Below are 45,094 nucleotides of genomic sequence, written 5' to 3' on the forward strand. Positions count from 1 at the left end.
GGCGGCTCGAAGGCGTCCTCGACCTCGCCGGGCCGGCAGGTGGGGAGAACCCGCTGTTCGGCCCGTTCCTGCGGCAGGCCGTCCGGCAGATCGAAAGCGCCTTGCTGGCCGACTCCCGTGATTCCGAACGACGTCTCCTCGACGCCTTCAACCGGGCCGTGGCCAGGCGTGGCGAACGGGCGGTTCTGGCGCTCGGCGACGACGGCGTGGTGCTCGCCAACCAGCAGGCGCTGGACCACTTCGACGCCCTCGACCACGAGCGACTCCGGGAGCTGGCACATGGGCCGCGGTGGGACGGGAAGTCCCGCGAGGTGGTCTTCGAGACGGCGCACGGGATGCGGTTGCGACTGACGCTCGAACCCGTGGGCGGGCACGGAAACGTGCTGATCCGGTTCACCCCCGCCTACCGGTCGCATCCCGTGGTTCCCCGGAGGCAGGCCACCGCGCGCGACGTCCTCGACCGGGAACTGGCGAGATACCGCGCGGCGCGCCTGGCGACCTTCATCGCGGGAGAAGCCGGAACCGGGCGCACCCGGACGGCGCACAGCCTGGCATCCGGTACCGGCGCCGAGGTGGTGACCGTCGGCGGCCATGAACCGGTCGAGGGGTCCACCTGGCTCCACCGGGTCCGCAGCGCCGCCGCCTCCGGCGCGCTGGTCGTCGTCGAGGGTGTCGAACTGCTCGACGACACCGTGGTGCAGGCGCTCGGGGAGTGCGTCGCGCAGGGGATCTGGACGGCGATCACGGGGCCGCCGGTGGATCGGCTCGGTCCACGGCACCGGCACCTCGCCTTCCGGTGCCCCGGACGTCTGGAACTGCCGCCCCTGCGCGAGCGGCGCGCGGACATCCCGGCGCTGGCCCGGGCGATGCTCGCCGAGGCGACGAGCGGGTCCGCCCGGTTCACGCCCGCCGCCCTGGCGTGCCTCGCGGAGCTGGACTGGCCCGGCAACCTGCGGGAGCTCGATCACGTCGTACGCCGGGTCGCCGCCAAACGCAGCACGGGCGACATCGTCGCCGGTGACCTGCCGCGGGAGTACCGCGGCGCCCCCGCCAAGGCTCGCCTTACTCCGTGGGAACGGTCCGAGCACGACGCGATCCTGGCCGCGCTCGAACGCAACCAGGGGAACAAGACCCGCGCGGCCGAGGACCTCGGCATCAGCCGCGGAACGCTGTACAACCGGATCAGGGTGCTGCGGATCCGCGTGTGAGCGTCCCGCCGGTGTGCAAAGTTTGAACGGTTCCACCGGCGCCGCCTCGGACAGCATCGTGCCTGTCCGGATGAGCACGGAACACCGTGCTCTGGCTCCAACGGCGGAGGTGGAACGATGACTGTTGTCTCCCAGCCGGTTCTCCATCCACGGGTGGACAGCTTTCTACGGGAACCGAAGAGGCTGCTGATCGGCGGTGAGTGGGTCGCGGCGGTGTCGGGCAGGACGTTCACGACGCACGATCCGGCGACCGGGCGGGTGCTCGCGGAGGTGGCCCACGGGGAGGACGCCGACGTCACGCGCGCGGTGACCGCGGCCCGGCGCGCGTTCGACGACGGGCCCTGGCGGCGCTTCACGCCCCTGGAACGGCAGCGGCTCCTGTGGCGCGTTGCTCAGGCCCTGGCCGCGCGGGCCGACGAGTTCGCCCAGATCGAGGCGCTGGACAACGGAAAGTCGGTGTCGGTCGCCGAGCACGTCGACATCGCCTGGGCGGTCGAGATCCTCGAGTACTACGCGGGGTGGGCGACCAAGATCGAGGGCAGCACGCCGCAGGTGTCGATGCCGTTCGCGCCGGGCGGGGTTTTCCACGCCTACACGCTGCGTGAGCCGGTCGGCGTGGTCGGGCAGATCGTGCCCTGGAACTTTCCCCTCCTGATGGCGGTCTTCAAGATCGCGCCGGCGCTGGCCACGGGTAACACTGTCGTGCTCAAGCCCGCCGAGCAGACCCCGCTGTCGGCGCTGCTGCTCGGTGAGCTGCTTGCCGACGCCGGGCTTCCGGACGGCGTGGTGAACGTCGTGACCGGGTTCGGCGACGCCGGCGCCGCGCTGGTGCGCGACGAGCGGGTCGACAAGATCGCGTTCACCGGCTCCACCGAGGTGGGCAAGGAGATCGTCCGGGCGGCGGCGGGCAACCTCAAGCGTGTCTCGCTCGAACTCGGTGGCAAGAGCCCCAACGTGGTCTTCGCCGACGCCGATCTCGACCTGGCGGTGCCCGGCGCCGCGAACGCGATCTTCTTCAACCACGGCCAAGCCTGCACCGCGGGCTCACGCCTCTACGTCGAGGACACGATCTTCGAGGAGTTCACCGCGAAGGTCGCCGACATCGCTGCGGGTCTGCGCGTGGGGTCCGGGCTCGATCCGGCCACCGAGATCGGCCCCCTGATCTCCGCCGACCAGCGCGACAAGGTGATGGGCTACGTCGACGAGGGGCTCGCCGAGGGGGCTCGTGCCCTCTCCGGCGGCACCCGGCTCGACCGGGACGGGTTCTTCGTGGCGCCCACCGTCCTGGTCGGCGTCGGGCCGGAGTCCCGTGTGGTGCGGGAGGAGATCTTCGGTCCGGTCGTCGCGGCTCAGCCCTTCACCGCGGCCGACGGCGTCACGGCGGCCGCCAACGACACCGTCTACGGACTCGCGGCCGGGATCTGGACGCGCGATCTGTCCAAGGCGCACCGCACCGCGCGCGAGATCCGCGCGGGGTCGGTGTGGGTCAACCAGTACAACGGCTTCGACACCACACTGCCGTTCGGCGGTTACAAGCAGTCCGGCTGGGGCCGCGAGCTCGGAGCCGGCGTCCTCGACCTCTACCTCGAGACCAAGGCCGTCAACATCGCCCTTTGACCGGGCACACACTACTTCCGCAACGTCGCGAAAGGACATTTGAGATGAAGACGAAAGCAGCGGTGAGCCTGGGGGTGCACCGTCCGTTCGAGATCATGGAACTCGACCTGGACGGCCCCGGCGAGGGCGAGGTCCTGATCAAGAACGTGGCTGCCGGGTTGTGCCACTCGGATCTGCACCTCACCGACGGCGACATGCCGCCGCGGTACCCGATCGTCGGTGGCCACGAGGGCTCCGGCATCGTCGAGGAGGTCGGCCCCGGCGTCACCAAGGTCAAGCCCGGCGATCACGTGGTGTGCAGCTACATCCCCAACTGCGGGATCTGCCGGTACTGCGCCTCGGGCCGGTCCAACCTCTGCGACCTCGGCGCCACGATCCTCGAAGGCCGGTTCCCCGACGGATCGTTCAAGTTCCACAAGGACGGGGTGGATTACGGCAGCCTGTGCCTGCTCGGCAGCTTCGCGGAACGGTCGACGGTCTCTCAGCACTCGGTGGTGAAGATCGACGACTGGCTCCCGCTCGAGACGGCCGTGCTGGTCGGCTGTGGCGTGCCCGCCGGATGGGGGAGCGCGGTGTACAACAACGGCCTTCGTGCCGGTGACACGGCGGTGATCTTCGGCATCGGCGGGCTGGGCATCAACGCCGTGCAGGGCGCGGTCATGGCCGGGGCTCGGCACATCGTCGCCATCGACCCGGTGTCGTTCAAACGCGACACCGCACTGAAGTTCGGCGCCACGCACGCGTTCGCCACCGCGGAGGAGGCGCACGACGCGGTCCGGGAGATGACGTGGGGCCAGATGGCCGACGGCGCGCTGATCTTCGTCGGCACCCCGGACGAGAAGATCATCGCCGACGCGTTTGCCATCATCGGCAAGGGCGGCACGGTCAGCCTGGCCAGCCTCGCCGATCCGGCGAAGCTCACGGTCCACGTCTCGGGCATGGAGCTGACCCTGATGGAGAAGACCATCAAGGGGTCGCTGTTCGGCTCGTCCAACCCGCAGTACGACATCGTCCGCCTGCTGCGCCTCTACGACGAGGGCAAGCTCAAGCTGGACGAGCTCGTCACGCAGCGGTACCGCCTGGAGGAGGTCAACCAGGGGTATGAGGACCTGCGTGCGGGCAAGAACATCCGCGGCGTGATCATCCACGATTCCTGATTCGCCTGGGCAGGGGTAGGCCGGACGCCAGGGCCTACCCCTGCCCTAGTCAATACCTATATACGTAACTATCTATGCTATTGCGTATTCGCTCGGAATTTGCCAGAGTGGTGGAGCAGTGCGGCGAAAGGGACTCGATGAAGGTCTACGAGCAGGTGTCCTCGTTGCTCCGCGCGTCTGGAGTGGACACCGTCTTCGGTCTCATGGGCGACGCGAACATGTACGTCAGCAGCGCCTTCGAAAACCAGGGCGGCCAGTTCGTCCGGGTGGCGCACGAAGCAGGTGCGGTCGCGATGGCCGACGTGCACGCACGCATGAGCGGCCGTCCCGCGGTCGCCACCGTCACCCACGGGCCCGGGTTCACCAACACGCTGACCGCTCTCGTCGAAGCGGCCCGGTTCCCGTCGCCGGTACTGCTGGTCACCGGTGATCCTCCCGCGGAGGCCACGCACCTGCAGCGGCTCGACATCGGCGCTGTCTGCTCGGCGCTGGGGGTCGTCCACGAGCGGATCCACCGCCCGGACACGGTCGTCCGTGATTTCGGGCGCGTGATGCGCCGGCTGAGCACCTCGGCGGCTCCGGTGGTGCTCAACATCCCGCTGCCGGTGTCTGTGTCGGAGGCGGTGTCAGCGGTGCAGCCGCTGGAGCCGGTGTTGCTGCCCGCCGGCACGACGGTGCCGGAGAGCGCGCTCGACGGTGCGCTCGGTCTCGTGGCGTCCGCCACCCGGCCGATCGTCGTGGCCGGCCGGGGCGTCGTGGCCGCTTCGGCCGAATCCGCGGTCGCGGAACTGGCCGACCTGCTGGGGGCGCCGCTGTTCACCACGGCGCTCGGACGTGGGCTGTTCCGGGGGCATCCGCGGCACTTGGGCATCCTGGGCACGTTGGCCCATGAATGCGCCAGCCAGGTGTTGATGGACAGCGACTGCGTGCTCGCGGTCGGCGCGACCATGAACAAGTACACGACCATGGGCGGGGAACTGGTCCAGGGCAAGCGCCTGGTTCAGATCGATCTCGATCCGGCCAAACTCGGCTGGCTCGTGCAGCCCGACGAAGGTGTCGCCGGTGACGCCGCCGCGGTCGTGGCCGCGATGACCGCCGAACTCCGCGCCGCGGGAGTATCCGGAAGCGGCTCGTGGCGAGACCGCGGCGCCGCCGCCGCGAGCGCTATGGCCGAGTGGACCCCGCAGGACCGGCGACCGGCGGACGGAACGATCGACATCCGCACGGCGAGCCTGCTCCTCAATCGCGCACTGCCCGCGGACTGCGCGATCGTCAGCGATGTCGGACGATTTGTCGCCGGTGCCTGGCCCTACCTGGATCGCTGCGCTCCTGGCCGGTTCACCGCCATGACCGGGTTCGGCTCGATCGGTCTGGGGCTCGCCGGAGCGATCGGTGCGGCGGTGTCCGGGGTATCCGGGCTGACCGTGGCTCTCGTGGGTGACGGCGGCTTCATGATGCACGCCTCCGAACTCGCGACGGCGGTGCGGCATCGTCTGCCCCTGCTCGTGCTGGTCTTCGACGACGGCGCCTACGGGGCGGAGTACCACAAGCTCGAGACCCAGGGGTTCGATCCCCGCCACTCCTACAACGACTGGCCCGACGTGGCAGCGGTCGCCGCGGGAGCAGGCGCGGACACCCACGTGGTGGAAACGCCGGAGGACATCGATGTCCTGGCCAAGCGCGTGCCCGGGCTGGAGCGCCCGCTCGTCGTGGACATCCGCCTCGACCCCACCCACCACATTCCCTTCTGAGAGGCGGTAACCGTGACCGAAGCGTTGGTGATCGGCCGCGACGGGCCGGTGCAGATCTGGACCATCAACGTTCCCGGCGCCGGCAACGCAGTCTCCGGGCCGGACTTCATCGCCGCGCTGGAGCGCGCGGTCGACGACGTCAACCAGAACACCGAAGCGTGCGTGGTGATCCTCACCGGCGCTGGGCACATCTTCTCCGCAGGCGGGAACGTGCGCGAGATGGCCGACGGCACCGGCGTGTTCGGCCTCGACCCCCTCGCGCAGCGCCACGGGTACGTCTCGGGGATCCAGCGGATCCCGCGTGCCATGGTGCGCTGCGAAGTGCCAGTGATCGCCGCAGTGAACGGCGCCGCCGTCGGGGCCGGCTGCGATCTGGCGATGATGTGCGACGTCCGGATCGCCGCCAGGTCGGCCTCGTTCGCGGAGAGCTTCGTCCAACTGGGACTGATTCCCGGGGACGGGGGAGCCTGGTTCCTTCCCCGGGTGGCCGGCGCCGGGCGAGCGGCCGAGATGACCTTCACCGGTGACCGGGTCGACGCCGCCACCGCGTTGGACTGGGGTTTGGTGAGCCGCGTCGTGGACGACGCCGAGCTGCTCCCCGCGGCCCGGGAGCTGGCGCGCCGGATCGCCCGCAACCCACCCCACGCGCTGCGGATGGCCAAGCGGCTGCTGACCGAGTCCCGCTCCGGAACCCTCGAATCGGTTCTCAACCTGGCAGCCGCGATGCAGCCGCTCGCGCACCAGGACCCGGAGCACCGTGCGCGCGTGGCGCGGTGGGGGCAGCGGCGCGGCCCGGTTACGGCGTGACGACAGAACACACGAAGGGAACGGAACGCGTGACGACAGCGGAGCCGGCCGGAGCGCTGGCCGGAGTGACCATCCTGGACCTGACCACCGTCGTGATGGGGCCCTACGCGACCGCCATCCTCGGTGACCTGGGTGCCGACGTCATCAAGGTGGAGTCGCTCGACGGGGACATGACGCGGCGGATCGGTGCCCGGCGCAACCCGGGCATGAGCGCCATGACGCTGACGCTGCAACGCAACAAACGAAGCATCGCCCTGGACCTCAAGAAGCCGGAGGGCCGGGCGATCCTGGAGCAGCTCGTACCGCTGGCCGACGTGGTGGTGACCAACCTGCGGCCCCGGTCCCGGAAACCGCTCGGGCTGACCTACGAGGCGCTGCGGGCCTTACGGCAGGACGTGATCCTGTGTACGGCACAGGCCTACGCGGAGGACAGTCCGTGGCGGGACCACCCGGCCTACGACGACATGGTGCAGGCCGCGTCCGGTGCGGCGTCGCTGGCCGAACGAGTCGACGGAGAGCCGCGGTACGCACCGTACGTGATCGCCGACAAGGTCAGCGGACTCCACATGGTGATCGGCATCCTCGCCGCCCTGGCCCACCGCGCGGCCACCGGGAGCGGGCAGCACGTGGAAGTCCCCATGGTGGACACGATGATCCACTTCAATCTGGTGGAACACCTCGGCGGGCACGCGTTCGACCCCGCCGAGGGCGACTTCGGGTGGGGCCGGGTCCTCGTCCCGGAGCGGACTCCCTACCGCACCGCCGACGGGTACGTCTGCCTGATGCCCTATTCGGACGCCAACTGGGCCGACTTCTTCGAGGTGGCCGAACTCGGCCACCTGCGTGACGACCCGCGCTTCGCCGACGTGAACTCGCGCCATGGCAACATGAGCGAACTCCACGCCGAGATCCATGAAGTGACACCGAAGCGCACCACGCAGGAATGGCTCGACCTCTGCCGGGAACGCAACATCCCGGCCGCGGCGCTGCTCGACCTGAGCCGGGTGAACGACGATCCCTATGTCCGGGAGCAGGCGCTGCTCACGCCCGAGCAGCACCCGACCGAAGGCGCCTACTTCAGCCCCGCCCACCCGGTGCGCATGAGCGGATCGCCGGCCGTTCTCCGCCGGCACGCCCCGCGGCTGGGGGAGGACACCGCGGAGCTGCTGTCCGCCATCGGGTACAGCCGCGACGACATCGACGATCTGGTGCGGCAGGGCGTCACGGTGGTGGCGGCATGAGCCTGTCGATGCCCTCGGTCGTCGAGCCGGATCCGGCACTGGCCGGACTGCGTGCCGAGGTCCGGAACTTCCTCGCCGAGCGGCGCGACTCCGGCGCCTTCACGCCGACGGTCGACGCGTGGCTGACCGGGTGGTCCCGCGACTTCAGCCGCTCGCTCGCGGAGCGCGGCTGGGTCGGGATGACGATTCCGCGGACCTACGGTGGCCGCGGCCGCGGGTTCCTGGAGCGTTTCGTGGTCACCGAGGAGTTGCTGGTGGCAGGTGCGCCGGTCGCGGCGCACTGGGTCGCCGACCGGCAAGCGGCGCCGTCGCTGTTGCGCTTCGGCAGCGAGGATCAGAAGAAGTCCCTGTTGCCCGCGATCGCCGCGGCCGAATGCTCCTTCGCCATCGGCATGAGCGAACCCGACACCGGGTCCGACCTGGCCGGTGTGCGGAGCCGGGCGGTGCCGATCGAGGGCGGGTGGCTGCTCAACGGCACCAAGGTGTGGACCTCGGGGGCCCACCAGGCGGATCTGATCGTGGTCCTCGCGCGGACCAGCGGATCCCACGGAGACCGGCACCGGGGGCTGTCCCAGCTGATCGTCGATCTGCGTGCGCCCGGGGTCGTGGTGCGGCCGATCGTCTCGATGAGCGGCGAGCACCACTTCAACGAGGTCGTGTTCACCGACGTGGAAGTCCCGGAGGAGAACCTGCTGGGGCAGGAGGGTGACGGCTGGCTCCAGGTGACCTCGGAACTGGGGTTCGAACGCAGCGGCCCGGAGCGGTTCCTGTCGACGGTGCCGCTGGCCGGTCTGCTCCGGCGCGCGGTGCGCGCCGGGGACGCCGACGCCGACCCCGCACTGGGGCGGATCATCGCCCGCCTGCACGGGCTGCACCACATGTCGCTGGCGGTGGCCGCGGCCCTGGAACGAGGAGAGGACGCGGATGTGCCGGCCGCGATGGTGAAGGTCCTGGGCACGACGCTGGAAGGAGATCTGGTGGAACTGGCGGACCTGCTGGCCGCGCGGCGGGACGGCGAACTGGCCGCGGCCATCGCCGCCGCGGTGGTTCAGCGTCCCGGATTCACCCTGCGCGGAGGCACGAACGAGATCCTGCGGGGCGTGATCGCGCGCGGTCTGGGGTTGCGATGAGCACGCTCCGGGACCAGGTCGACGCAGACCTGCGCTCGTTGATCGAAGCCGTTCTCCAGGCACACGACTGCGGCGACGACGCAGGCCTGTGGCGCAGGCTCGCCGAACTCGGTCTGGGGGAGCTGACCGGACGGGAGGAGCGGGGCGGCAGTGGCGCGACCTGGCGGGAAGCCGCGGAGCTGGTCAGGGCGCTCGCCCGCCGCGGCTGCGACCTGCCGGTCGGGGAGAGTGACCTGGTCGCCGGCCGGCTCCTCGACGAGGCCGGCGTTGCGGCCGCGACTCCGGCGTTGCGCGGGTGGGCGGTGGAAGACGGCGAGGAGGTGCCGGCTGCCTCGCACCCGCTGGTGGAACGGATGGTCGTTCTGCGGCGGACGACCAGCGGCTGGCGCCTCGCCGACGTTCCGGCCGGCGCAGCGCCACCGGGCGCGGCGAGATGGCACGAGGTGAGCGCGGAGACCGTCGACCGTGCTCACGCTTTGGCCGCGCTCGTGCGGGCCGTGCAGATCACCGGCGCGATGGAAGCCGTTCTGGACCTCGCCGTCGAGCACGCCCGCACGCGTGAGCAGTTCGGACGACCGGTCGGCAAGTTCCAGGCGGTACAGGGGCTGCTGGCCACGCTGGCCGCCGAGGTCGCGCTCGCCCGTTCCGCTGTGGACGCGGCCGTACTCGTAGCCGCCGCCCCCGCCACCCCGCTGGAGCAGCTGCTCGCCTCGGTGGCCGTGGCGCGCTCCTGCGCCGGGCACGCGGCCGAACCGGTCGTCCGCAACGCCCATCAGGTCGTCGGTGCCATCGGTACCACACAAGAACACCCGTTGCCCGGCCTCACCAGGCGCATCCTCGGCTGGCGTTCCGCGGACGGGGGCACCCGCGCCTGGGACCGGGCGGTGTTGCAGGACAGCCTCGACGGCGTTTCGTCCAGTGCACTGGACCTGTTCCCCGAAGAAGTGGAGGAAAGATCATGACCGAAAACCGGACCCGGCAGATCCCGGAGGGCATGACTGCGCACGCGATCGCCCTCGAGGACGGCGCGGAGATCCCCGGCCGGCGCTCGTTCGCCCGGTACTTCGACCTCGGTGTCGCCGAGGCGAGTCAGGGGCTCGTCAGCACGCAGGTCACCAAGATGCGCAGCGGCATGGTCAAGGAGACCGGCTGGCACTACCACGACTGCGATTTCCAGTGGCTGTACGTCACCAAGGGCTGGCTCGAGCTGCAGTTCGAGGACGGCGAGACCCGGCGCATCGGCGAGAACGGCGTGTGCTTCATCCCCGGCGGTTACCGGCACAACGAGACGGCCACCTCCGATGACCTCGAGTTCATCGAGATCTTCATGCCGCCGAAGCCGCGGACGGTCGCGGTCGACTCGCCGCTGTGAGTTCGGCGGTCCCCGCCTCCCCGGGGCGGCGGGGACCGCCGTCTGGATCCATTCCCGTGCAAGGAGGCTCGTCTTCATGGATCTCGGATACCAAGCCGGACAGTCGGTTCTCGTCACCGGCGGTTCGCGCGGCATCGGCGCGGCGACCGTGCGCGCCTTCGCCCGCGAGGGCGTCAAGCGCGTGCACGTCGCCGCCCGCGACGCCGGTTCGATCGACCGGCTCGCGGCGGAGGTGCCTGCCGCGGAGATCGTCGGTCACGTCCTGGACCTGTCGCGCCCGGCGGACCGCATCCGGTTGCGTGATGTCGCCGGCGAGGTGGACGTTCTCGTGAACAACGCGGGAGCGATCCCCCAGGGAGCGCTCGCCGGCGCGCACCTGCCGGACTGGCAGCGGGCGTGGGACCTCAAGGTGTGGGGCTACGTCGAGCTCACGCAGCTCGCGCTGGCCGCCATGACCGAACGCGGATCGGGGGTGATCGTCAACGTCGTCGGTGTCTCCGGTGAGCGGCCGGACGCCGGGTACCTCGCCGGGTCGATGGCGAACTCGGCGCTGATGACGATGACCCGCACCGTCGGTGCCTACTCCCTGGACCACGGCGTTCGCGTCCTGGGCGTGAACCCGGGCCCCGTGGAGACCCAGCGCCTCGCGGACGCCCTCCGGGCCCGCGCCGCCACCGAGCTGGGTGACCCGGAACGGTGGCCGGAGTTCGTGGCGGGCTACCCGGCCAGGCGCATCGCGACGGCCGAGGAGGTCGCGGACACCGTGGTGTTCCTCGCGTCCCCACGGTCGTCCTACACCAGCGGGTGCATCGTCACGCTCGACGGCGGGATGGCATGGCGCGGCCGGGCCCTGTAGCGGCGTCCCGGCTGTTCTCGCCGTTGCGGCTGCGCGAGCACGAGCTGCCGAACCGCATCGTCAACACACCGCACGGCACCCACCTCGCCCGCGACGGCGTCCCGACACCTGAGCAGATCGCCTACTACGAGGCGCGTGCGGCTGGCGGCGCCGGGATGATCGTGGCGGGGAACTGGGCCGTGTGGCGGCGGACCTGGACTTCGCCGCTGGTCAACCTCGCCACTCATCCCAACGCGCACGACGGGCACGTCGCGCTCGCGGCTGCGGTGCACCGGCACGGTGCGGTCCTGGTCGGACAGCTGCACGACAGCGGCAGGCAGGGAAACTCGGCCTGGCACCGTGGCCCGCTGCTGGCGCCGAGCGCCATTGCGGACCCGGTGGTCGGGGAAGTGCCGAAGGAGCTCGAAACGCACGAGATCGCCGAGATGGTCCGCTCGTACGCCGAGTCCGCGGCGGCGCTGTGCAGCGCCGGCTGGGACGGCGTCGAAATCTTCGCGGCGCAGGGCTACGCGTTGTCGCAGTTCCTGTCACCGCAGAACAACCTCCGTGACGACCGCTACGGCGGACCGGTTCGCGACCGCCTGCGGGTCGTGCTCGACGTCCTCGACGCCGTGCGGGACGCGATCGGGCCCGGGCCGCTCGTCGGCGTGCGGATCAACGCGACCGACCTGGTGGCGGGCGGGCTCGATCCGGCGGCGGCCACGGAAGTGGCGACCGCTCTGGACGGGACCGGGTCGGTGGACTACCTCAGTGTGTCCGCGGGCAGCAACGAGAACTACCCGGCCTGGATCGCGGACATGGGATATCCGGTGGCCCCGTTCGCGGAGTACGCGGCCGCTCTGCGCGCACGGATCTCGATGCCCGTTCTGGTCGCCACCCGCATCAAGACCTTCGCGGCCGCCGAAGGGGTCCTGGCGTCGGGACAAGCGGATCTGGTCGGCATGACCCGTGCTCTCATCGCCGATCCCGATCTGCCCCGGAAGCTGCGGACCGGGCGGGAAGCCGAGGTACGGCCGTGTATCGGCTGCAACCAAGGGTGTCTGGGCCGGATCGCTGCCGGGGGAGCCTTGTCGTGCACCGTCAACCCGCGCGCCGGCAAGGAGACCCTGCCGGTCCCGGCTGTCCGGCACCGGCGCGACGTTCTCGTCGTCGGCGGCGGTCCGGCGGGACTCCAGGCGGCGGTCACGCTCGCCGAGCGGGGGCACGCGGTCAGCCTGTGGGAGAGGGAGCCGCGGTTCGGGGGTCAACTCGCCTTGGCCGCATCGGTGCCGTCCCGGCGGGAACTGGGGTCGATCCTGGTCTGGCTCGAAGAGCGGGCGACGGCGCTCGGGGTCCGGCTGCACCGCGGACGCGAGGCCACCGCGCGGGAGATCCACGAGCACGAGGCGGAGGTGATCGTGCTCGCGGTCGGATCGGAGCCGGTGCGCACCGGCTACACGAGCGCGTTTCCGGCTCGGCGTGCGCTGCCCGGTCACGACCTGCCGCAGGTCTGGACCGTGCCCGAGGTCTTGTCGGGTGCGGCCGGGGTGGAGTCTCGCGTCCTCGTGCTCGACGACGATCCGCACGGCCAGGCGACGACCGCCGCCGAGTACCTGGGTGCCCGAGGTCACCAGGTCGATCTCGTGACGCGCCGCTTCGCGGCGGGAACCTGGGCGGGTCCGGTCAACGCGCACCCGTTGCACACCCGGCTGGCCGACGCCGGAGTGGAGATCACGACGCTGGCCTGGGCCGAGAGAATCGGGGACGGCTTCGTCGACCTCGCCGCCGTGTACGGCGACAGGCGATGGCGGCTCGAGGGTGTCGGCTCGGTGGTCCTCGCGACCGGCAACCGCGCCCGGACGACGGTGTACGAGGAACTGGTCGAGGCTGGCGAGCAGCGGCCGTTGATCCGCATCGGCGACTGTCTGGCCCCGCGCAGGCTGGACCACGCCTTCTGGGATGCCACGACGCTCGACGTGCCCGGCGCCGTCAGCCGGCCGGGCTGTCCCACCGTGCCTGATGATCAAGCAGAACCTTGACCAGGTCGTCTCGCCGGTCGCGGATCTCGTCGGGAGGGCCGACGACGCTCACCGCCGCAACGGTCCGCCCGCCTTCCCGTACCGCCACCGCCACGCCGTCAGCCACGTCGGAGATGCCGGGCGCCGCGCACACGCCGGTCTCCTGGATCTCGTCGAGCCGGGCGAGGAAACGTTCGACTTTGGGCTCGTCCTCGGACGGCAGCGCGGACAGATACGCCCACAGGTCCCGCCGGCTGAGCCCGGCGAGGAGGACCCAGCCACTGGACGTGCGGATCAGGGCCCGCCGGATGTAGTTCTTCGCGAGGTAGTCGTAGCGCGGCTCGGAGGCGCAGCTGTCGATGTAGAAGACGTCCCGTCCGACCACAACGGACAGCAGCGTGGTCAGGCCGGTCTCCGCGTGGACCGCTTCGAGCTGGTGGTGGCCGACCCGCGTGACCATGTGCCGCCCCGCGATGAGGTTCAGCAGGTACGGGGCAGTGCCAAGGTGGTAGCGGCGCTCCCGCTCGTCGAGGTACCCGGTGGCGACCAGGCCGTTGACCAGACCTTGGATGGAGCTCACGGGTGCTTCGAGATTGCGTGCCAGCTCCGTCAACGTGAGGCCGTCGGGGTTGCGTGCGGCGAGTTCGAGTATCGCGGCGACGCGGTCGACCGTGCGGTGGCGCTTCCGCCCGTTGTCCGATCGGCTGCTGGTCGAGCTTTCGCTGGCCACCGTCGAAGACCTCCTCGTGTTGATGGTCGCAGTATCGCAGCGCTACCGAGTTACGTAATTAAGTATAATCATCGCCTATTGCGTAAACAACGTGTAGGCGTGCATAGTTGGCGCGAACCCGCCCGGCGACCGTTGACTGCGCCGCGGTCCTGCCGCCCCCTCACCGATCACCTGAATCCGGAGGTCTCCAGCGATGTCAGAGTTGTCATCCGCCAAGCCCCGAACCTCGCCCGGAACGGAGAACCGGCCACGGCCGGACCGCAGGCGCGTCGCCACCGTCGCCTTCGCGTCGTGGATCGGCGCGAGCATCGAGTGGTACGACTTCTTCATCTACGGTATGGCCGCGGCGCTGGTCTTTCCCAAGCTGTTCTTTCCCGTTCAGGACCCGCTGACGAGCACCCTGCTGTCCTTCGCGACTTTCGGAGTCGCCTTCGTCGCACGCCCGTTCGGTGGTGCTCTCTTCGGCCACATCGGCGACAAGGTGGGCCGCAAGAAGGCCCTCGTCACGGCCCTGGTGACCATGGGAGTGACGACAACGGCGATCGGCGTGCTGCCGACCTACGGTTCTGTCGGGTTCATCGCTCCGGTCCTGCTGGTACTGCTGCGTTTCATCCAGGGCATCACGGTTGGCGGGCAGCAAGGCGGGGTCATCCTGCTCGCCACGGAGAACGTGCCGCAACGCCGGCGCGGCTTCTACGGCAGCTTCGCCTCGGCCGGCGCTCCGGGTGGGGTGCTGCTCGCCAACGGCGCGTTCCTCCTGGTCACCGCCCTCTTCGCCGGCGATGCCTTCCTGACCTGGGGATGGCGGCTGCCGTTCCTGGCGAGCGTCGTGCTCGTCGCCTTCGCCGTGGTGATCCAGCTCCGCGTCGGGGAGACTGCCGAGTTCTCTTCCACTGAGGACCGTCCCGCCGGGCGTTCGCCGGTGCTGGAGGCGATCCGCCGTCACCCCCGGCAGATTCTGGTGGCGGCCGGGTGCTACCTCGCCATCAACCTCACCTACTACGTGTTCATCACCTTCGTGGTCGCCTACGCCACCAACAAGGCGATCCTGGGGCTACCGTCGAGCACCGTGCTCACCGCGGTGCTGATCGCCTCGGCTGTCGAGCTCTTCGCGCTGCCGGCGGCCGGATTGCTGTCGGACCGCTTCGGCCGGCGCGCCGTCTTCGCGGCCGGGGCTCTGCTGCTCGGGCTGTGGTCGTTCGTGTTCTGGCCCCTGGTGGACACCGGGTCCTTCGTGCTCATCACGCTCGCGCTGGTCGTCGGGCTCGGCATCCTGCACAGCCTCATGTACGGCCCGCAGGGTGCCCTGTTCTCGGAGGCCTTCTCGACGAGCGTCCGCTATTCCTCGCTGTCGCTGGGAATCCAGCTCGGATCGATGGTCGGCGGCGCGTTCGCCCCCTTCATCGCCACGGCCTTGCTGTCCGGCTTCGGGACTTCCACGGCGATCGCGATCTACATGGCACTGGGTTGCGTCATCAGCGCCGCGAGCACGGCGCTGCTGCGCACCGCCGAATCCCGGCACTGACCGTCTCAGCCAATCTCAGGTGTTCGTGCGATGCGGCCGCCTCGCCGCTTCGTGTTGCCTGTCCTCGTAACGAGTCAAGCCCGCCGATGAGGAGCCCCGATGTCCGAGACGACCCCTCCCGCCGTGTACCAGGGATTCGACCGCATGTTCCTCGGCGGGGAGTGGCGTGCCGGAAGCGGCGGTCCGCTCATCGACTCGGATCCCTACATCGGCGACGTGCTCACCGAGATCTAGCTGGCTGACCACGGCGACGTCGACTTCGCCTACCGCGCGGCGCGGGAGGCGCAGCGCGAGTGGTCCGCGACGCCGCCGGGGGAGCGGGCGGCGGTCTCCGAGCGGGCCACGCGGATCATCGGTGAGCGGCAGGCGGAGATCGTCGACTGGCTGGTCCGGGAGGCCGGCGCGACCCCGGCCCGGGCGGCTGTCGAGGTCGGCATCGTCCAGGTGGTCACGGCCGCCGCGGTGCGGCACTCCGAGGAGGTGGCCGTCACCACCGATTCCGACGTGCGGACAAGGAGAACCGCGTCCACCGCCGGCCCGCCGGGGTAGTCACCGTGATCAGCCCGTGGTGGCGCCCGCGCTGGCACTGGGCAACGCCGTCGTGATCAAGCCGGCCGAAGACACCGCGGTGACGGGAGGGCTGTTTCTGGCCAAGATCTTCGAAGAGGCCGGGTAGCCGGCCGGGGCGGGGGATCATCGCGAAGGCCGGGATCAAGCGGCTGTCTCTGGAGCTGGGCGGCAACGGCCCACTGGTGATCCTCGACGACGCCGATCTCGAGCACGCCGTGGAATGCGCGGTGTTCGGCAGCTACTACCACCAGGGTCAGATCTGCATGGCCACCAACCGGGTCATCGTCGACGCATCGGTGCACGACGAGTTCGTCGACCGCTTCGTGGAGCAGGCCCGTGCGCTGCGGGTGGGCGATCCCCGGGACCCGGCCACGCAGATCGGCGGAACTGGCAATTGGCGCGGGCGCGGGCCTTGGTCGAGCGACACGGGGAGATCGTCGTGGAGTTCTTCGATGTGGGGCAGTCCCGTTCGATCCCGTGGAAGCGGCGGCCGGAGGCTGCTCGATTGCTTGAGGTGCTCAAGAGGCGGGATCGCGGTTTCGAGGCGGTGGTGGTCGGGGAGCCGCAGCGGGCGTTCTACGGCAATCAGTACGGGTTGACGTTTCCGGTTTTTGCGCATTACGGGGTGGGGTTGTGGGTGCCGGAGGTCGGGGGAGCGGACCAGGATCAAGGTCCGGGTGCGGTCGGCGATGGCGGCACAGGCCCAGGTGGAGGGCCGTTACCTGGGTGGCCGCCCTCCTTACGGCTATCAGCTGGCTGATGCCGGTCCGCATCCGAACCCGGCGAAGGCGGGCGATGGCAAGCGGCTGCATCGGCTCGAGCCGGATCCGAAGACGGCGCCGGTCGTGCAGCGGATCTTTCACGAGTACTTGTCGCGGATCGGTGTCTTCGCGATCGCGCAACGACTCACCGCTGACGGAATTCCGTGTCCGTCGGCGTACGATCGGGGCCGCAATCAGCACAGGTCGGGGGTGGCGTGGTCGAAGAGCGCGGTCCGGACCATCCTGACGAATCCGCGCTACACCGGTCACGAGGTGTGGAACAAGCAGCGCAAGCGGAGTCGCTGATCGATGTCGAGGATGTCGGGCTTGGGCATCGGACCAGGCTGGCGTGGAATCCGCGGGACCAGTGGGTCTTCTCCGACCAGCAGGTCCATGCGGAGCTGATCAGCCGGGAGACCTTCGAGCAGGTGCGGGCCCGTCTGGCGTCACGTGGGCCGCGGTCGACGGGCCGGGTGACCGAGCGGAAGAAGCACCCTTATGCGCTCAAGGGCCTGCTGTTCCACGAGAGCTGTGGCCGGCGCATGCAGGGCAACTGGATCCGCGAGCGGGCTCATTACCGCTGCCGCTACCCGAACGAGTACGCCCTGGCCAACCGGCTCGACCATCCCCTGACGGTGCACCTGCGCGAGGATGTGCTGCTGGAGCCGCTCGACACCTGGCTGGCCCAGGTGTTCGCGCCCGGCAAGATCGAACGGTCGCTGAGCGCGATGGAGGAGTCGCAGCCGGATCATGCTCCCGGTAGCGCGGAGACGCGCCGGGCGCTGGCGGAGTGCGACCGGAAACTCGCCCGGCACCAGGCCGCGCTGGAAGCCGGCACGGATCCTGCACTGGTTGCGAAGTGGACGAGGCAGGTGCAGCGGGAGAAGGCGGTGCTGGAGGCGCAGCTGGCCGCCTCGGATGCCCGGATGGGGGCGGACCGGAGAATGACCGCCGCCGAGATCCGTCAGCTGGTCGACGCGATGGGCGGGCTGCTCCAGGTGCTGCGCGACGCGGACCCGGGCGACAAGCTGGAGGTCTACCGACAGCTCGGCCTGAAATTGACCTACAACGAAACAACACGGATGGTGGTGGCTGAAACCCAGCCCCAACCATCCGTGTGCGCAGTGGTTGTGTCCGAGGGCGGAGTTGCACACTAACCACACGCCTTTACCTTTCCAAATGACAGTTGGTCCGCCGGATGTCGCAGCGGCTGCGACTGCGGCGATGCTCGCCGAGGGTGATCGTCGACGGCAACCAGCTGACAGTCCGCCGCTGATGCGCTTGCGCTCATGCCGAGGCCGGAAACGCCTCCAATCTCCTCGGCGTTCAGCAGCCGCAGGATCTGGGCGGGCAGATTGCCACGCGGCGTAACCTGCAGGGCCGCCAGCTTCGGGCGAGCGGTGGCCGTATGCGGTCCGGGTCGCCTACCTTCCCAATCCTGAACCATACGCAGTGCGCTGCGTGCGGCTCTGCCAGTCAGCCTGAATTTCGTTCACTGTCAATTGTCCACAATGACCGCACCGCCCAGTTCAATCGCACGTAGCACTGGATCACTTAAGCCGCTGTTCCGACTAAATCTGGCGCCCGCGAATCCGGCTGCGGTCGAAGTTCTGCTTATCACTTCGCCGGTAAGGACTGATCTGATGGCGACCTCGCCATATCTACTGACGGACATGAAGCGACTTTTATCCGGCAAGAGCACCATATCCTGAACCTCGATAGCGTCACTGTCGCACCATATCGAGGAGCCACTATCTGCTGCAAAAGCCCTCAGGCTATCCCCCGCGCTGAGGATCAGCGCGTTGTCGGCTCGAATTCCCCAACGGCGTCCGATGAATCCGAAATGGAACTCTGTCTCCGGTGCCAGTGCATTTAACTCGAATTTTCGATACAGTGTACCGTCCAATTCGAAAGCCGCGACAGTCAATTTGTCTCGTTCAACCTGCGCTCCCAATATAAGTGAGCCGGCAAGGATGACATCTAAGTTCGTCGATCCGAATGCGCTCTCAAAGTCGATCTTGCCGCGTACGGCAAACTCAATATTTCCGTCTTTGCATTCGGCGGTCAGTAAGTTTCCCTCGTCATCATCAAAAATCGTCCTGTCGAGCTCCTCTACGTAGTAGCCGAGAGCCGCGATTGCGGGAGCATCAAATTTGGTAACCTCTTCGAGTGTACTTCTGTCGTACAAGGTCGTGTTTGCCTGATCGGGATCCGCCACTTGAGGGCGCTGGATTACAAACCCGTCGTAGTTCTGTAGGTATAGTGGTGCGTAACCTGTAGCGTCCTCAAATTGACAATCGATCGTCCGCGACTCGATATTGACGATTAAGAGGCCGTTGTCCGCGAATGCCGCCAGTCGCGAGACGCCTTTGATTAACTCCATTTCAAATATGCTTGCGTCGTAAGTTAGAACTTTCTCGACGGCGCCTGATAAATCGCCGTTTTCCCAGCGTAGAACCCCGCCGGTACTCAGGCCGACGTAAAATCTTCCGCCGTTCTTATACTCGACTGCGAGCGACAGCGGTGATGCATTCTCTCGGCCGATATACCAACAACGTTCAAGATTCGAACCCGTTAGGTCGGCGCCGATGAAGATAACATTCTCAAGGTCGGTCTCGCGTAGATCTGCGTGACGAAGGTTGGCGTTCGTGAGGTCGCATTGCTGGTTCTTGCGGAGGTCCAACTCCGCGCCCCGGAGGTCGACTCCATGTAAGTCCTGTCCTCTCAGGGCCGTGCGATCGATCCTTGCCAACACGGTAGCGGCGTTTCCGCCTGTATATCCGGTGCTCTCTGCCTCCTCGTGTCGGGTGTCGAGAATTAGGTCGAGCAACCGTTTCGCCGCTAAATCTGCGTGAATCATTGGGACCATCAAGTCTCGTACGGCGGAATCAAGTTTCCGAATTCCAAACGTTGTTGAGAGGCGCCGTATATCCTCGCTTTCAAACTTCACGATCTTCTCGAAGCGGCGCGTCGACGGTTCTTTGTTGAAATAGCTTGACCAGCTTGCAGTAATCTCCGTCGCTACATTGTTGTCGGCCTCGGTAGCCATCTCCAGGAAGTCGGGATGCAAGATTCCTAGTTCCGCTGCAAGCTTGTAGGCGGCAAAGAACTCCAAAAGGGATCTGTGAGCCGGCGTGTAGTCGCCTTCAGCGTTCCGGATCAACATCGACTGGCCGAGCATGTCGTAATGCCAGTGATCTAGATCTTTTTGCTCTTGCACTACTTTGCCGAAGCAAGTCCGAATTCGGTCCGGAAATGCTCTGTAGTTCATGCTCATCGTGTTCGTGACGAGCATTTCCCACGCAAGTTCGCACAGGAAGAAGAGTTTGTCAGCCATCGCGGTGAACGTTCGCTCGGCTTGAATGTCCCGTGACATTTTGCGCCGCACGGCGTAAAGATAGACGCGTGCGAGATCGATGGCGCTCCCTTCAGATATTTCCGGCAAGGCGTCCAAGACAATTTCGGACATTACTGGTCGGCGCATGAGATCGAGTAGTTCCGAGTTGCTCATCACGACGTCGACAGTTTTTTTATCCGCAAGGTGGGAGAGCACCTCTCTTACCTGCTCTTTATCGAACGGAATCAAGTCAACTACCTCAAACTGTGGCGGCTCTCCGGTCAGAGATTGCGTTGATGCTTTGAGTCGAGCGCTCAGAAGATCACGGCTTTCCTTGTCTTCGGGAAAATGCTCAGTGCGACACGTCAGTAGAACCTTTGCGTCAGGTTCCACAACGCGTGCTAGCTCCCAAAAATTGTTGACCATGGCTTGTCGATCAACCCTCGCGGCCATCTCGTCAAAACCGTCGAAAATAAGTAGTAGTCGCCCAGTGCGATTTAAATACTGAAACGCGGAATATCCTCGAAGGTCAACCTCATGCTTCCGGAAAAAGAATTCCGAGAACAGCGATTCTACGTTTACCGCTTTTGCGTAGTCCCGCAGTGGGACCAGGAGGGGTAGGCGTGGACGAGGCAGCCCAAGAGCGCGCGCTTCACGATACTGTTGCGCGATCTCCCAGGCCAGCCGGAGACAGAACCAACTCTTTCCGGTTCCGAACTCTCCGAGTATTGATAGATGTTCTTTCGACGGGTCGGCAAGCCAATTGCGTACGTAACCAGCCAACCCGCCCCGATCTTTGCCGTAAACGCTGACAGCTTTGCTGTGTTTGTTGCTTGAATCGAATTCTTCTTTGCGACAATACAACGGCACATATTTGACGTCAATCCCCCTTCTCTTTACCTCTTGATCTAGCCAGGATAAGTAGGGTTCGAAGTCCGCGCCTTCGTCGATAAGGGTGTCCAATGTGTAGCAGGTTATCAGGCCGTCGGTTTTGCTTGCAGCTAGTTGTGCCGCTTCGCTGATTCGCCGAGGTACAACTAGCCATCCCTCATGTGCTCGTTTCTGTTCAACTAAGGTGACTAAGCGTTCAACATCTGAAACTCGAGCCTCCCCGGAGGTGCCGAGGATGACGACTCGGTCGTATCGTCGGCGTGTGGGTACATTGATGATCCAGTTGAACTCGTCTCCGTCGCTGGGCAAGTCATCGGTCTCGATGTTGTAACCGATCGCTTCAAACCAGCCGTGGAGACTGTTGGCCAGGTTCTCGATCACGACAGAGGGTTTACGTTCTTGTGGGGTAATAATGAGCTCACGAACTTCATTCAGTGAGGGTAGCTTGTGTAACTGATCGCGTAGATCGCGCAACTGATGTTGTAGATCATCCAACTTCCGCTCACTGCGAGCTTCTGCGGCTGTCCGACACCGGTCTACGAGGGTGTTGAAGACCGCTGTAAAGCCCGCGAACTCGCGACGGAAGTCGTAATCCATGCGGCCCAGTTCGCCGGTCTCATTGTTCCACTCGATAATTCCTTCAGCTTCGCGGTCAAGATAGCTTGGATCGCCGGTTTCGAATGATCTACGAAATGCTTGACGGATATATTCGTTCTGGAAAAAACGTATGACCGGCTCTGGTTGCGCGTAGCAATACTCTATTAAGGTGTAGATGTACACGCCGTCGAAGTCTGGTGGCGGAGTCTTTGGTCCTAGTCCGAAACGTCGGAGGGTTGCTACAACCTTCTCTTGGCGTTTCGCGCGTTCCAGTGCTGGTTTTGCGCCTACGCTGGCCAGAACCTTGACGACCGTCCCTAGTTCGACCACGCCGCACCTTCTTCCCGTGACTCGCTGTGTTGAGTTAGTCGCTCGTAGGTGGCGCAGTCGTTACACTCCCCGGGCGAGAAGGTATCGATTTCGCGTACGCCGGTTGCGGGTGACTGAGTTACGTACTTAACGACGCAGGGCATCAACTTGGTCGCGAGGCGTGGAGGTTCTGTCGCATGCGTCCTGATGGCCGTGAGGGCGTATCGGTCGCGTAAACCTCCCGGTATCTGCCGCCCGACACGGGCTGTGCCCGGCACATCGTTGTGAAATGCCAGGTGCTCGCCTGTCCTGTGCTTGATCCCGAGCCGGAGGGCCATTGGAGAGCTGTGACCTGGGATAACCGTACTTGCGCTCCATGGGGGGACAGCCCGGAGATCCCGTCCTGCTTGTCCCAGTGACGGCTTCAATGGGGCTACTGAACGCAGCTGCAACGTGTCCCGGCCGTGGCCCGCTCGGGGCCTCGTGCTTGCGGTGGGCCGCGGCAAGGCTCTCCGGTATGCGGTTGGCTGAGGATGAGCAGGCGTCGGGTTCGCGGCGCGTGGCCGAAGGTTCGGGTGAACGAGTCAGCGGAGATGCCCGGGTGGGAACTGCTCGCGTGACGGTTGGGGCGTTCGAGCCAGGCGCTGGTGATGCGCCATACCTGTACGAGGCGATGGCTGATCACTTGGCTGCCCGTGTCGCGGCCGGCGAGTTGGCGGACGGGGCGCGGCTGCCCTCGGAGGTTCGGCTTGCTCGCGAGTACGGCGTGTCCCTCGGGACGGCGCGTCATGCGACCGAGATTCTGCGCGAGCGTGGCCTCGCGCGGACGGTGCGGGCCAAGGGGACCTTCATCGTTCGGCGAGAGCGGGCAGCCGGTGATGGTGGCGAGGGGTACCTCGTCCTGGAGGGGATGGCGGGTGGTGGCAGTCCTGTACCGATCCTGGTTGGGCGGGCGGAACCCGTGATCCAGGTCGGTGTCAGCGGTCCGAGGGTGAGATTGTCGAGCGAAGCGGCGGCTGCGCTTCGCGAGGTGATCAGTGGTGCGTGGGCCGGTGAGGGCTCGTGATCGTTCTCGCGCGGCCGGTGCGTGGCACGGTTGCGGAATCTCAGTGCGTCGCTCACCTGGTCTGGGTCCCGCCGGCCGGGCGGCCGGAGGTGCTCGCTGCGTTCTGTGGTGCGGAGTTCGGGCCGGGTGAGCTCGAGCTGCTGACTGGTATCGCGGGTGCTCCGTGTGAGGGCTGTCTGCTTCGGATCGCGCGTATTCGGCGGATGGCGCAGCGGGCTCAGGTCGATGATCGTCGCCAGGTTGGCGCGGGCGTGTCAGACTGAAATCATGGTTGAATCGGCTCTGCGTCAGCTCCGCGTGTCACGCTATCGGACTGTGCTTGAGCAGAAGATCCGTGAACGGCGGATGACCCTCGAGGAGTTCGCCGAGTATGCCGAGACGTTCGCGCGGGAGCGGGGCGAGCCGGGGACGCTCAGCGTTCGTCACTTGAAGCGGTTGATGGCGGGAAAGGGGCCGAACGGCCGGCCGCTCGGTCCGCTGCGGCCGGCGACCGCGCGGCTGCTGGAGCGGATTTTCGAAATCAGCGCGGACGAGTTGCTCGGTAGGCCCGGCGAACAACCGCATACGGGTGACCGAGAGCGAGGGGACACCGACGAGGCCAAGCGGTTGGTGATCGATCGGGGCCTCAGCATGAGCAAGACCGACTTGACGGATCGGCAGATGCGCCGAAGCCGCGTGGGGCGTTCGCGTGTTGCGGATGCGCTCGCCGAGTACTACCGGGCCGATGACCAGCTTTATCAGGTTCGGAGTGCTGGGAGTGTTGTCAGGACCAGCGTCTGCACGCGAGCGGATTGGCTCGATCTCTCGTGCCCGCCGGCGGGCGTTCACCTTGAGCTCGCACACGATGCGGGCGAGCCGGAGCCGTCAGACACTGAGGCTGCCGCTGAGCGGCTGGCCGAGGCCAATGCCCTTCACGTGCGGCTCGTGGAAGCCCCGCTGTACCGGCTGCTTGACGTCGAGGTGAACCGCGGCTCGGTGTCAGGTGTGGTCGGCCTGACGTCGTTCCTGAACTATGCACTGTCGGCCGACTTGCTCGAAGCCGAGCTCGTCGACCACCTGACGGCCAACGGACCTACCCAGCGGGACTCGCTGCCGATGCGGGACCGGCACCTGCCGGACCTTGAGGCCGTACATGAACTCAATGGGCGCTTGTGCGCGGGAGGTGTGCTCGCCCTCTGTGCCATCGCGCGGCCGGCTGACCCGTACCGTGGTCCGGCCGACTACGCCCTGTTGGTTCAGGAACGATCCGACCAAGTTGTGAACGCCGCGCGCCGGCTCTCGGTCATTCCGAAGGGCTTCCACCAGCCGTTGGTCGACGCCAGCGGTGAGACGTCGATCGGTGCGACGTTGCTTCGCGAGATGGAGGAGGAGCTGTTCGGGCGGGGCGACGTCGACGGCACCGCCGGCCCGCACCGAGCCGCGGCACCAATGCACCCGTCGCGGTTGTCTGAGCCGATGCGCTGGCTGACCGACGGACCCGATCGATTGCGGATGGAATGCACAGGCTTCGGGTTCAACCTCGTGAGCGGCAACTACGAGTTCGCCAGCCTGATCGTGATCGAGGACGATGAGTTCTGGGCTCGCTACGGCGGTCAGGTCGAGGCGAATTGGGAGACCGGCGGTATGCGGATCTACTCGAGCCTCGATAAAGAGCTGGTCACGCAGCTGATCAGCGACGAGTCATGGTGCAACGAGGGTCTGTTCGCGTTCCTGCAGGGCGTGCGGCGGTTGCGCGAGATCGGCGGAAGGCGCGTCGACCTGCCCGCGGTCGAGGTCCTACGTGGCTGAGGGCCAGCGGACGGTAACCACGACGGCGTCAGTAAGGGCTTCCCAGGAGTGATCGATGCCCGGACCCCAGACGACGTAGTCGCCCTGACGCTGAATGATCGTGCTGCCCTCGGTGAGGTCGATCCGGAACGTGCCCTGCACCAACAGGAGCAGCGTGGTCCGCTGGTCGTCCTTGGTCCACTCGGCGCGCTTGTCACCGGCGGGGTGGACACCCCATTTGACCTCGACGTCCTTGCTCGAGCGGACGTCGTCAGCGGGTTCGATGAAGTGGCCGAGCAGCCAGCCGCGGTTGGCGTCGCCGTCGTCATTGGCGTTGCCGCGGTACCAGTTGCTGCCCACTAGACCTCCCACTCGATCTCCGGCAGGTTCACCCGCTCCCCGCCGATCTGCGCGAGCCGACGCAGCCCCTGGAGCAGGGCGAACAGCCCTTCGTTGCTCCACGCTACATCGCTGATCAGCTCGGTCAGCAGCCGACGGTCGAGGCTCGAGTACTGCCGCAGCGCGGAGGACTCCCAGTTGGCTTCGACCTGCCCGCCGAAGCGCCTCCAGAACTCCTCGTCCTCGATCACGATCAGGCCGGCGAACTCGAAGTTTCCGCTGATCAGGTTGAGGCCGAAGCCGGTGCACTCCATCCGGAGCCGGTCCGGCGCCTCCGTCAGCCAGCGCATCGGCTCTGACAAGCGGCTCGGGTGCATCGGGTCGGCGGCGCGTTGCTGGCCGAGCGTGTTGTCGATGTCGTCGCGGCCGAAGAGTTCCTCTTCCATCTCGCGCCGCAGCGTCGCGCCGATTCGGGTGTCCGCCCGGTAGTCCGTCATCGGCTGGTGGAAGCCCTTGGGGATCACGGCCAGCTGACGGGCGGCGTTGACGACTCGGCCGGAGCGCTCCTGCACGAGCAGCAGGTAGTCAGCCGGACCGCGGAACGGGTCGGCTGGGCGTGCGACGGCGGTGAGCGCGAGAGTTCCGCCCGCACAGAGCCGGCTGGAGAGGTCGAGAACGGACCCGGCGTCAGGCAGGTAGCGGTGCCGGAGGGGAGAGGTGTCCGGGGTGACCTCCGCGCCCGCGGCGAGCGTGTCGATGAGTTCGCCTTCGAGCAGGTCCATCGTCAGCGCGTAGCGGACGAACTCGGTGATGGCGGCTGAGCCCCCGAGGGTGCCTTTCCGGACGTCGGCCGAGATGAGCCGGTAGAGCGGCATGTCCACGAGGCGGACGCCGAGCGCGAGCGTCTCGGCGAGTCGTTGTGCGGCGTGGCCGGCGGCTTCCTCGTCGAGACTCTCATCCTGGGCGCCGGTGTCGGCGAGCTGAACCTGATCATTATGCGGGGTGAGGGCGCAGTCCAGGTCCAGCCAGGCCGGGGACGTCAGGATGGTCGTCGCCGAATCGCCCCCGTCGTGACGTGCGGAGTAGCAGCCGTAGCCCTGCGGGAGATCGCGGTAGTAGTTGGCAAGGGCGCGAGCGACGTCCCGTTGACGCACCCTGCCCCGGCGGTTCCCGCGGTCTTCGAGTTCGTGGACGTCCACCCGGGCGAGCCGGTCAGCTACATCGCGGCGACTCGTGCCCGGCGCTCGCCGGGCGTGGCGGTCCAGCCAGTCGAGCGCGGCACCGATGTGCGGATCGGCGCCCAAGCGCTGCTCAGCCTCGGATGTCGGCCGTGAAGATCCGGAGTTGGTCAAGGCCGCGAAACGCTCCTGCGCGGGCTGCGACGCTTGCTCCAGCGCAGTATCGAGGAGCTGCTGCATTTCCGATTTCGGACGCAGCGTCGGCTTTTGGTGCCAGGAAGCAACGGTGCGAACACCAATCCCGAGGTGTTCGGCGAATGCCTCGTTGCTGAGTCGCAGCGCTGATTGAAGCGCGCACGCCCTGGCGCCGGTCCAGCCGTCGAGCAGGCTCATCGTGCTCCCGAACTCGTCTTGTGCAGTGAACCTGCACTGGTTGTGCACTCGGGCGGCACTGGATGTGCATGGGGTGCGAGGTCGATTTCCAGTGCAATTACAGGCATGGAAAACAACGGCTTCCGGAAACGGAAAACCATCGGGCTACCGCTTCGGGCGGACGTGCTTGAGCACGGTCGCGACGTCGGTCTGCAAGGCGTCGAGACGGTCGACGATCTCGCTCATCTGACGTTCGAGTTGCTCCAGGCGCGTCCACAGCGTGTCGCCGCGATCCGTGACCGGCTCATGGAGTTCGGGCGGCTGGCGTCCGTGCAGCACTGCGTCCAGGTGCTGGGGGTGCCAGCCAAGGGCGACCGAGAGGGACTCCAAGGTTCGCGGGCTCCTGCGTCGCTCCACGACGTGGTGCTGGATCTCCCGCACGACCGCTTGCGACACGTTCGAGCGTTTGGCGAGCTCGCGCTGAAGCCACCCGAGTTCGTTGACCCGGTCGTTGATGGCCTTGGCGACTGCCGCCCAGTCCTCCGACACCGATTCCTCTTCCTCCGCGCTCCGCCTCGGCGACGAGGTTAGCGGTTTTGCTCCATACCGCGGCGTAACGCGGCGCTTGTTCGGCGGCGCGCGGGAAAAGTGCGCCCACTTGCTATTGAAATCATCTGTGTATTGCTGAAATCAACGACTCGAAGGACTTCTCAATGCGTATCGCTACTCGCGCCGGCCGCCCGGCGTACTACACGATTTCTCAGACCGCTTCGATGCTGGGAGTCGGCGAACCGCGTATTCACCGCGCGATCCGGCTCGGCACGCTGCGCGCGGAGAGGCGCAATGGTCGCCTCGTGATCCCCGCCCCGGCGTTGATCAAGCTCCTCGGCCGCCCGACGGTCGGAGGAGCCGGATGACTGATCTTCTCCTGATCGAGTTGGCGTGGCAGCTGGACCGACTCCGTTGGGTCCCCACGCCCACGCTCGACCGCATCGTGAGGCGTGACGGGCTCTGCTTCTGGCGCTCCGGGGAGGCCGAACCGCCGGAACCGTCTGGAATGGAGCTGCCTGACCGGGAACTGGCGTCGGCGTTCTGCGCCGGGTGCCCGGTACTCGACGAGTGCTTGGAGCTCGAGCTGCGCTCCGGCGGAGAGCAAACGCTGGGCATCTGGGGCGGGATGTGCGAGGACGACCGCCGGGAATTGCACCGGTTCTGGCTGCAGCGTGGTGACCGCGCCGGCCGGCAGGGAGGCGAGGCTTGATGGGGAACGTCAGCCTGACGCCTGTTCAGATCTTGGCCGGCGTGGGAGTTCTCTGCGTGCTGCTGTTCGTGTGGCGGTCGGGGGCGCGGCGAGCGCGCGCGGCGGCGGACGCGGCCCGGACTGGCGCACGGTTCGCGTCGTTGGCCGGCCGGGTTCTGTTCAACGCGGCCCTGATCGTCGCGGTGCAGTGGGTGGCGATTACCTACGGACGCGGGATCGGGCTCCTGCTCGTGGTGCTCGGCGTGCCCGCCCTGTTCGCGTCGTACACGATCACTCGCGCGCTCACGGTCACGATGGAGGACACTCCGCGGCGGCGGGGAGGTCGCCGGTGACGGAGCCGCTCGAGCGAGTCGCCCAGCAGGTCGACCGGTTGTGCTGGACCGGAATCCTGCTGGGGCTGGCGTTCACGATGACCAACGTTCAGCAGTTCGCGGCGGCCGGCGCGCCCGCATGGTCGCTTCGGTGGTGCGGTGCGTGGTTGCTCGACCCGATGGTCTCCCTGGTGTTGCTGGCCGTGCTGCGCGCGGAGCAGGTGACGGCCCGATACGGCATCAGGACCGGTGGCTGGGCACGGGGAGCCAAGTGGTTCACGCTCGGCGCGACCTACGTCATGAACACCTGGGAGGCGTTCGTGAACCGGTCGCCGGCGCAGGTCGTGCTGCACTCGGTGCCTCCGTTGGTGGTGTTCGTGGCGGCCGAGGCCGTCACGGATCTGCGGGACAAGCTGGGGGCCGCGATGTCTTCGGAGTCTTCGGTTGCTGAGGAGGCGGCTCGCCCGCGCGGAGTGCGGACGTCGTCCGCGGAGTACCTCGCGATGGCGCGGGCTGCCAGGACGCCGGAGACGGTGGTGACACCCGCTTGGGTCCGTGAGGTGACCGGGTGTTCGCGCGGCCTGTCCTCTCGCCTTGCGTCCGAGTTGCGGGCGGAGGGCGCGCATGGCTGAGGCGCACAACGCCGGGCACGAGGTCGAGCGGGCCGCGCCGGTGTTCGACGCGGAGTTGGTTGATGAGGAATCACCGGTCAACGTTGGTGCTGGCTCCCGCTTGCGTCGCCCGGCTTGGCTGACGTCTCGGCAGGAGTTCAAGCGCGCGGTCCGTGCCGTGATCGCGCTGCTGATCCGGCTGCCCTTCCGGTTCGCTTCCGCGGTTGGTCGGGGTGCTGTGTTGATGTTCCGGGTGTGGCGGAAGTGGGTTCGTGTCCACGACTACCGGGAGGCGGCTGAGCAGTCCGAGAAGCTGGCGGACAAGTTCGTGGAGATCCGGGCGCTCACGCTCTTCCGGTGGAAGGTGAGTGGAGCGGTGGTGGCCGCTGTCGGCTCGGGGTTGCTCGTCGCCTACCTGCTCTACGGTTCGGTGGCCTTGTGGGGCGCGGCCGCGGTGGCAGCTGTGGTGCTGGCGGTAGCCGGGCGTCGGAAGGAGGGAGCGCCGGGGCGCAAAACCGTCCTGCCCGGGCCGCGGGCGTTGGCGTGGACGATGGATCCGCAGGTGCTGGTCGACGCCTTCCGGGACGCGAAACTGATCGGCAAGGACGAGACGCTCCGGTCGGTCGAGCGGGCGCGGCGTGTCGGCGACGGCTGGGCGATCACGGTCGACCTCCCGGCTACGCGGAAAGCCGCGGACGTGATCAAGCACCGGGATGCGCTCGCGTCCGCGCTGGCTGTCGACGAGGTCCAGTTGATCGTCGAGCGGGTCCGCGGCCGGGGCGGCCACGCCGGGCGGGTGTTCCTCTGGGTTGCTGATGAGGACCCGTATTCCGGTCCGCCGAGGAGGACTCCGCTGGTCGAGGCCGAGTGGTGGGATGCGTGGCAGCCGATTCCGTTCGGTGTGGACGCGCGGCGGCGTCGGATCGACCTGCCGCTGGTCTGGACGTCGCTCCTGGTCGGGGCGATTCCGCGACAGGGCAAGACGATGGCTGCGCGGCTGGCTGCGGCGGGACTGATCCTCGACCCGCACACCCGGCTCTACGTGTTCGACGGGAAAGGCGGTAAGGACTGGAAGGCGGCTGAGCAGGTGGCGCACCGGTTCGTGTGCGGGGACGGCCTGCCGGATGTCCAGGCTGCGCGGGACCACCTGCTGGAGCTGGTCGTCGAGGTGCAGGCGCGATACCAGCGGATGGCCGGCCTGGACGATGAGGTGTGCCCGGAGTCCAAGATCACTCCTGGAATCTCGCGTGATCCCGGCTTGGACATGCCGATCACCGCGGTGATCATCGACGAGGTCCAGGTGTTCCTCGAGAACCCCGCCAAGATCGAGGTCGGGCGAAGAAGATCGCGATCGGCGAGCACATCGCCGATCTGCTGGCCTACCTCGCGCGGAAGGGGCCGGCGGCCGGGATCGTCGTCGTGCTCGCGACGCAGCGGCCGGATTCGCAGACGATTCCCTCGCGGCTGCGGTCGGTGCTCGGCTCGCGGTTCGCCCTGCGGGTGATGGACTGGCGGGACTCGAACATCGTGCTGGGCGAGCAGATGAACACCCGTGGGTACGACGCGTCGGCGCTCCTGCCGAGCCACAAGGGGGTGGGCATTCTCCGGCCGGACGGAGACATGGACGCGGGCAGCGAGTCGCTCGCGATGACGGTGTGGACGTACTACATGGGCAACCAGGACTGGCAGGCCATCTGCGCCCGTGGTCGAGCACTGCGGGAAGCGGCCGGCACCCTGACGGGGCACGCGGCGGGGGATGATTCTCGCCGATCGATTGACTCGACTGCGGTTGTGATGGCGCTCGGCGCGGGTACTGGCCGATCCGAGCTGCCCGAACCGCTCGCGTCCGTCGTCGAGTACCTCGGTGAGGAACTAGAGGAACGGGAGTTCGTGCCGACCGCGGAGCTCGTGGAGGCGCTGGAGGTCGAAGCAACCGGCTTCGGGCGCCAGATGGGCGAGCTGGGGTGCAGGCCGACCAGGCATTACGTGCCCTCGGAGGACGGTGAGCTGCGCCGAGTCCGTGGATACCGCACTGCGGATCTGCGAGCGGCGATTGATGAAATCAAGAGCGGCGCCGAACCGGACGCGAGTTGACGATGGGCGCGCCCGATGACCACGTGATCGTCCGCGTCCCCGACCAACTCCCTAGCCTGAACAGGAAAGCCAGCGCCATACTGCTTGCCATACTGATCGAGCTGACTGAGGTCGAGGCCCTGGATGGCCCCGGCGAGAGGGGGATCGATGACTGCTGAAATCAACCACGACCCGTGGGCGACGCTCGATGACCTGCTGGGCGTCGACGTCGGTGAGCCGGTGGATGAGGGCATCGGCCCGGTGGCCTTCTACGGCCGGTGCTCGACGGAGGACAACCAGGATCCGGAGACCTCGCACGGCTGGCAGTTGAGCAACGCGCGGAAGTTCGTCGAGCCGCTCGGCGGGAGCGTGGTCGCGGAGTTCTTCGACGTCGGACAGTCGCGGTCGGTGCCGTGGGAACGGAGGGAGGCTGCGAGCCGGCTGCTGAAGGCGTTGAAGGACCCGGGCCGACGGTGGCAGGCGGTGGTCGTGGGGGGAGGGGACGCGGTGCTGGTTCGGGAACCAGTTCTCGCTGGTCGCTCCGAAGTTCGCCGCATACGGGGTGGATCTGTGGGTGCCGGAGCTGGGCGGAAAGTTCGAGGCCCGGAACCCGTCGCACAAGATGCTGATGAGCGTGCTCGGCGGGATGAGCGAGTCCGAGCGGCAGCACGTCCAGGCGCGGGTCCGCGCAGCGATGGATGCGCAGGTGATCAACGAGGGGCGGCATCAGGGCGGTCGGGCGCCGTACGGGTACAAGGTGGTGGACGGCGGGCCGCACCCGAATCCGCGGAAGGCGGCGGAGGGGTACCGCCTGCGGGTGCTCGCCATTGATGAGGAGTGCGCGCCCGTCGTTCGACGGATCTTCGAGCAGTACCTCAGCGGGCTTGGTGACCGTGCGATCGCTCATGGGCTCAACCGGGATCGGATTCCGTGCCCCTCGGCCCGGCGTCCGGATCAGAACTCCCATCGGTTGGCCGATGGGTGGCAGGGCAGCACTGTCCGCGCGATCTTGGAGAATCCGAAGTACACGGGCTATGCGTTCTTCGGTCGCTGGAACCGTCAGGAGACGCTGCTCGATCCCGACGACGTCGCGGCCGGACACGTGATCCGGTTCCGCCGGTCCAAGCCTGAGCGGATCGTGCGGTCACGTAAGCCCGCGCATCCGGAGATCGTGTCGGTGGAGACGTTCACGCAGGCGCAGTTGCGTCGGCGTTCCCGGTCCGCCGGTGGCATGCGGGAGATGGCGAAGCTCGAACGAACGCGCACCACCGGGACCAGGCCATATCTACTCCGGGGGCTGGTTCGGTGTGGGCTGTGCAGCCGGAAGATGCAGGGAGCGCTGATCAGGAAGACGGACGTCTACTACCGCTGCCTCGCACGCACGCTGACGCCTGGTTCCGAGGCGCTGGCTGAGCACCCCCGGACCGTCAACTTGCCGGAAGGCGACGTGGTCGCTGCGCTCAACACCTGGATCGGCGAGCTCTTCCGGCGGGAGAACGTCGATCGAACTGTGGCGGCGCTCCTGGCCTCCCAGGCGGGGGAGCGGAAGTCGGCGGACCACGAGGTGCTGAAGAAACGAGCGGCGGATGCGGAGACGCGATTGAAGCGTCTTCAGGCCGCGGTGGAGGCGGGCGTTGATCCCGTGGCGTTGGTCGACGCGATCAATGAAGCCCAAGCCCAGCGGGCGGCTGCCAGAGCCGAACTGGAAGGTGCGCCGGCCCCGGCGGCCGTAACCGACGCCGAGATACACGCCATGATCGATTCGCTCGGTGACGTGGGGGCGAAGCTGAAGGAAGCCGACCCAGGAGCGCTCAACCAGTTGTACGGCGAGCTCGGCGTAGGGCTCCTCTACGAACCAAAGGGGCGCACCGTGATTGCTACGGTGTCGCCCCGTGTGGTTAGCGCGTGTGTCCGAGGGGGGTATCGACCATTACGCCCACGCGCTCTACCGGCGGAATCATTTTGAGCTGCCGTAGGGGAAGGGGCTTCATCGCCGGGCGGATGTGCATCCTGTGTGAACCCCGGGGCGCAGGTGCCGGACATCTTAGCCGGGACGGGCGGGTGCCAGGCCGAGGAATGCACTGACCAGGCAGCCGCTGTCTTTCGTCCGCGGATCGACACCGAGCGGTCGGTCGAGCAGGTTCTCGGAGGTGCCGCGCGCGGCGGCCGCGAGGCCGCTCCCGAGCTAAGCGTCGAGTTTGGCGCCGTTCGTGTCGGCGCGCTCGAACAGCTGGTGTCCAACTCGACGTGGATGACACCGTGAGCCTGCTTGCTGTTGCGCCTTGAGCGTCGCTCACGCGCGGAGCTTCATCGGGCGACGCGGCGGAGCTGCTGTTCGATTTCCGCGCGGACGGCCAACGAACGGAAGGTATCGCTCAGGTACCGAGCTGTGATGCGCTCCTGGTCGACCGTCTCGCGGAGTACGCGGCCGACCTACCGGTACCACGGCGGTCCCCGCAGAGGCCCTTGGCTCACCGGCGAAAGTCGGCCACGGATGGTTTTACGCCCCGAGCCGGATCGGGATGTCGCGGGCCGGCTCGGGTGGGCCAGCCGGAGATGGCCCGGACAGGCCGGCTCCGGCGGCAACGACATCTGTCATTGGTCCTCTTCGATCGCCAGGTGATGCCGGAACCGCCCGGCACGCTGGACACCGTCGTCCTGGTCGACGCCTCCGCGCCACGCGTTGATCGAGGATTTGCCACCGGTGCGGACCGGGAGGCCGGGCCAGCCGTTCTCCGACGCCCGGGCGATGGTGGAGGGGCCGTCTACCGCGACCGGTGCGGGATCGCATGCGGGGATGTGCCGGCGGTGTCGGTCCCTGGCGGACAATCTGGACCTGGCACCGCCGGTCTACCGAGGCGGGCCCTGGGATGTGGTGTCCCAGCGGCTGCCGGCCACCGCGGACGCAGCCGGTGAGATCGACTGGGCGATCTCGGTGGATTCCACACGAAACCCAACGGCCGCCCCCAGGGGCACCGCGGTCCGGACGGACTGCACCGCGGGCGGCCGTGCCGTTGAGGGGAACGAGGAACGGTGGTCAGGCGCCGGCCGCACGCAGGACGAGATCGGCGACCTCGGCCGGGTGCGAGGCGAACACCGCGTGCGACGCGCCCTCGATGCTGACGACCTCGCCCTTGGCCCGCTCGGCCATGAAGTGGTGCGCGGCGGCCGGGATGTTCTTGTCCGCCTCGGCGATCAGGAAGTAGCTCGGGACGCCGGCCCAGGCCTGCGGACCTTCGGCGGCCTCGTTCAGCGCCGCGGCGGTGATCGGCCGCTGGGTAGCCGCCATCACCCGGGTCGTCTCCTCGGGCACGTCTGCCGCGAACTGCTGCCGGTACAGCTCCTGGGCCACGTACATGTCCTGATTGCCGTCGGGAAGCGGGACCGGGCGGAGGGTCTCGGCGAGCGTGCTGCCGGGGAACCGCCCGGACAGGTCCGCGGCGCTCTCGCCGGTTTCGGGGGCGAAGGCCGCGATGTAGACCAGGGCCGTGACGTTGCCGGCGCCCGCGGCGGCCTTGCTGATGACCATCCCGCCGTAGGAGTGGCCGACCACGACGACCGGGCCGTCGATGGTGTCGACCAGCGCGCGCAGCTGGGCCGCGTCGAACGCCACCGAGCGCAGCGGGTTCGCCGCCGCGACGACGCGGTGCCCCGCGGCCTGCAGGCGCTCCACGACGGGACCCCAGCCGCCGGACTCGGCGAACGCGCCGTGCGACAGGACGATGGTCGGCTTGGTGGTGGCCATGGTTTCCTCCGTGTGGATCGGGTTTTCGTTCGTGCTGACGGAAACCATGGTCGCCCGGACAGCCGCGGAACAGCGTCCGTCAGATGACCGTGGCCGTGACGGTCGCTGACCGGTCACCGGGGTCGCCGTCAGGGGAGGTCGGCGAGGAGTTCGGCGACGCGGCCGGGGACGGACAGGAACGCCGAGTGCGACGCGGGTAGCTCGACGACCCTCGTGAGGTTCGCGGGGAAGGCCGCGTCGGCCTGTCTGATGAACAGCCGCTGCAGCGGAGCCGGGATGGTGCGGTCCTCGGTGCACACCACGTAGCTGCGGGGGAGCGAACCCCAGCCGTGCGCGGTGAGTTCCGTGCTGTCGGTGACCATCGCCAGTGGTGCGTCGCAGCTCAGCAGTGCGGCCGCGGCCGCGGCGGTCGAGGGATCGACGTCGCCGTAGAAGGCTTCGCGGATGGCGTCCTGGACCGCGGGGTCGGGGCTGCGGGGGTCGATCCGCAGCGCGCCCGTGGCCGCCGGGTCCCCGACCAGCAGCGGCATGAACCGGTTGCTGCTGCCCTCGGGCAGCGACGGGTAGGCCAGGCAGGGCGTGCCGGTGGCGGGCATGTAGGCGGCGAGATACACCATGTGGGAGACGAGGGCCGGTTCCCGCTCGGCCGCCCTCGTCAGCACCGCCCCGCCCATGCTGTGGGTCACCACCGAGACGGGGTTTCCCCCGCCGGCTCGCGACAGCTGGGCGATCAGCAGGTCGGCGGCGGCGTCGAGCCCGATCCCGGCGACCGGCGACGGTTCGGTGGCGTAGGCCGCCGGGTCGAACGGGCGGCGGTGCGCCGCGAGCGGGGATTTCGCCAGCAGTCCGTGCGCCGCCATGTCGACCGCGACCCCCGCGCGGCCGCGCGCCGCGAGCTCAGCGATGACTTCCGTCCACGCCCACGAGCCGTGGTAGAAGCCGTGCAGCAGGACGATCGGCGCATCCGCCATGGGCCCACACCTCCGAAACGGTTCAGCACCCGGACGATACGGGAGCCGGAACGCCGACAGGCGGGTCGCTCACCGTGGTGAGTGACCCGCCTGTGTGGACCGTCGTGCGGAGAACCCGGTGCCCGTCACGGCTCGGGCGGCAGCGTGTCGAGCCAGCCGCGCGTCAGCTCGGCCCGCCCGGTGGGCGGCAGGGCCGCCAACCCGCGGGACGCCTCCTCGAAGATCACCAGTGCGCCACCGCCGGGGTCGTCCAGGAGCAGCCACGACTGGTAGAAGCTCAGCTGGTCGCCGACCGCGGCCCAGCCGAACCGGGTCGGCGGGACGAATTCGCCGACGATCCCGTCGAAGGTGTGCGGCGGGGACACGACCACGAACCGGCTGCCGACGGCCAGGTCCTCGACGATTTCGGTGCGGTCCACCGCGCGCTGCCACTTCGGCCACTCTTCGACGGCGGCCAGCTTCGCGAAGACCGTGTCGGCGGGCGCGGAGGTGCGGCGCCGGTGGTTGACGAAGCTGTCGCAGCGGTCCGGTCCCCAGCCGGGGGGCCAGTGGATCCCGGGGTGCGGGTCTGGGTTCATACCGTTCAGGGTCGCCGCGCCCGGTGGGGGACAGCACCCGTCACATGACTGTGGTGTCCACCTGCTCGTCCTGCTCGTAGGTGGTCAGCGCGTCCCGCAGCGCGGCGCGCGAGGTGATGCCGAGCTTGGGGAAGATCTTGTACAGGTGGTCGCCGACGGTCCGGTGCGAGATAAACAGCCTCTGCCCGATCTGCTTGTTGGTCAGGCCGGCACCCGCGAGTTCGGCGATTTCGCGCTCCTGCGGCGTCAGTGAAGCCCGGCCCTCCGGCGCCGACCGGCGAGTCAGCCCGGTCGCTCGCAGTTCATTGGCAGCGCGGTCGCGCCAAGGCGTCGCTCCGAGCGCCGAAAGGGTGTCGTGCGCGAGCGTCAGCTGTTCGCGCGCCGCGCCGGTGTCGCGCAGGCGGCGCAGCCGCACGCCGTAGGCGAGGCGCACCCTGGCCACGTCGAACGGCCACTGGTCCGGGTTCGGGACCGACAACGCGGTTTCGAACCAGTCGCGGGCGGCGTCGTCCTCGGCTGCCAACGCGCTGGCAGCGGCGCTCAGCAGGCCCAGCCGTGGCGACACCGTGTCCAGGTGAGCTTCGCGGAGGGTGGCGGCGTGCGCGGCCGCCTCGGCCCGGCGCCCCGTGTGCAAGCCGGCTTCGACGAGGTCGAAACCGGCCCACAAGGCCGTGGGCCGGTACGGCGCGAGCTGCCCGGCCGGGCTGAGCCGGGTCGCGTGGTGGTAGGCGGACTCGTAGTCACCGGCGGCGATGTCGGCGAGGGTGCGCGCCTGCAGGGCGAAGAAGGTCACGCCCGCGGCCTGGTGTGCGCCGGCCCAGCGGATCGTGTCGTCGGTCAGCTGCCGGGCGGCCTCGACGCGGCCTCGCGCGGCCGCGACGAGCGCGTGCACCCAGGCGAAGTACCAGCGGAAGAACCGAAACCCGTGTTCGGCGCAGACGACGAGTCCCTCGTCGGCCCACTCCCCGGCCTCGGTCCAGCGGCCACCGTGGAAGGCATCGAGCGCCAGGTGGATCAGCGCGCCGAGGTGGCGCCGCGCCGGGCCTTTGCCCTGTCGGCGGGTTTCGGCCAGGCGTCTTTCGGGGGCCCGCAGGCGGTGCAGCCGGTCGGCGAACAGGGCGGCGGTGCCGATCCGGACGAGCTGGGTCGGCTCGGGGTCGGTGCCCACGGAGTCGATCAGAGTGTCGAGGGTGGCGATGTCCTCGGCGGAGGCGCGGGCGGGGTCGGTGAAGATGATCGCGTTCACCCGGGTCACCGGCGTGGGTGCCGGCTTCAGCCGGTCGACCAGGGCCCGGTACGCCTCTCCGGCTTCCTCGGTGCCCACCCACCAGCTGATGAGCATCAGGCTGTGCATGGCCTCGGTCAGGACGGGGTCGTTCGCGTCGAAGCCGTGTTCGCCGGCCTCGATCGCCCCGGCCAGCAGCTGGTGCGCTGTCGTCACGTCGCTCTCGGAGTTGATCAGCAGGTGCGCGGCGGCCGCGGCGGCGTGCAGCGAGTGGGTCTCGAGGGATCCGGTGCGCCGCGCGTCGCCCAGCAGTCTGCTCGCGGTGGCCATCTCACCGCCGGCTTCCGCGCCGATGTACGCGGCTTCGGCCAGGCGGCGGCTCCGGTCGGCGGCTGCCGGGCTGAGCTCGGCCGCGCGAGTCAGCGCGGTGACGGCACCGAGGGCGTCCCCTTGCCGGAGGATGTCCTGCGCCGTGGCTTCGAGCTGACCGGCGATGTCTTCGTCCGGACCGACCGCCGATTCGGCGAGGTGCCGGACCCGCCGTTCCGGGGCGTCGACGACCGCGGCCAGCGCGCCGTGCGCCCAGCGCCGGTCCCGTTCCGATGCCGCCTCGACGACAGCCGCGCCGATCAGCGGGTGGCGGAAGCTCAGCCGCCCGCCGCTCAGGTGCACCAGCCGGCTCTCCTCGGCAGGGGCGAGATCGTCGAGGTCGCAGGTGCTGCCACCGGCCGTGCGCAGGCGGCCCGGCTCGGTGGTGCTGCCGAGCGCGCCGAGCAGCAGCATCAGCCGGCACCGCTGCGGCAGGTCGCGCACCCGGGAGGTGAACATCGCCTGGAGCCGCTCGGACAGGGGCAGCACCGCCGGCAGCGTGGTGAAGTCGGTGCGCTGGTCGCCGTCCAAGGCGGACGGCAGTTCCAGCAGGGCCAGCGGGTTGCCGGCCGCTTCGGCGAGCAGCCGTTGCCGCACCGCGGGCGCCAAATCCGGAAACCGGCGGTCGACCAGGGTCCGGGCTGCGGCGGTGGGCAGTGGCGGCAGGACGACTTCGGTCAGCCCGCTGTTGCGGAAGTGACCACGCTCCGCGGACCGGCACGCCGCCAGGAACACGATGGGGCTGCCGACCAGGCGGCGCGCCACGAAGCCGAGCACCTCGGCACTGGCGCGGTCCACCCAGTGGAGGTCGTCGACGACGATGAGGATCGGGTTCTCGGCCGCGGCGGCGCGCAGGCACAGCAAAGCGGCGTTCGAGACGACGAGCCGGTCGGGAACCTGGCCGATTTCGAAGCCGAGCGCGCACCGCAGGGCCGTCCGCTGTCCGGAGTCGAGAGACGTCATCTCGTCGCCGAGCGGGAACATCAGCTGGTTGAGTGTGGAGTAGTTGACGTCGGCTTCGAACTGCACGCCCGCGGCTCGCAGGACGCGAACGCCGCGCCGGGCTTCGCCGTCGGCGAATTCGTCGAGCACTGCTGTCTTACCGACACCGGCGTCGCCGACGACCAGCATGGCCCCGCCCCGGACGCCCGCGCCGTCGAAGAAATCCCGCAGCGAAGTGATGTCTTGCTCTCGGCCGATCAGCTCCACCGGTCGATCCTCCAGAAGTACGGCGGTCTCGGCAAGGGACTCGTTCGTGGCGTGCGGCTGCGGAGCCGGATCCGGTGGCTAAGGTGTCGACGACAGCATCGGCGGCCGAGAGGGGAGTGCGGCGGATGGCGACGCGCGCGGACCGGAACGCGACCGACCCGGATCTGGGCGTCCTGGCCGGAAGGCTCCTCTTCGCGGTCCAGCGTGAGTTGTTCTCCAGGCTCGCCGCGCTGGGGTTCGGCGACTTGAAGCACCGTCACGGCGCGGTGCTGGCGTACCTGGACGAAGAAGGGGTGCGGGCGACCGAACTGTCGCGGCGGTCCGGCCAGTACAAGCAAAACATCGGGACGCTCGTCGACGAGCTGGAGGTCCTGGGATACGTCGAAAGGCGACCGGATCCCAGTGATCGCCGAGCGAAGCTGGTCTACCCGACGGAACGAGGTCTGGTCAGGATGCGGGCCGCGGACGAGATCATGGCCGACATCCAGCGACGGCACGCGCGTCGCCTCGGCCGGGAACACTACCGGCAGTTCAAGGCCATGCTCACCGACATCACCGAACACCAACGCGCTCACCTCCGTTCCCTGGGCGAGGACGAAGGATCAGCCTGAGCCAGGGGAGCGGTACGTCGTATCGACGGTCTCGCTCCGCGCGAAGCCGGGTCCCCCCTGTTTGTCCAAGTTCATGACTATCATGACTCTGGTCCAACCGGCAACACCGCGCGGTTGAACCTCCATGAACACCCGGGGACACGGGTCGTTGGGGCACGGTAGTCAAGAAGCATGACCAAGCCACTGAGGCTCAGCGGTCGTCAAGCGGCGGCGAGGCCGGGTTCATTCACGGAGGTCGATGATGACTTTCCCGGTCACGCCGGCTTCGACGGCCTCGTGGGCCGCGGCGATTCGCGCGAGGCTGAAGGAGTGGACCGGCAGTGGGGTGAGCGCGCCTGCCGCCGCCGCGGCGGTCACCTCCCGCGCTGCTTCGATGACCGCATCGCGCGGCGCGCTGTAGACCAGCAGGAAGCGGATCGTGACGAGCGACGTCAGGCTCGGCAGTAGTGGCAGTTCGAGCGTGGGGCGGTCGACCGAGTACGCGACGATGCGCGCGCCGGTCGCGCACACGGCCGTGTCGAGTTCCCAGTTCGCCGCGGGTGCGACCTCCACGACGCGGTTGATGCCGTCGCTGAAGGCCCGGATCCGGGTGATCGCGTCCTCCGTGCGGTAGTTGACAACGAGGTCGGCGCCGGCTTGCGAAGCGAGTTCCGCTTTGGCGGGGCTGCTCACCGTGGTCGCCACGCGGGCCCCGGCCCACTTGGCGAGTTCGATCGCGAAATGGCCCACCGCGCCCGCGCCGCCGGCCACGAGGACGTCGGTGCCCTGGAGCGGTCCATCCGGGAACAGGCACAGGTGCGCTGTCAGCGCGGGAACGCCGAGGGACGCGCCGAGCTCGTCCGGCACGTGGTCCGGGAGTGGGACCGCTTGTTCGTGTGGCACGACGCACTGTTCGGCGGCGGTGCCCCACGGGGAGGACAGGGCCGCCATCCACAGCCACACCCGCTGCCCGACCCGGTCGGGTGCCACGCCGGGGCCGACGGCGTCGATCCTCCCCACGCCGTCCATGTGGGGCACCTGGAACCCGTCGATCCGGCTCGGCGTCCGGCCGTCACGCCGTTTGACGTCGCTGGGATTGATGCCGGACAGGGAAATCCGCACGCGCACCTCGCCCCGCCCGGGCTCACGCATCTCGAGATCGCGCACTCGGAGGACCTCACGGGCCTTCCCGGTCCGGGTGTAGACAGCGGCGCGCACCAGGGGCCTGCCTCTCGTGATCGGTGGGATTCTGATCAGCACATTCTCACAAGAGAGCCCCGCGTTCCCAGTGCCTTGAGTCACTCGTGAACGAGACCCAGGTTCCCGACAAGCCTCATTCGGCCGAGCACGATCGACCGCAGTGAATCGACGAGGAGGCGCTGATGAGCCACACCACAGGGGCTTCCGATGCGGTCGGCGACGCTGTCGCCGCGCTGCGGGCGGGACGGCCGATCATGCTGCTCGACGACCGGACGCGCGAGGACGAGGGCGACCTCGTCATCGCGGCGGAGCGGGCGGACCCCGAGCTGGTCAACCTGCTGATCAGCGAGGGGCGCGGTCTGCTGTGCGTCGCCGCCGCCCCGTCGGTGATCGACCGGCTCGACCTGCCCCAGATGGTGCGTGACAACTCCGACCGGCACGGCACGGCGTTCACCGTGTCGGTCGACGCGACGGGCACCGGCACCGGAATCTCCGCCGCTGACCGGGCGGCCACGATCCGGGCGCTGGCAGACCCTGAGACTCGCCCCGGCGACCTCCGTCGGCCGGGGCACGTGTTTCCGCTGCGGGCCGTCGCGGGCGGGGTTCTCGAGCGCCGGGGCCACACCGAGGCATCGGTCGAGCTGGTCGCCATGGCCGGTTTGGTACCCGCTGCCGCGATCTGCGAGGTGCTTGACGGCGAAGGGGCGGCGGCTGACCGAGCCCACCTCACGGCGTTGGCGCACCGCCTGGACATTCCGATCCTCGACGTGGGTGCCGTCGCCGCCGCGGTTGCCCGCCGTTCGGATGCGGCGGAGGCGCTGCTCCCGAACCGGTACGGGATCTGGCGTACCGTCGGTCACCGAGCGGCGGACGGGACCGAGCACCTCGCCCTGGTCCTCGGTGATCCGTCCACTGTGGAAGCCCCGCCGGTCCGGGTGCACTCCGAGTGCCTCACCGGCGATGTGCTCGGCTCGTGGCGCTGCGACTGCGGTGAACAGCTCGACCTCGCGATGGCGACGATCGCCCGCGCCGGCGCGGGCGCCGTCATCTACCTGCGCGGGCAGGAAGGTCGCGGGATCGGCCTGGTCGACAAGATCCGCGCTTACGCCTTGCAGGACGGCGGCTGCGACACCGTCGAGGCCAACGTGCGGCTGGGGCTGCCCGTCGACGCCAGGGACTTCGCGCCGGCCGCGGAACTACTGCGCCGGCTGGGGATCCCAACCGTGCGGCTGCTCACCAACAACCCCAGCAAGGCACTCGCGTTGCAGCGCAACGGCATCACGGTGCACGAGTTGGTCGCGGTGCAGGCCCGGCCGCGGCCGGAGAACCGCCGGTACCTCGAAACCAAACGACGTCGGCTGGGACACCGACTCGTCGCGGGTGACCTGACCTGACGACCCGAAAGGAAGAACGATGGGCTTCATCACCGTCGACGGAATGCGCACCCACGTGCTGGACGAGGGCTCGGGACCACCCGTGGTTCTGCTGCACTCGGGCGAGTACGGCGCGTCCGCGGAGACGTCGTGGTACGACGTCGTCCCGGCCCTTGCCGAGGCCGGCTACCGCGCCGTCGCCCCCGACTGGCTCGGTTTCGGACGCACGGACAAGATCGTCGACTTCTCGGACCCCACCGGGCGGCGGTTGCGGCACCTGGCGGCGACGATCGAGGCGCTGGACGTCGGATCCGCCGCGTTCGTCGGGAACTCGATGGGCGGCACCTACCTGGCCCGGGATCTCGCCGCGGGCGGGCGGTACTTCCGCGCGGAGGCCGCGGTCGTGGTCAGCGGCGGGGGCTTCGTCCCCGACAACGACGCCCGGAAGGCCATTGTGGACTACGATCTGACGGAGGCAGAATGGCCCGCATCCTCCGGACGGTCATGCATTCGCCGCGCCTCGCCGACGATCCCGGCTACGTCCGCTGGCGGTACCGGCTCAGCCTCGAACCGGGCGCGTGGCAGTGCGCGGCCTCGGCGCGCCTGCGCCCGCCCGGCGCGGAGACCGGCACGTCCGGCGGCGAGTTCGGCAAGCCCGACCGCACGGTCTACGAGAACATCGCGGTCCCGACGCTCCTCGTCGCGGGAGCGGACGACCCGTTGCGACGGCCCGGATACGCAGAGGACATCGCCGCGCGCATCCCCGACGTCGAACTGCTCGTCTACCCCGAGTGCGGGCACCTGCCGCACATCGAGCACCCGGAGCGGTTCCGCGCGGACCTGCTGTCCTTCCTCGCCCGTCGGTACCGGAAGGGGGCCGTTCGGTGACTCCGCTCACTGTGGCCGGTGACGGCGGTCGTAGCAGGTCGGGGCCCGCGGACACGAGCATGACCCCAGGCCGCCACCGAGCGGCCGCCGAAACCATCGAGAGCGTGTGAAAGGGGTCAGCGTGGACAGCGAACGCCGCAAGCTCCGGGCCTGGGCCGCCGAAGTGCTCGTCGCGGACAGCGGGTCCGCCGGGCACCCGGACAGCCCACCCGACCTGCCGATCGTGGTGCTGCACGGAGAGGAAGGGCCGGAGAGCGTCCGGGCTCTCGTCGAGGGCCTCGGAGGGACCCACCGGGTGCTCGCGATCACCCACCCGGGCTTCGACCGACGGCCCCGGGTTCCGGGCGTCGACCGGCCGCAGCACCTGGCCTACCTCTACCTGGACCTCCTCGACAGTGCCGGTATCACGCGGTGCGCGATCATCGGATCGTCCCTCGGGGCGTGGATCGCCATGGAGATGGCGGTGATGGAGCCGCGGCGGTTCGCCTCGGTGACGCTGCTCGGGCCACTCGGCGCCAAGTTCAACGGCCGCGAAGAACGCGGTTTCGCCGAGGTCGTGGTCGAGTCCGCGGACCGGATCCGCGAGATTCTCTACGCCGACGGCGCACGGGATCCGTGGTGCAGCCGGACCGAGCCGGAGCAGATCGTGGAGCGCGCCGAGTACCGCGAGACGTTCATGCACTACGGCTGGGAGCCCTACCTGCACAACCCGGTCCTGCCCGCGCTGCTGCCGCGGATCGGGGCGCCGACGCTTGTGATCGCCGGCGACGAGGACCGGCTCACCCCGCCCGGCTACTACGAAGCCCTCACGGGGCGCGTCGCCCGCGGCCGCCTGGAACGCGTCGCGGGTGCCGGGCACTACCCCGAGATCGAACGTCCGGACGAGACGGTCGAGCTGATCCGGAAGTTCGCCCTCACCGGGAAGGAAAACCGCTGATGCAAACCTGGTACTTCACCGAATGCCCCTATCCGGACCTGCCGGACCCCGACACCTACGACTCCATCCGGGTGACGCTGCCCAACAAGCACTTCGATCCGGTCGTCGGGGCCGGGCTCTACGACCGCTACCTCGACCTGTGGCAGCAGGCAGACGAGCTCGGGCTCAACGTGATGACCAACGAGCACCACGCGACCCCCACCTGCATCGTGCCGGCGACCCCGCTGATGGCGACGGCCCTGGCGCGGACCACGAAGAACGCTCGGATCCTCATCCTCGGCAACCCGGTCGCCAACCGCCGCGACCCGGTCCGGCTGGCCGAGGAGATGGCGATGATCGACGTCCTGTCCCACGGCAGGCTGGAGGTCGGGTTCGTCCGCGGCGTCCCGTTCGAGATCCTCCCCGCCAACAGCAGGCCCACCGGCATGCATGAGCGCATGTGGGAGGCCCAGGATCTGATCAAGAAAGCCTGGACAGAGCATGACGGCCCGTTCTCGTGGGAAGGCACGTGGCAGTACCGGTCGGTCAACATCTGGCCGCGGCCCTATCAGCAGCCCCACCCGCCGATGTGGGTCACCGGCACCAGCCCCAGCAGCATCCCGCCGATCGCTGAGCGCGGGCACACGATGGCGTGCTTCGTGACCGGACCCGATGTGGCCAAGCGGCTTTATGAGGACTACCGCAGGACGTACACGGCCACGCACGGGACGGAATGCCCTTCGGACCGGCTCGCCTACGGCGTCGGTGTCTACGTGGCGGATTCCGAGGCGGAAGCGCGTTCCGGCGCCGAGAAACTGCGCTGGTACTTCGACGCCAACAAGGTGCCGCCGTACCTGACCCACCCGCCCGGCTACAGCGCGCCGAAGCTGCACGCCGCCCTTGGCTCGTCCTCGGCCCCGGTCCCGCACGCGCTGAAGGCGCGGGGGCAGACCATGGAGTGGATGACCGAGAACGGCGTCCTCTTCGCCGGGACTCCCGACCAGGTGGTGACCCAGATCCGCCGCTTCCACGACCACGTCGGCGGCTTCGGGAACATCCTGATGATGGGGCATGCCGGGCACATGACCCACCGGGAAACCGCGCGCAGCCTCGAGCTGTACGCGACCGAGGTCGCGCCCCAGCTGCGCGAACTCACGGCGGTGTGATCAGCGGGGCGCCGCCGGCTGTCGTCCGGC

40 protein-coding genes and 2 pseudogenes (1 of these 42 only partly in view) are annotated in these 45,094 nt (G+C 68.4%); 32 read left to right on the plus strand and 10 right to left on the minus strand.

Annotated elements, in window-relative coordinates:
* From ABZ193_RS12575 to ABZ193_RS12625, 11 genes are all read left to right on the plus strand, one after another.
* Positions 1-1,208, plus strand: partial view of a helix-turn-helix domain-containing protein gene (locus ABZ193_RS12575; protein ID WP_354709902.1) — the 3' portion only. Its footprint begins 475 nt before the window's first position; only the last 1,208 of its 1,683 coding nucleotides appear in the window; the start codon falls outside the window, past its left edge; it ends in the stop codon at positions 1,206-1,208.
* 117 nt (positions 1,209-1,325) lie between these two features.
* Positions 1,326-2,825, plus strand: coding sequence for an aldehyde dehydrogenase family protein (locus ABZ193_RS12580; protein ID WP_354709903.1), 1,500 nt, complete (start codon positions 1,326-1,328; stop codon positions 2,823-2,825).
* Between the two features lie 44 nt (positions 2,826-2,869).
* Complete coding sequence (locus ABZ193_RS12585; protein ID WP_354709905.1) at positions 2,870-3,982, plus strand: NDMA-dependent alcohol dehydrogenase; 1,113 nt, start codon at positions 2,870-2,872, stop codon at positions 3,980-3,982.
* A 137-nt stretch (positions 3,983-4,119) separates the two neighbouring features.
* Positions 4,120-5,733, plus strand: a complete 1,614-nt coding sequence (locus ABZ193_RS12590; RefSeq protein ID WP_354709906.1) for a thiamine pyrophosphate-binding protein — start codon at positions 4,120-4,122, stop codon at positions 5,731-5,733.
* 12 nt (positions 5,734-5,745) lie between these two features.
* Positions 5,746-6,540: a crotonase/enoyl-CoA hydratase family protein gene (locus ABZ193_RS12595; RefSeq protein WP_354709907.1), complete on the plus strand. Its 795-nt coding sequence runs from the start codon at positions 5,746-5,748 to the stop codon at positions 6,538-6,540.
* Between the two features lie 29 nt (positions 6,541-6,569).
* Positions 6,570-7,781 (plus strand): CoA transferase, encoded by a 1,212-nt coding sequence (locus ABZ193_RS12600; protein ID WP_354709908.1) that lies wholly within the window; start codon positions 6,570-6,572, stop codon positions 7,779-7,781.
* Positions 7,778-8,911: an acyl-CoA dehydrogenase family protein gene (locus tag ABZ193_RS12605; protein ID WP_354709909.1), complete on the plus strand. Its 1,134-nt coding sequence runs from the start codon at positions 7,778-7,780 to the stop codon at positions 8,909-8,911. The genes ABZ193_RS12600 and ABZ193_RS12605 overlap by 4 nt, the downstream gene beginning before the upstream one ends.
* The gene (locus ABZ193_RS12610; RefSeq protein WP_354709911.1) at positions 8,908-9,873 is read left to right on the plus strand and encodes an acyl-CoA dehydrogenase family protein; all 966 of its coding nucleotides are present in this window, start codon (positions 8,908-8,910) and stop codon (positions 9,871-9,873) included. The genes ABZ193_RS12605 and ABZ193_RS12610 overlap by 4 nt, the downstream gene beginning before the upstream one ends.
* Complete coding sequence (locus ABZ193_RS12615; protein ID WP_020419042.1) at positions 9,870-10,283, plus strand: cupin domain-containing protein; 414 nt, start codon at positions 9,870-9,872, stop codon at positions 10,281-10,283. Before ABZ193_RS12610 ends, ABZ193_RS12615 begins: the two co-directional genes overlap by 4 nt.
* 76 nt (positions 10,284-10,359) lie before the next feature.
* Positions 10,360-11,139, plus strand: coding sequence for a short-chain dehydrogenase/reductase (locus ABZ193_RS12620; protein ID WP_237339040.1), 780 nt, complete (start codon positions 10,360-10,362; stop codon positions 11,137-11,139).
* A complete protein-coding gene (locus ABZ193_RS12625; RefSeq protein ID WP_354709912.1) occupies positions 11,118-13,157 on the plus strand; it encodes an FAD-dependent oxidoreductase in 2,040 nt (679 codons plus the stop codon). Before ABZ193_RS12620 ends, ABZ193_RS12625 begins: the two co-directional genes overlap by 22 nt.
* Here ABZ193_RS12625 and ABZ193_RS12630 read toward each other — a convergent pair.
* Entirely contained in the window at positions 13,108-13,866 is a 759-nt protein-coding gene (locus ABZ193_RS12630; protein WP_354709913.1) for a helix-turn-helix domain-containing protein, read from the minus strand. The two genes, ABZ193_RS12625 and ABZ193_RS12630, sit on opposite strands and share 50 nt — an antisense overlap.
* Positions 13,867-14,059: 193 nt before the next feature.
* On the opposite strand from ABZ193_RS12630, the gene ABZ193_RS12635 reads away from it, so the two are divergent.
* The 7 genes from ABZ193_RS12635 to ABZ193_RS12665 all read left to right on the plus strand — a co-directional run bounded on the left by ABZ193_RS12635 (position 14,060) and on the right by ABZ193_RS12665 (position 17,879).
* Positions 14,060-15,391 (plus strand): MFS transporter, encoded by a 1,332-nt coding sequence (locus tag ABZ193_RS12635; protein WP_354709915.1) that lies wholly within the window; start codon positions 14,060-14,062, stop codon positions 15,389-15,391.
* Between the two features lie 99 nt (positions 15,392-15,490).
* On the plus strand, positions 15,491-15,625 hold the full coding sequence (locus ABZ193_RS12640) for a hypothetical protein (protein ID WP_354709916.1): 135 nt from the start codon (positions 15,491-15,493) through the stop codon (positions 15,623-15,625).
* Positions 15,626-15,940: an aldehyde dehydrogenase family protein gene (locus ABZ193_RS12645; protein ID WP_354709936.1), complete on the plus strand. Its 315-nt coding sequence runs from the start codon at positions 15,626-15,628 to the stop codon at positions 15,938-15,940. It abuts the gene before it with no gap.
* A 16-nt stretch (positions 15,941-15,956) separates the two neighbouring features.
* Positions 15,957-16,067, plus strand: a complete 111-nt coding sequence (locus ABZ193_RS12650) for an aldehyde dehydrogenase family protein (RefSeq protein ID WP_354709918.1) — start codon at positions 15,957-15,959, stop codon at positions 16,065-16,067.
* A 55-nt stretch (positions 16,068-16,122) separates the two neighbouring features.
* Positions 16,123-16,560, plus strand: coding sequence for an aldehyde dehydrogenase family protein (locus ABZ193_RS12655; RefSeq protein WP_354709937.1), 438 nt, complete (start codon positions 16,123-16,125; stop codon positions 16,558-16,560).
* Between the two features lie 90 nt (positions 16,561-16,650).
* On the plus strand, positions 16,651-17,028 hold the full coding sequence (locus ABZ193_RS12660) for a recombinase family protein (RefSeq protein WP_354709920.1): 378 nt from the start codon (positions 16,651-16,653) through the stop codon (positions 17,026-17,028).
* The gene (locus tag ABZ193_RS12665; RefSeq protein ID WP_354709921.1) at positions 16,998-17,879 is read left to right on the plus strand and encodes a zinc ribbon domain-containing protein; all 882 of its coding nucleotides are present in this window, start codon (positions 16,998-17,000) and stop codon (positions 17,877-17,879) included. Before ABZ193_RS12660 ends, ABZ193_RS12665 begins: the two co-directional genes overlap by 31 nt.
* 341 nt (positions 17,880-18,220) lie before the next feature.
* Here ABZ193_RS12665 and ABZ193_RS12670 read toward each other — a convergent pair whose 3' ends face one another.
* Positions 18,221-21,877 (minus strand): pentapeptide repeat-containing protein, encoded by a 3,657-nt coding sequence (locus ABZ193_RS12670; RefSeq protein ID WP_237339034.1) that lies wholly within the window; start codon positions 21,875-21,877, stop codon positions 18,221-18,223.
* Positions 21,878-22,373: 496 nt separating this feature from the next.
* Between ABZ193_RS12670 and ABZ193_RS12675 the strand changes: the two genes are divergently transcribed.
* Complete coding sequence (locus tag ABZ193_RS12675; protein ID WP_308191202.1) at positions 22,374-22,922, plus strand: winged helix-turn-helix domain-containing protein; 549 nt, start codon at positions 22,374-22,376, stop codon at positions 22,920-22,922.
* A 315-nt stretch (positions 22,923-23,237) separates the two neighbouring features.
* On the plus strand, positions 23,238-24,710 hold the full coding sequence (locus ABZ193_RS12680) for a transcriptional regulator (protein WP_354709922.1): 1,473 nt from the start codon (positions 23,238-23,240) through the stop codon (positions 24,708-24,710).
* On the opposite strand, the gene ABZ193_RS12685 is transcribed toward ABZ193_RS12680, so the two are convergent.
* The 3 genes from ABZ193_RS12685 to ABZ193_RS12695 form a co-directional block, all read right to left on the minus strand.
* Entirely contained in the window at positions 24,699-25,049 is a 351-nt protein-coding gene (locus ABZ193_RS12685; RefSeq protein WP_354709923.1) for a signal peptidase I, read from the minus strand. The two genes, ABZ193_RS12680 and ABZ193_RS12685, sit on opposite strands and share 12 nt — an antisense overlap.
* Positions 25,049-26,599, minus strand: a complete 1,551-nt coding sequence (locus tag ABZ193_RS12690) for a transcriptional regulator (RefSeq protein ID WP_354709924.1) — start codon at positions 26,597-26,599, stop codon at positions 25,049-25,051. Before ABZ193_RS12690 ends, ABZ193_RS12685 begins: the two co-directional genes overlap by 1 nt.
* Before the next feature lie 144 nt (positions 26,600-26,743).
* Complete coding sequence (locus ABZ193_RS12695) at positions 26,744-27,127, minus strand: XRE family transcriptional regulator (RefSeq protein WP_354709925.1); 384 nt, start codon at positions 27,125-27,127, stop codon at positions 26,744-26,746.
* A 164-nt stretch (positions 27,128-27,291) separates the two neighbouring features.
* Here ABZ193_RS12695 and ABZ193_RS12700 point away from each other — a divergent pair, with 164 nt between their 5' ends.
* From ABZ193_RS12700 to ABZ193_RS12725, 6 genes and pseudogenes are all read left to right on the plus strand, one after another.
* Entirely contained in the window at positions 27,292-27,495 is a 204-nt protein-coding gene (locus ABZ193_RS12700) for a helix-turn-helix domain-containing protein (RefSeq protein WP_354709926.1), read from the plus strand.
* Positions 27,492-27,839 carry a WhiB family transcriptional regulator gene (locus tag ABZ193_RS12705; RefSeq protein ID WP_354709927.1) on the plus strand — a complete coding sequence of 116 codons (348 nt, stop codon included), beginning with the start codon at positions 27,492-27,494 and terminating at the stop codon, positions 27,837-27,839. Before ABZ193_RS12700 ends, ABZ193_RS12705 begins: the two co-directional genes overlap by 4 nt.
* Complete coding sequence (locus ABZ193_RS12710; RefSeq protein WP_237339028.1) at positions 27,839-28,171, plus strand: hypothetical protein; 333 nt, start codon at positions 27,839-27,841, stop codon at positions 28,169-28,171. Before ABZ193_RS12705 ends, ABZ193_RS12710 begins: the two co-directional genes overlap by 1 nt.
* Positions 28,168-28,782, plus strand: coding sequence for a hypothetical protein (locus tag ABZ193_RS12715; protein ID WP_354709928.1), 615 nt, complete (start codon positions 28,168-28,170; stop codon positions 28,780-28,782). Before ABZ193_RS12710 ends, ABZ193_RS12715 begins: the two co-directional genes overlap by 4 nt.
* Positions 28,775-30,855: pseudogene (locus ABZ193_RS12720) on the plus strand (cell division protein FtsK). The gene ABZ193_RS12715 and the pseudogene ABZ193_RS12720 overlap by 8 nt, the downstream one beginning before the upstream one ends.
* Positions 30,856-31,408: 553 nt before the next feature.
* On the plus strand, positions 31,409-32,800 hold the full coding sequence (locus tag ABZ193_RS12725) for a recombinase family protein (RefSeq protein ID WP_354709929.1): 1,392 nt from the start codon (positions 31,409-31,411) through the stop codon (positions 32,798-32,800).
* Between the two features lie 1,071 nt (positions 32,801-33,871).
* Here ABZ193_RS12725 and ABZ193_RS12730 read toward each other — a convergent pair.
* The 4 genes from ABZ193_RS12730 to ABZ193_RS12745 all read right to left on the minus strand — a co-directional run bounded on the left by ABZ193_RS12730 (position 33,872) and on the right by ABZ193_RS12745 (position 38,931).
* Positions 33,872-34,579, minus strand: a complete 708-nt coding sequence (locus ABZ193_RS12730; protein ID WP_027936031.1) for an alpha/beta hydrolase — start codon at positions 34,577-34,579, stop codon at positions 33,872-33,874.
* A 128-nt stretch (positions 34,580-34,707) separates the two neighbouring features.
* A complete protein-coding gene (locus tag ABZ193_RS12735) occupies positions 34,708-35,550 on the minus strand; it encodes an alpha/beta fold hydrolase (RefSeq protein WP_020419056.1) in 843 nt (280 codons plus the stop codon).
* 125 nt (positions 35,551-35,675) lie between these two features.
* Entirely contained in the window at positions 35,676-36,128 is a 453-nt protein-coding gene (locus ABZ193_RS12740; protein ID WP_354709930.1) for an SRPBCC family protein, read from the minus strand.
* A 40-nt stretch (positions 36,129-36,168) separates the two neighbouring features.
* Complete coding sequence (locus ABZ193_RS12745) at positions 36,169-38,931, minus strand: AAA family ATPase (RefSeq protein ID WP_020419058.1); 2,763 nt, start codon at positions 38,929-38,931, stop codon at positions 36,169-36,171.
* A gap of 125 nt (positions 38,932-39,056) precedes the next feature.
* Between ABZ193_RS12745 and ABZ193_RS12750 the strand changes: the two genes are divergently transcribed.
* Positions 39,057-39,542 (plus strand): MarR family transcriptional regulator, encoded by a 486-nt coding sequence (locus ABZ193_RS12750; RefSeq protein WP_020419059.1) that lies wholly within the window; start codon positions 39,057-39,059, stop codon positions 39,540-39,542.
* 222 nt (positions 39,543-39,764) lie between these two features.
* On the opposite strand, the gene ABZ193_RS12755 is transcribed toward ABZ193_RS12750, so the two are convergent.
* Complete coding sequence (locus tag ABZ193_RS12755) at positions 39,765-40,688, minus strand: NADPH:quinone reductase (RefSeq protein WP_235716164.1); 924 nt, start codon at positions 40,686-40,688, stop codon at positions 39,765-39,767.
* A 215-nt stretch (positions 40,689-40,903) separates the two neighbouring features.
* Between ABZ193_RS12755 and ABZ193_RS12760 the strand changes: the two genes are divergently transcribed.
* The 5 genes and pseudogenes from ABZ193_RS12760 (at position 40,904) to ABZ193_RS12780 (ending at position 45,064) form a co-directional block, all read left to right on the plus strand.
* Positions 40,904-42,115, plus strand: coding sequence for a bifunctional 3,4-dihydroxy-2-butanone-4-phosphate synthase/GTP cyclohydrolase II (locus ABZ193_RS12760; protein WP_020419061.1), 1,212 nt, complete (start codon positions 40,904-40,906; stop codon positions 42,113-42,115).
* A gap of 43 nt (positions 42,116-42,158) precedes the next feature.
* Positions 42,159-42,626: pseudogene (locus ABZ193_RS12765) on the plus strand (alpha/beta fold hydrolase); the annotation flags it as partial.
* A complete protein-coding gene (locus tag ABZ193_RS12770) occupies positions 42,599-42,982 on the plus strand; it encodes an alpha/beta fold hydrolase (protein WP_354709939.1) in 384 nt (127 codons plus the stop codon). The pseudogene ABZ193_RS12765 and the gene ABZ193_RS12770, both read left to right, overlap by 28 nt.
* Positions 42,983-43,103: 121 nt before the next feature.
* Positions 43,104-43,919, plus strand: a complete 816-nt coding sequence (locus ABZ193_RS12775) for an alpha/beta hydrolase (protein WP_162146045.1) — start codon at positions 43,104-43,106, stop codon at positions 43,917-43,919.
* Positions 43,919-45,064 carry an LLM class flavin-dependent oxidoreductase gene (locus ABZ193_RS12780; RefSeq protein ID WP_020419064.1) on the plus strand — a complete coding sequence of 382 codons (1,146 nt, stop codon included), beginning with the start codon at positions 43,919-43,921 and terminating at the stop codon, positions 45,062-45,064. The genes ABZ193_RS12775 and ABZ193_RS12780 overlap by 1 nt, the downstream gene beginning before the upstream one ends.
* Positions 45,065-45,094: the final 30 nt, after the last annotated feature.

Origin of the sequence: Amycolatopsis sp. NPDC006125, from assembly GCF_040614195.1 — a bacterium.
GTDB classification, from domain to species: Bacteria; Actinomycetota; Actinomycetes; order Mycobacteriales; family Pseudonocardiaceae; genus Amycolatopsis_E; species Amycolatopsis_E tucumanensis.

Bases quoted from the DNA above. Each gene is read 5' to 3' on its own strand.
- ABZ193_RS12580 (WP_354709903.1), top strand. From the start codon at position 1,326: ATGACTGTTGTCTCCCAGCCGGTTCTCCATCCACGGGTGGACAGCTTT.
- ABZ193_RS12585 (WP_354709905.1), top strand. From the start codon at position 2,870: ATGAAGACGAAAGCAGCGGTGAGCCTGGGGGTGCACCGTCCGTTCGAG.
- ABZ193_RS12590 (WP_354709906.1), top strand. From the start codon at position 4,120: ATGAAGGTCTACGAGCAGGTGTCCTCGTTGCTCCGCGCGTCTGGAGTG.
- ABZ193_RS12605 (WP_354709909.1), top strand. From the start codon at position 7,778: ATGAGCCTGTCGATGCCCTCGGTCGTCGAGCCGGATCCGGCACTGGCC.
- ABZ193_RS12610 (WP_354709911.1), top strand. From the start codon at position 8,908: ATGAGCACGCTCCGGGACCAGGTCGACGCAGACCTGCGCTCGTTGATC.
- ABZ193_RS12615 (WP_020419042.1), top strand. From the start codon at position 9,870: ATGACCGAAAACCGGACCCGGCAGATCCCGGAGGGCATGACTGCGCAC.
- ABZ193_RS12620 (WP_237339040.1), top strand. From the start codon at position 10,360: ATGGATCTCGGATACCAAGCCGGACAGTCGGTTCTCGTCACCGGCGGT.
- ABZ193_RS12625 (WP_354709912.1), top strand. From the start codon at position 11,118: ATGGCGCGGCCGGGCCCTGTAGCGGCGTCCCGGCTGTTCTCGCCGTTG.
- ABZ193_RS12635 (WP_354709915.1), top strand. From the start codon at position 14,060: ATGTCAGAGTTGTCATCCGCCAAGCCCCGAACCTCGCCCGGAACGGAG.
- ABZ193_RS12640 (WP_354709916.1), top strand. From the start codon at position 15,491: ATGTCCGAGACGACCCCTCCCGCCGTGTACCAGGGATTCGACCGCATG.
- ABZ193_RS12660 (WP_354709920.1), top strand. From the start codon at position 16,651: ATGGCGGCACAGGCCCAGGTGGAGGGCCGTTACCTGGGTGGCCGCCCT.
- ABZ193_RS12675 (WP_308191202.1), top strand. From the start codon at position 22,374: ATGCGGTTGGCTGAGGATGAGCAGGCGTCGGGTTCGCGGCGCGTGGCC.
- ABZ193_RS12690 (WP_354709924.1), bottom strand. From the start codon at position 26,599: ATGAGCCTGCTCGACGGCTGGACCGGCGCCAGGGCGTGCGCGCTTCAA.
- ABZ193_RS12700 (WP_354709926.1), top strand. From the start codon at position 27,292: ATGCGTATCGCTACTCGCGCCGGCCGCCCGGCGTACTACACGATTTCT.
- ABZ193_RS12705 (WP_354709927.1), top strand. From the start codon at position 27,492: ATGACTGATCTTCTCCTGATCGAGTTGGCGTGGCAGCTGGACCGACTC.
- ABZ193_RS12710 (WP_237339028.1), top strand. From the start codon at position 27,839: ATGGGGAACGTCAGCCTGACGCCTGTTCAGATCTTGGCCGGCGTGGGA.
- ABZ193_RS12730 (WP_027936031.1), bottom strand. From the start codon at position 34,579: ATGGCCACCACCAAGCCGACCATCGTCCTGTCGCACGGCGCGTTCGCC.
- ABZ193_RS12735 (WP_020419056.1), bottom strand. From the start codon at position 35,550: ATGGCGGATGCGCCGATCGTCCTGCTGCACGGCTTCTACCACGGCTCG.
- ABZ193_RS12740 (WP_354709930.1), bottom strand. From the start codon at position 36,128: ATGAACCCAGACCCGCACCCCGGGATCCACTGGCCCCCCGGCTGGGGA.
- ABZ193_RS12750 (WP_020419059.1), top strand. From the start codon at position 39,057: ATGGCGACGCGCGCGGACCGGAACGCGACCGACCCGGATCTGGGCGTC.
- ABZ193_RS12760 (WP_020419061.1), top strand. From the start codon at position 40,904: ATGAGCCACACCACAGGGGCTTCCGATGCGGTCGGCGACGCTGTCGCC.
- ABZ193_RS12770 (WP_354709939.1), top strand. From the start codon at position 42,599: ATGCATTCGCCGCGCCTCGCCGACGATCCCGGCTACGTCCGCTGGCGG.
- ABZ193_RS12780 (WP_020419064.1), top strand. From the start codon at position 43,919: ATGCAAACCTGGTACTTCACCGAATGCCCCTATCCGGACCTGCCGGAC.